48 protein-coding genes and 2 pseudogenes (2 of these 50 only partly in view) are annotated in these 57,671 nt (G+C 64.9%); 30 read left to right on the forward strand and 20 right to left on the reverse strand.

Features of this window, described 5'->3' with window-relative positions; all coding sequences use genetic code 11:
- Window positions 1-275 carry the 3' end of an ATP-binding protein gene (locus AB3X98_RS25235; protein ID WP_368610339.1) on the forward strand. It extends 1,918 nt beyond the left edge of the window, so only the last 275 of its 2,193 coding nucleotides appear in the window; its start codon lies off the left edge, out of view; it ends in the stop codon at window positions 273-275.
- A 412-nt stretch (window positions 276-687) separates the two neighbouring features.
- Here the strand turns inward: AB3X98_RS25235 and AB3X98_RS25240 are convergent, their stop codons facing one another.
- The gene (locus AB3X98_RS25240) at window positions 688-1,407 is read right to left on the reverse strand and encodes an alpha/beta family hydrolase (protein ID WP_368603060.1); all 720 of its coding nucleotides are present in this window, start codon (window positions 1,405-1,407) and stop codon (window positions 688-690) included.
- 539 nt (window positions 1,408-1,946) lie between these two features.
- Here AB3X98_RS25240 and AB3X98_RS25245 point away from each other — a divergent pair.
- A complete protein-coding gene (locus AB3X98_RS25245) occupies window positions 1,947-5,819 on the forward strand; it encodes an autotransporter outer membrane beta-barrel domain-containing protein (protein ID WP_368602975.1) in 3,873 nt (1,290 codons plus the stop codon).
- Between the two features lie 239 nt (window positions 5,820-6,058).
- Window positions 6,059-7,243, forward strand: a complete 1,185-nt coding sequence (locus AB3X98_RS25250; protein WP_368602974.1) for an endo-1,4-beta-xylanase — start codon at window positions 6,059-6,061, stop codon at window positions 7,241-7,243.
- A gap of 244 nt (window positions 7,244-7,487) precedes the next feature.
- Here the strand turns inward: AB3X98_RS25250 and AB3X98_RS25255 are convergent, their stop codons facing one another.
- Window positions 7,488-7,700, reverse strand: a complete 213-nt coding sequence (locus AB3X98_RS25255) for a hypothetical protein (protein ID WP_368603068.1) — start codon at window positions 7,698-7,700, stop codon at window positions 7,488-7,490.
- Between the two features lie 228 nt (window positions 7,701-7,928).
- On the opposite strand from AB3X98_RS25255, the gene AB3X98_RS25260 reads away from it, so the two are divergent.
- Window positions 7,929-8,327, forward strand: coding sequence for a helix-turn-helix transcriptional regulator (locus AB3X98_RS25260; RefSeq protein WP_368610340.1), 399 nt, complete (start codon window positions 7,929-7,931; stop codon window positions 8,325-8,327).
- A gap of 26 nt (window positions 8,328-8,353) precedes the next feature.
- Here the strand turns inward: AB3X98_RS25260 and AB3X98_RS25265 are convergent.
- The 10 genes and pseudogenes from AB3X98_RS25265 to AB3X98_RS25310 all read right to left on the reverse strand — a co-directional run.
- Window positions 8,354-8,527, reverse strand: a pseudogene (locus AB3X98_RS25265) (IS110 family transposase); the annotation flags it as partial.
- A gap of 1 nt (window position 8,528) precedes the next feature.
- Window positions 8,529-9,377 carry a helix-turn-helix domain-containing protein gene (locus tag AB3X98_RS25270; RefSeq protein WP_368602972.1) on the reverse strand — a complete coding sequence of 283 codons (849 nt, stop codon included), beginning with the start codon at window positions 9,375-9,377 and terminating at the stop codon, window positions 8,529-8,531.
- A gap of 228 nt (window positions 9,378-9,605) precedes the next feature.
- Window positions 9,606-9,917, reverse strand: coding sequence for a hypothetical protein (locus tag AB3X98_RS25275; protein ID WP_254316556.1), 312 nt, complete (start codon window positions 9,915-9,917; stop codon window positions 9,606-9,608).
- Between the two features lie 24 nt (window positions 9,918-9,941).
- Entirely contained in the window at window positions 9,942-11,327 is a 1,386-nt protein-coding gene (locus AB3X98_RS25280) for an alginate export family protein (RefSeq protein WP_368603059.1), read from the reverse strand.
- 155 nt (window positions 11,328-11,482) lie between these two features.
- Window positions 11,483-12,178, reverse strand: coding sequence for a YoaK family protein (locus AB3X98_RS25285; protein WP_368602971.1), 696 nt, complete (start codon window positions 12,176-12,178; stop codon window positions 11,483-11,485).
- Window positions 12,175-13,089 carry a glyoxalase gene (locus AB3X98_RS25290; protein ID WP_368602970.1) on the reverse strand — a complete coding sequence of 305 codons (915 nt, stop codon included), beginning with the start codon at window positions 13,087-13,089 and terminating at the stop codon, window positions 12,175-12,177. The genes AB3X98_RS25285 and AB3X98_RS25290 overlap by 4 nt, the downstream gene beginning before the upstream one ends.
- Window positions 13,090-13,126: 37 nt before the next feature.
- Window positions 13,127-13,552 carry a DoxX family protein gene (locus AB3X98_RS25295; protein ID WP_368602969.1) on the reverse strand — a complete coding sequence of 142 codons (426 nt, stop codon included), beginning with the start codon at window positions 13,550-13,552 and terminating at the stop codon, window positions 13,127-13,129.
- Window position 13,553: 1 nt separating this feature from the next.
- Entirely contained in the window at window positions 13,554-15,443 is a 1,890-nt protein-coding gene (locus AB3X98_RS25300) for an amidohydrolase (protein ID WP_368602968.1), read from the reverse strand.
- 19 nt (window positions 15,444-15,462) lie between these two features.
- Window positions 15,463-15,630 carry a DUF1427 family protein gene (locus AB3X98_RS25305; RefSeq protein ID WP_254316618.1) on the reverse strand — a complete coding sequence of 56 codons (168 nt, stop codon included), beginning with the start codon at window positions 15,628-15,630 and terminating at the stop codon, window positions 15,463-15,465.
- Between the two features lie 233 nt (window positions 15,631-15,863).
- Window positions 15,864-16,550: a hydrolase gene (locus AB3X98_RS25310; RefSeq protein WP_254316560.1), complete on the reverse strand. Its 687-nt coding sequence runs from the start codon at window positions 16,548-16,550 to the stop codon at window positions 15,864-15,866.
- Between the two features lie 287 nt (window positions 16,551-16,837).
- On the opposite strand from AB3X98_RS25310, the gene AB3X98_RS25315 reads away from it, so the two are divergent.
- Window positions 16,838-17,104: a XapX domain-containing protein gene (locus AB3X98_RS25315; RefSeq protein ID WP_368602967.1), complete on the forward strand. Its 267-nt coding sequence runs from the start codon at window positions 16,838-16,840 to the stop codon at window positions 17,102-17,104.
- A gap of 108 nt (window positions 17,105-17,212) precedes the next feature.
- On the opposite strand, the gene AB3X98_RS25320 is transcribed toward AB3X98_RS25315, so the two are convergent.
- Window positions 17,213-17,692, reverse strand: coding sequence for a hypothetical protein (locus AB3X98_RS25320; protein WP_368602966.1), 480 nt, complete (start codon window positions 17,690-17,692; stop codon window positions 17,213-17,215).
- A 351-nt stretch (window positions 17,693-18,043) separates the two neighbouring features.
- Between AB3X98_RS25320 and AB3X98_RS25325 the strand changes: the two genes are divergently transcribed.
- The 3 genes from AB3X98_RS25325 to AB3X98_RS25335 are packed head-to-tail and all read left to right on the forward strand — an operon-like array spanning window position 18,044 to window position 22,781.
- Window positions 18,044-20,365: an FdhF/YdeP family oxidoreductase gene (locus AB3X98_RS25325; RefSeq protein ID WP_368602965.1), complete on the forward strand. Its 2,322-nt coding sequence runs from the start codon at window positions 18,044-18,046 to the stop codon at window positions 20,363-20,365.
- Window positions 20,352-21,749, forward strand: a complete 1,398-nt coding sequence (locus tag AB3X98_RS25330) for a cytochrome ubiquinol oxidase subunit I (protein WP_368602964.1) — start codon at window positions 20,352-20,354, stop codon at window positions 21,747-21,749. The genes AB3X98_RS25325 and AB3X98_RS25330 overlap by 14 nt, the downstream gene beginning before the upstream one ends.
- Before the next feature lie 36 nt (window positions 21,750-21,785).
- A complete protein-coding gene (locus AB3X98_RS25335; protein ID WP_368602963.1) occupies window positions 21,786-22,781 on the forward strand; it encodes a cytochrome d ubiquinol oxidase subunit II in 996 nt (331 codons plus the stop codon).
- A 103-nt stretch (window positions 22,782-22,884) separates the two neighbouring features.
- On the opposite strand, the gene AB3X98_RS25340 is transcribed toward AB3X98_RS25335, so the two are convergent.
- From AB3X98_RS25340 to AB3X98_RS25370, 7 genes are all read right to left on the reverse strand, one after another.
- Window positions 22,885-23,283: a DUF3331 domain-containing protein gene (locus AB3X98_RS25340; protein ID WP_254316566.1), complete on the reverse strand. Its 399-nt coding sequence runs from the start codon at window positions 23,281-23,283 to the stop codon at window positions 22,885-22,887.
- Between the two features lie 100 nt (window positions 23,284-23,383).
- Window positions 23,384-23,575 carry a hypothetical protein gene (locus AB3X98_RS25345; RefSeq protein ID WP_368602962.1) on the reverse strand — a complete coding sequence of 64 codons (192 nt, stop codon included), beginning with the start codon at window positions 23,573-23,575 and terminating at the stop codon, window positions 23,384-23,386.
- Window positions 23,562-24,491: a helix-turn-helix domain-containing protein gene (locus AB3X98_RS25350; protein WP_254316568.1), complete on the reverse strand. Its 930-nt coding sequence runs from the start codon at window positions 24,489-24,491 to the stop codon at window positions 23,562-23,564. Before AB3X98_RS25350 ends, AB3X98_RS25345 begins: the two co-directional genes overlap by 14 nt.
- Before the next feature lie 417 nt (window positions 24,492-24,908).
- Window positions 24,909-25,565: a response regulator transcription factor gene (locus AB3X98_RS25355; protein ID WP_254316569.1), complete on the reverse strand. Its 657-nt coding sequence runs from the start codon at window positions 25,563-25,565 to the stop codon at window positions 24,909-24,911.
- On the reverse strand, window positions 25,562-27,805 hold the full coding sequence (locus AB3X98_RS25360; RefSeq protein WP_368602961.1) for a PAS domain S-box protein: 2,244 nt from the start codon (window positions 27,803-27,805) through the stop codon (window positions 25,562-25,564). Before AB3X98_RS25360 ends, AB3X98_RS25355 begins: the two co-directional genes overlap by 4 nt.
- A complete protein-coding gene (locus tag AB3X98_RS25365) occupies window positions 27,775-28,134 on the reverse strand; it encodes a response regulator transcription factor (protein WP_368602960.1) in 360 nt (119 codons plus the stop codon). Before AB3X98_RS25365 ends, AB3X98_RS25360 begins: the two co-directional genes overlap by 31 nt.
- 189 nt (window positions 28,135-28,323) lie before the next feature.
- A complete protein-coding gene (locus AB3X98_RS25370; protein WP_368602959.1) occupies window positions 28,324-29,289 on the reverse strand; it encodes a LysR family transcriptional regulator in 966 nt (321 codons plus the stop codon).
- Window positions 29,290-29,678: 389 nt separating this feature from the next.
- Here AB3X98_RS25370 and AB3X98_RS25375 point away from each other — a divergent pair, with 389 nt between their 5' ends.
- From AB3X98_RS25375 to AB3X98_RS25480, 22 genes and pseudogenes are all read left to right on the forward strand, one after another.
- The gene (locus AB3X98_RS25375) at window positions 29,679-31,901 is read left to right on the forward strand and encodes an FUSC family protein (protein WP_368602958.1); all 2,223 of its coding nucleotides are present in this window, start codon (window positions 29,679-29,681) and stop codon (window positions 31,899-31,901) included.
- Window positions 31,898-33,412 carry an efflux transporter outer membrane subunit gene (locus AB3X98_RS25380; protein ID WP_368602957.1) on the forward strand — a complete coding sequence of 505 codons (1,515 nt, stop codon included), beginning with the start codon at window positions 31,898-31,900 and terminating at the stop codon, window positions 33,410-33,412. Before AB3X98_RS25375 ends, AB3X98_RS25380 begins: the two co-directional genes overlap by 4 nt.
- Window positions 33,396-33,596 carry a DUF1656 domain-containing protein gene (locus AB3X98_RS25385; protein WP_254316574.1) on the forward strand — a complete coding sequence of 67 codons (201 nt, stop codon included), beginning with the start codon at window positions 33,396-33,398 and terminating at the stop codon, window positions 33,594-33,596. Before AB3X98_RS25380 ends, AB3X98_RS25385 begins: the two co-directional genes overlap by 17 nt.
- 25 nt (window positions 33,597-33,621) lie before the next feature.
- Window positions 33,622-34,581: a biotin/lipoyl-binding protein gene (locus tag AB3X98_RS25390; RefSeq protein WP_368602956.1), complete on the forward strand. Its 960-nt coding sequence runs from the start codon at window positions 33,622-33,624 to the stop codon at window positions 34,579-34,581.
- Window positions 34,582-34,863: 282 nt separating this feature from the next.
- Complete coding sequence (locus AB3X98_RS25395; protein ID WP_368602955.1) at window positions 34,864-36,078, forward strand: MFS transporter; 1,215 nt, start codon at window positions 34,864-34,866, stop codon at window positions 36,076-36,078.
- A 59-nt stretch (window positions 36,079-36,137) separates the two neighbouring features.
- Entirely contained in the window at window positions 36,138-37,274 is a 1,137-nt protein-coding gene (locus tag AB3X98_RS25400) for an alkene reductase (protein WP_368602954.1), read from the forward strand.
- A 13-nt stretch (window positions 37,275-37,287) separates the two neighbouring features.
- A complete protein-coding gene (locus AB3X98_RS25405) occupies window positions 37,288-38,574 on the forward strand; it encodes a c-type cytochrome (RefSeq protein ID WP_368602953.1) in 1,287 nt (428 codons plus the stop codon).
- Window positions 38,571-39,056, forward strand: coding sequence for a (2Fe-2S)-binding protein (locus AB3X98_RS25410; RefSeq protein WP_254316579.1), 486 nt, complete (start codon window positions 38,571-38,573; stop codon window positions 39,054-39,056). Before AB3X98_RS25405 ends, AB3X98_RS25410 begins: the two co-directional genes overlap by 4 nt.
- The gene (locus tag AB3X98_RS25415; protein WP_368602952.1) at window positions 39,053-41,317 is read left to right on the forward strand and encodes a molybdopterin cofactor-binding domain-containing protein; all 2,265 of its coding nucleotides are present in this window, start codon (window positions 39,053-39,055) and stop codon (window positions 41,315-41,317) included. Before AB3X98_RS25410 ends, AB3X98_RS25415 begins: the two co-directional genes overlap by 4 nt.
- A gap of 6 nt (window positions 41,318-41,323) precedes the next feature.
- Window positions 41,324-42,244, forward strand: coding sequence for a LysR family transcriptional regulator (locus AB3X98_RS25420; RefSeq protein WP_368602951.1), 921 nt, complete (start codon window positions 41,324-41,326; stop codon window positions 42,242-42,244).
- A gap of 102 nt (window positions 42,245-42,346) precedes the next feature.
- Entirely contained in the window at window positions 42,347-43,066 is a 720-nt protein-coding gene (locus AB3X98_RS25425; protein ID WP_368602950.1) for a TetR/AcrR family transcriptional regulator, read from the forward strand.
- Window positions 43,067-43,277: 211 nt separating this feature from the next.
- The gene (locus AB3X98_RS25430) at window positions 43,278-44,294 is read left to right on the forward strand and encodes an XdhC family protein (RefSeq protein ID WP_368602949.1); all 1,017 of its coding nucleotides are present in this window, start codon (window positions 43,278-43,280) and stop codon (window positions 44,292-44,294) included.
- 136 nt (window positions 44,295-44,430) lie between these two features.
- On the forward strand, window positions 44,431-45,564 hold the full coding sequence (locus tag AB3X98_RS25435) for an NADH:flavin oxidoreductase/NADH oxidase (protein WP_368602948.1): 1,134 nt from the start codon (window positions 44,431-44,433) through the stop codon (window positions 45,562-45,564).
- Between the two features lie 138 nt (window positions 45,565-45,702).
- A complete protein-coding gene (locus tag AB3X98_RS25440; protein WP_368602947.1) occupies window positions 45,703-46,197 on the forward strand; it encodes a VOC family protein in 495 nt (164 codons plus the stop codon).
- 1 nt (window position 46,198) lies between these two features.
- Window positions 46,199-47,422 (forward strand): FAD binding domain-containing protein, encoded by a 1,224-nt coding sequence (locus tag AB3X98_RS25445; RefSeq protein ID WP_368602946.1) that lies wholly within the window; start codon window positions 46,199-46,201, stop codon window positions 47,420-47,422.
- Window positions 47,423-47,502: 80 nt separating this feature from the next.
- Complete coding sequence (locus AB3X98_RS25450; RefSeq protein ID WP_368602945.1) at window positions 47,503-47,865, forward strand: DUF485 domain-containing protein; 363 nt, start codon at window positions 47,503-47,505, stop codon at window positions 47,863-47,865.
- Complete coding sequence (locus AB3X98_RS25455) at window positions 47,862-49,502, forward strand: cation acetate symporter (protein WP_368602944.1); 1,641 nt, start codon at window positions 47,862-47,864, stop codon at window positions 49,500-49,502. The genes AB3X98_RS25450 and AB3X98_RS25455 overlap by 4 nt, the downstream gene beginning before the upstream one ends.
- 44 nt (window positions 49,503-49,546) lie before the next feature.
- Window positions 49,547-50,662 (forward strand): amidohydrolase family protein, encoded by a 1,116-nt coding sequence (locus tag AB3X98_RS25460; RefSeq protein WP_368602943.1) that lies wholly within the window; start codon window positions 49,547-49,549, stop codon window positions 50,660-50,662.
- Between the two features lie 69 nt (window positions 50,663-50,731).
- A pseudogene (locus AB3X98_RS25465) lies at window positions 50,732-51,058 on the forward strand (porin); the annotation flags it as partial.
- A gap of 32 nt (window positions 51,059-51,090) precedes the next feature.
- Window positions 51,091-51,570, forward strand: coding sequence for a substrate binding domain-containing protein (locus AB3X98_RS25470; protein WP_368602942.1), 480 nt, complete (start codon window positions 51,091-51,093; stop codon window positions 51,568-51,570).
- A 107-nt stretch (window positions 51,571-51,677) separates the two neighbouring features.
- Complete coding sequence (locus AB3X98_RS25475) at window positions 51,678-53,147, forward strand: winged helix-turn-helix domain-containing protein (RefSeq protein ID WP_368602941.1); 1,470 nt, start codon at window positions 51,678-51,680, stop codon at window positions 53,145-53,147.
- A 305-nt stretch (window positions 53,148-53,452) separates the two neighbouring features.
- On the forward strand, window positions 53,453-57,671 hold the 5' portion of the coding sequence (locus AB3X98_RS25480; protein ID WP_368602940.1) for an AAA family ATPase. Its footprint extends 1,013 nt past the window's final position; 4,219 of the gene's 5,232 nt are visible here — the first part of the coding sequence; it begins with the start codon at window positions 53,453-53,455; its stop codon lies beyond the right edge, outside the window.

Raw genomic sequence — 57,671 nt, forward strand, 5'->3', positions numbered from 1 at the left:
TCGCAGCCCTGCAATGCGCGCCGTCAATCGATCCTGACGTCGTCGTGCTCGATATCGGCCTTCCTGGCATGGACGGTTACGAATTGTGCAGGCGCTTACGCACCCTACTCGTCTCGCGGGCGCGCACGTACGTGGCGCTGACCGGCTACGGGCAGGACGGCGACCGGGCGCGCAGCCGCGCCGCAGGCTTCGATCACCACTTCGTGAAGCCGTTGCAGCCGCCCCTGCTTCTGGATATGATCCTGGCCTCGCCAGCAGGCAGGGAGCGGAGGTGATGCCATCTCGCCGATCATTGCGGTTTGTTCGCGCGCACACCGACGTTCATTCCTCACAGCCTGGGCCCTCGCCCCTCCGAGCCGTATGTGCAAGTTCGCCGGGAAATATCGCGGACGGCAAGGCGGCTCCGCGACGCACGCCGCCCGCATGGGAGCGTCCAATCGGGACGCCTCGGGACAGTACACGGTCTTCCGGCGCCCTCGCCTGTTACCCGCGCCCCGATCTGCGCGACTCCTCGCAGGCTTCATGAGTTTTAGTTTTCCTTAAAAATCGACACTCAATGTGGTACTTGAGTAAGTATTCCTATCTAAACCGTAGGAACGTACCCCCGCGTCGCCCCGACGAACGGACGTTCACGCACTCCCAATCGGGCTCTACCCGGTCTTCGGTTCAGTTGAAGTCTTTGTAGATTTATCGACTCGCGCCTGATTTCCTGGACCAGGTACCTGGCACGAACTCTCCTTCGGCGAAGAACCACGCCGACATCGTCCGTGCCAGCTCGAGCACGACTTCCGCGTCGGTCCGGCCGGAGGACGCGCGCACGTGGAACGAATGATCTGCGTCGTCCACCACATGCAGCGTGGCGCGTGGCCCCAGTGTCTCGACGACCGACCTCAGCAGGTGAAGCTCGGCCAGCTTGTCGCGCGTGCCCTGCAGGAAGAGAATCGGCACCGTGACGTCCGCCAGGTGCCGTGCTCGCTCCACGCCGGGCGCGCCCGCCGGGTGCAGCGGGAATGCGACGAAAGCGAGGCCACGCACGCCGTCGAGCGGTGCGATGGCTTGGGCCTGGGACGTCATGCGGCCGCCGAACGACCTGCCGCCCGCGAAGAGCGGCAGGTCTGGCAGCCGCCGGCGGCCCTCTGCGACTGCTGCCTGCACGGCAGCATGTGCCACGGCCGGCGAGTCCACCCGCCTGGAGCCCCGCTCCATGTACGGAAACTGGTAGCGCAGTGTGGCGACATTGGCCGACGCAAGCGCGTCGGCCAATGACGACATGCCGGCATGCTGCATGCCCGCCCCGGCGCCGTGCGCGAAGACATACAGGGCTCGCGCGTCCTCCGGCACTCGGAGGAGCGCAGAGACCTTGGTGCCGTCGGGCAGTGCCAGGGAAAGCGATTCTGGGTCGTCCATGGTATTCATGGTCGTGTCGTTGTGGCCATTGCGCCGATTCTGCATCAAGCGGTGTAATTGCACGCCTGCATCATTGTCAGCGAACTGTTACGACACTGCAATCAGCGTCAAAGGAAGTTCTCGAAGGGCAGTTCATTTAAAGGGCGAAGCCGCCAATCGTCGCCACCGATAATAATACTTAGGTATCCAATTTACTGAATGCAAACATATTGAATAACATGCATTTTGGTTGCGTTCACGCGTGTTTAGGAGATGGTAGATTCGCAATCGAATCCTTCCGGGTTTCTTCTTGACAATTCGATCCGCCTACCTATTATTAGCGAGGCTTAATTACAACTCAACCGACAGGGCACAACTAGTAGGGCATTGACTGTTCGGGGCCTCGCTGTCCAACATTTATCGTCGATGGGTCGGTCTCCCAAGGTCGAGTTCACTGAACTGACAAGCTTCCACCGGCGGGTATTGGAGGGGCTGGCATGGCTGCAAGATCGATTCGTCGCGCATCGTTAAACACTTTTGCAGGCGTCGCGCGCAGTCAATTGGCGACATCGCTGACGACGCGGCATCAGCGGCTCAACTCCCTCAGCATCCTCCATGCCGTCTGGCTCCTGGGCCTGTCACCCGTGCCGGCGCTGGCACAGCAGATACCCACTGAACTGCCCAATCTCTCCGGGAGCGGAGCCATCGACACTCCCCCCAACCACGTCCTGATTGTTGGTACCGATGGCACCGACACCGATTTCTCCGGCACGATCAACAACGCCGGCGTTGCGAGCGATCCCGTGTCGCTACAAGGCCAGTTTGTCAAAACCGGGGCCGGGACGATTACGATCAACGGCGCGACGATCCAGGGCGGCTCGGCTTTCGTGGTGGGCGGTGGACTGGCGCTCACCAACGGCAGCACCGCGATCGACTATCTTTCGCTGGGCACCGGATCGACGTCGTCGGGCACGTTGAACGTGGGCGGCGGCACGCTCACGTTCAACTCGGCGCTTCAGGTCGGCGACTTCGGTGGCACTGGCACGGTGACGCAGACCGCGGGCAATGTCGTCTTCGGTACGCCGGGCACGCCAGTGTCGCTGAATATCGGCAATCAGGGCGGAACGGGCATCTACAACCTGTTGGGCGGAACGGTCACGTTCGGCAACAGCGTCACCGACTTCGTGACGCTCGGCCGCAATACGCAAGGCAACCCGAGCAACGGCACGCTCAACCTGAGCGGCGGCACCTTCAACGTGGCCAACGGGTCGCTGTTCCTCGGCTCGAACGTCGCGTCAACGGGTACCGAGGGCACCGGTACGATCAACCAGACCGGCGGCACCCTGGCAATCGGCAGCGGGTCGAGACTGTTCCTCGCGGCGGCCGGCAACGGTACGTACAAGCTGTTGGGCGGGACACTGCAGATTGGCGGGAATTCGCTGTTCGGCGACTTCAACAATCTGGGCGGCACGTATGCATTCAACCTCGGCGGTGGAACGATCCAGGTGGTGGGTTCGGCGCTGAACGCAGGCGTCAACGCAACGCTCGTCGGCGGCACGACGTCGACCATCGACACCAACGGCCTCGGCGCGACATGGTCCGGCGTGCTTTCCGGAAGCGGCGCGCTGACCAAGGTCGGCAACGGCGTGCTCACGCTGACCAATGCGAACACCTATACCGGCATGACGACCATCTCGGCCGGCACGCTGGCGCTGACCGGCAACGGCAGCATCAATCTGACCAGCGGGATGTTGAACAACGGCACCTTCGATATTTCGGGCGTCACGACCACGCCGATACCGGGGATCCCGACCGGTGTCGTGCCGCTGCCGAACCTGTCGGGCAGCGGCACCGTGATCGACGGCGAGAACATCCTGGTGCTTGGCACCGATAACACGAACACCACCTTCTCCGGCACGATCGTCAATACCGGCACGGTGAACGACGCGCTGCACGGCATCTTGGTCAAGACTGGCACAGGGACGTTCACGATCAACGGCGCGCGGATTCAGGGCGGCTCGGCTTTTGTCGTGGGCGGCGGACTCGCGGTCACTAGCGGCAGCGCCGCGATCGACTATCTTTCGCTGGGCCTCGGCAATGCGCTGGCGACGCAGGTGCCCGGATCGACGTCGTCGGGCACGTTGAACGTGGGCGGCGGCACGCTCACGATCAACTCCGCGCTTCAGGTCGGCGACTTCGGCGGCACAGGCACGGTGACGCACACCGCGGGCAATGTCGTCTTCGGTACGCCGGGCACGCCGGTGTCGCTGAATATCGGCAATCAGGGCGGAACGGGCACCTACAACCTGTTGGGCGGAACGGTCACGTTCGGCAACAGCGTCACCGACTTCGTGACGCTCGGCCGCAATACGCAAGGCAACCCGAGCAACGGCACGCTCAACCTGAGCGGCGGCACCTTCAACGTGGCCAACGGGTCGCTGTTCCTCGGCTCGAACGTCGCGTCGACGGGTAGCGAGGGCACCGGTACGATCAACCAGACCGGCGGCACCCTGGCAATCGGCAGCGGGTCGAGACTGTTCCTCGCGGCGGCCGGCAACGGTACGTACAACCTGTCGGGCGGCACACTGCAGATTGGCGGGAATTCGCTGTTCGGCGACTTCAACAATCTGGGCGGCACGTATGCATTCAACCTCGGCGGTGGAACCATCCAGGTGGTGGGTTCGGCGCTGAGCGCAGGCGTCAACGCAACGCTGGTCGGCGGCACGACGTCGACCATCGACACCAACGGCCTCGGCGCGACGTGGTCCGGCGTGCTTTCGGGAAGCGGCGCACTGACCAAGGCCGGCAACGGCGTGCTCACATTGTCCGGCCAGAACACCTATACCGGTGTGACCAACGTTCGCGGTGGCGTGCTCAATCTGACCGGCTCGTTGCAGTCGCCGGTCAATGTGGAGGCGAACGGAACCCTGGGCGGTGCAGGAACGGACTTGAATACCGTCACCAATGCCGGAACGGTTGAGCCGGGCTTCGGTCTACCGGCGGGGCAATTCGGTGTGGTGACCGTCAGAAATTATGTGGGGGCCGGCGGCACGCTCGCGCTGCGCACGTTCCTCGGTCTGGATGGCTCGCCGTCGGACAAGCTCGTCATCAACGGCGGCCGCGCCGACCCTTCAGCCGTACGCATCACGAACGCCGGAGGCTCCGGTGGGTTGACGACGGGCAACGGCATTCTCGTCGTCGAGACAACCAACGGTGGCACCACGGCGTCGGATGCCTTTACGCTCGCTGGCGAGGCGCGCGGTGGCGCCGAAGACTATCGTTTGTTTCGCGGTGGCCTCAACAGCAGCAATCCCGAGGACTGGTTCCTGCGCTCCTCGTTCGTCGTGCCGCCTCCACCGGGGGGAGGCGAAGAGGAACTGGAACCGGGAACCGGCACCGGGCTCCCACCGGATCCGCTGCCGCCTGGCATCTACCCGATCATCGGGCCGGAACTCGCCACCTACGGCGTCGTGCAACCGGTCGCCCGGCAGATGGGTGTCGAGATGCTCGGGACGCTGCATGAGCGCATCGGCGACACGCTTACGACGCAGAGCGGCGCAGCGGGCGGTTCGGGCTGGGCAAGCTCCGCCTGGGGACGCGTGTTCGGCGGCCAGATCGACAACCACTACGAGGCCTACGCCGATCCGCGCGCGAGCGGCGGAGTCGGAGGCTTGCAGACGGGTCTCGACGTATGGCGAGGAAGCTTCCTGCCCGGTCATCGCGATGCGGCAGGCGTCTACTTTGCATACGGCTACGGCAGTGCCGATGTCGATGGCCTCGTCACCAACGCCGCGACAACCGGATACGTGCTGGAGCACACCGGCTCGATGCATCTGAATGCCTACACAGGCGGTGGCTACTGGACGCACTACGGCCCCAGCGGCTGGTATCTCGATGCAGTCGTGCAGGGTACGCACTACGACGGCGCCGCGACCACGCAGTTCGCGAATCTGCCGGTTCAGGGTACGGGCTTCGTGACATCCCTCGAGGGTGGCTACCCGATCCCGCTGCCGCTCGGCCCGGGTTTCGAGCTGGAGCCGCAGGCGCAAATCATCTGGCAGCATGTGTCGTTCTCCGACACGAACGACGGTCTGGGCGACGTGTCCCTCGGCTCCACGTCGGGCGCGACTGGCCGTCTCGGCGTGCGCGCGAAGTGGACCATCGAAGGCAGCCATGAAGCGGTGTGGCAGCCCTATATGCGTGCCAACCTGTGGCGGGATTTCAATGCCCAGGCCACCACGACCTTCGGCAATGAACCGGTGCCGCTGAATGTGCAGGCCACGCGGCTCGAGCTCGCCGGCGGTGTCACCGCCAGGATCAAGGATCGGCTGAACCTTTACGGACAGTTCGGCTACCAGTTCGCCGTAAGTGGAAGTAGCAATGTCCGCCGCAGTGGCGTCGAGGGCGATCTCGGCGTGCGCTTTCTTTGGTAGGTAACGCTGTAGCTAGCGCTGCGACGTGTCGAGCGGCGCAGTCTATGTCGCGCGTACTCGACATCGATGCGCAGTTCTCGTTCTCTCGTCAAAAGCCGCCGCTGCACCTCGCGCGCGTCAGGTAAACCCCGCATGGCAGCCTTGAAGTCCGGTGTTTAACATCCCACGACGTTACCGGTAACGTCGCATGGTACGCAAACATGCTTTCTGGCGAGGCACATCACTATAAGGAGACGGGAATGCGTCCATCGGGAGTCGCCGTGCGTGCACTGTACGCAGGCGTCACATTGCTCACGATTGCGTCGATCTCAGGTTGCGCGCACAACCAAACGGCTGCCACCCCCGATGGATTGCCGCTCGCGGCCGCTCCCACGCAGGCCGTGCCGCAACTGAAAAGCGTGATGGCCGCGCATTTCAAGGTAGGCGCGGCGATTGAACCCGATTCCATCGACAGTCCCGCCGACGCCGCGCTGCTGGCCGCCCAGTTCTCGAGCCTGACCGCCGAGAACAAAATGAAGCCGGGCACGATAGGCGTGGCCGCAGGCGAGTACAACTTCGCGCCGGCCGACCAGATCGTGGCGTTCGCGCAGGCGCATGGCCTGGCCGTGCGTGGGCACACGCTGGTGTGGCATTACAGGAGCGGCGAATGGACCGAGGCGCCGGACTGGTTCTTTGCAGGCGACGCCAAAGATCCGCATTATCACGATATCGTCGCGGCACGGCTCCAACGCTATGTGACCGATGTCGTCACGCATTTTCGCGGCAAGGTCTATGCATGGGACGTCGTGAACGAAGTCATCAGCGACGACCCGCATCAGGTGTATCGCGAAGACAGCCCGTGGTATCGCGCGCTCGGCAAGGACTACATTGCAATTGCGTTGCGCGCCGCGCGTGCGGCCGACCCTGACGTCAAGCTCTATATCAACGAGTACAGCACGGACGACGCGGCCAAGCGCGCGAAGTTGCTCTCCGTGATACGCGATTTGCGTGCTCAGGGCGTGCCGATCGATGGCGTCGGGCATCAAATGCATATCAGCATCAACTGGCCGCCGCTGCAAAGTATGAAGCAGGCTTTCGACGACGTCGCCGCCCTCGGACTCGAAAACCAGGTGACGGAACTCGATGTCAGTCTCTACAGCGACCCGGGCGCATGCTGGAGCCATCCGCCTGCGTGCTTGCCCGATCTCGGCCAACCGGTGCCGAACGACGTGATGCGTGCGCAGGCGCAGCGGTATCGCGCGGTGTTCGATCTGTTCGAGCACGAGCCAAGCATCAAGGCCGTCAGCTTCTGGGGCTATTCGGACAAGCACACGTGGCTGACCTCCATACCGGTGCCGCGTACCAATCTGCCGCTGCTATTCGACGCGAACCTGAAACCGAAAGCCGCGTTCTGGGCAATAGCCGATTCGTCGTGGCAGCCGTAAGGCGGATGGCGAAATTGATAGTCCACGATCTTTCCGCCGACGTCCAGGCATCCGTCATATTGCGGCGAGAGAGCTTCGAACAGAATGCGGTCGTCTGGGGGCCATCGGAAGAGAGATCGGAGCAGGCCGGAAGGCCCATGTGGCGGAAGGCAGCCGACTCCTCAGTTGCCGGCGAAGCCGCGCCAGGTTTGACTCCCACCCGACCGCCCTACCCCGTACCCATCATCCTACCCACACAGCAAAATCAATCGCCTGGACAGGCCAGAAAATGGCACGCGGGCGCTTCCGATCCGGTCCCTGCGAACTGGCCTCGAATCCCCACTCGATCAACGGTGCATTCGACGTGCTCGACGGCTTCGACCTGATCCGCGAGCAGAAGGAAGGCATGCGCGCTGTCACCCTCAACCGTGACGAACAGCATGCGTTCGCCGCGCCATGCCAGTTGCGCGTTCTTCATTGAGCGCATTCGTCGCTGCCTCTGGGAGGCTGGAGTGTAGTTCAGACGCGCGTCAGCTGGTGCTCATTAGAGAGGACATTACCCAACCTGACAAAGCGAAGCTCAGTCGGCCGATTCTTGATTTTTTTTCAAGGATGTATTGATTTTACGTATATGCAAATTTCCCTTCCAATGAGGCACACTGCCGCTCGTGCCATCTGTGAAGAAAAACAATTCGAGGGGAACTCGATGAGCATTAAGCCGAAAAGAACCACACAAGGTCCGACTGCGGCACTTCCGGAACCACCGCCTCCATGGCTTGACAGCGTTCTACAGGCTTTGGAAGCCGATACGACTGCCGAGCTTTCAATGACAGATATTGCGGTTTCCGTGAACTTGTCGAAATCCTATTTTTTTCGCATTTTCAGGCGAAGCGTTGGATATACGCCCCATCAATGGAGGTTAAGAATTCGCATTGCCGCCGCGCAGATCGATTTGATTGAACTCCATGACGGGATCGCGCAGATTGCGCAACGATATGGCTTCAGCGATCAAGCGCATTTCACGCGTGTCTTCAGAAGACTCGTCGGAAAAACACCTACCTCGTGGCTGGCCAACGAAGCGCCGGTCATGACCTTGACTACGTGACTAATGCCCGCCCCTGACAACCTTTCCAGAATCTCGACTATTGCCTTGTCGAGCGCTGCCCTACCGCATCCCATCACTTCGCCATACTCGCTCAACAGCCCGCGAAGACTGTTGAACTGCATCGTGCGGAATTTCACGAGTTGCTGACGCATACGACGATGCAGCGCAAGCACGGCCTGCGGCACATCATACCGGACCGCGTTATTGCGACAGAGCCCCCAAGCGCCACCGTCCAGGACTCACGCCCGTGACCCGCGTGAAGCTTCGCGTGAAATGGCTCTGATCCGCAAAGCCACAAGCCTGCGAAATCGCACTCAAAGGCATCTGAGCATCGCGCAGATACGCTTTGGCCAGCTCGATGCGCTGACTGACGAGCCAGCGATAAGGCGGCAGTCCCGTCGTCTGGTGGAAAGCCTTAAGAAAATAGCCACGCGACAAGCCGCATGCGCGCGCCACGTCGGCAAGCGAGATCTTCCCGTCCAGGTGCGCCAGCAGCAGTTCCTTCGCGCGACGCTCCTGCCACGGCGCGAGCCGGCTATGCAGTTTGTCCCTGCGCGCGTTGACGCCGCCATACTGGTGTGCGACGTGAGCCTGGAATGCGAGCGCCATGTGATCGACGAAGAGTTGGGTCGCCTCGTCCGGTCGAGCCAGCGCGGGCAGCAACGCCTGACCAAGACCGTGGATCACAGGATCGACGACGCTTCGATGAGGCGGCAGATAAAGCTGTGGGCGTCCGCGGCCGCCAACGTCATCGACCGTCTCCTCGAGCGACTCGCGGGGCAGATGAAAATGAATGCAATCGAATACGCCCTTGAGGTCCGCGACCCAATTGCGGTCGAGGTCGTGGACCGTCACAGTCCCTGCGTCATACGGCACGAACGGTGCGGGACGCCCGTCGAGCCATAAGTCCTGTTCGCCGAAAGCGCGCAATTGCAAGACGATGAGATCGGCGTTCTCGAGTTCGTATGGCGCGGTTCGCCCCATGTTCCGGCGCGCGCTCTTCAGCCGGCTAATGCCCATTTGCCCACCGGGCAATACCTGGCTGCCCACCCTCTGTCGTACGTCTGCCGGAATGAAATCGGAGGACGGTATGTCCGGCTGGGTAGCGCTCATAGGGGCTGGACGAAGAAACCAAGGATGGTGTTCGAGAGTCTACCAAATCGAAATAACCGCTGCGGCGGCGTGTGATGTTCCCCACGCTGTTTGGCGCCGGTCATAGCGAGCCGCAGCGAATGGAAGCGCACAGCGTCGGTGCTTTGCCTATGGCTAACAGTCGCACTAGATGATCTGTGGAAAGAGCGCCACGCCTGGCTTCATCGCGCGCTTGCGACGGCGGCGCAGTGTGAGCGGCGCGCGCGGAATATCGAGCCACGTGCGCGCGGCAAGCCGCACCGCACGATCGAACGATTCGTCCTCCACGGTGCAGCGCCCATCGATGGTGATCTGCCAGCCGTCGCGTGTGCGCGTGCAACTCACACGCTCGTCCTCCATAAGATCCGCGTACCAGCGCCATACGCGCGCGTCGTCGAGATTCGCACGCACGGCGGCACGCAACCGCGCGAGTTCCAGTTCATGCAGATGCGTACTCATGGCGCCCCCTGTCGATACCCTTCATTACCAGCCGAACTTCGCTTCCACGCCGACATAATCCGCATTGCGTGCACCGAGCGCACGCAGCGAATCGCCCACCTCGAAATGCACCGCTTCGAGTGCGAGTGCCACGTTGTCGCTGACCAGCCAGTCCGCGCGCACCTGCGCATACATGCCCGTCCAGCGATTGCCCTTGCCCGCCGTACCCGGCACCACCGCCATGCCCTGGCCGTAGACCGCATCCGCCGTCGTGTCACGCCACTGGAAGCCCAGCGCCGTGAGCAGCGTCACCTTCGGCGTCACCTTGAACGTGAGCGAAGGCTTCACGTGAATCACGTTGCTGTAACCCGTGTAGCCAGCCAGCGTGAAGTAGTAACCATTCGGAAAAAGCGGATTGAACGTTTCCACACGGCCGTCGCCGGGATGCCGGTCGCCGGATGCGCCGTCAACCTGGAGCCCGAGACGCGGCGTGCCCGGCAGCGCGGCGAGCGTATAGCCGCCCAGCGCACCGAATGCCCACGCGCCCACCGTATCGGCACCCACGCGACCGGTCTGCACCATGCCTTCCACGTCCCAGTCGAACTGTGCCTGTTTGCCTGCGTAGCGCGCGTCGAACACGTCGCGCCGCTCCTTGCCGCTCGCATCGAGAAAGCGCGCGTTGTCGCGCTCGTAGCGCGACCAGTACGCCGAGAGATCGCCCGGCCCCGTGTTCGCGCGCTCCACGCGCACGCCGCTGAAGGTGAGGTGACCGTTCGAGACGTCGTCGAACACGGCGGTGTCGCGGTACTGCACGGGCTGCGTGAGGTAGCCGATGAAGCGCCACTTGCCGATCTCGTAGTCAGCCCACAGCGCGTCGAAGGCCTGGCGCACGTTCGGGCCGTCGCGCACGGAAACGAAGCGCTGCAAGTCGAACGCCATTTCCTGCCGGCCCACGCGCGCCTTGAACGTGCCGCCGCCCACGCCGTAGACGAACGCCACGAATGCCTGCTCGATATCGAGCGGGTTCTTGTCCACGGGGGTGACGGAGTCCTTACCGAATGGCCGCGCGTCTTCGAGCTGGAAAAATGCCTGCACGTGCTCGCCGAAGTGTGCGTCTGCGTGGACTTCGGCGCGCTGGATCACCCAGCTGTCGGGCCGCGCGCTGCCAAGACCGAAGAGCGGCGTGTTGTTGAGTTCGAAACGCTCGCGCAGGTTCGCACCCAGTGAGAGATACCAGGTGGGATCGCTCTTCGAAAGCGGGATGTACTTGAGCCCGTCGAATGGCCTGCGCGGCAGGCACGGATTCGCGAGCACGCCCCAGTCTTCCTGCCAGCGGTTGAAGCCAGGCACGGGGCGCTTGACGTCGCACGTGGGCGTATTGTCCGGCGCGTTCGTTCCCGTCTCTGCGAATGCCGCATGGGCGCTCATCATCAGCAGCCCGGCGGCAGCCGCAACGCCCGCGGCCCTTTTCTTTCGACGCCCGCGCGTCGTGCTCGACACCATGTTTTTCCTTGCCGTTGACGGCGTGTGTTTGATTTCGCGAGACGTACGAAGGGCAGGCGCCCCGCCGCTTCGATTCGTTCGCGTTATGCCGGGTCGGCGGTTGCCGCGCGCTCGTGCTCTCCGGTGGTCAACGCGAGCGCAGCCAGCGCGCACACGGGCACGAGCAGCGCCCAGAAACCCACGTAGCGCAGGCCGAGCGCGCCGCCCACCGCCCCCGCCGCAAACGCCGCGATGGCCGGCATCATCTTCGCGAACCGGGCGCGCGCCGCGGCGCGCAGGCTCTCAGGCGCGCCCGTGTGCACCATGTCCACGACGTCGAGAATCGCCTGCGTGACGTTGCCCGTCATCACCGTATTCGGCACGGCGGCCCGCACGATCAGGCGTGGATGCGCGTTCTGCACGCCCATCGCGAACGCGCCGAGCACGCCGGCCACGACCACCGGCAGCGTGTCGGGCTGGCTGACCGGCGATGCCCAGACGCCCGCGAGACAAAAGCCGAGCATCAGCACTGCTTGCACCGCATGAAGCAGGCGCGCGCCCTGGCGCGCGTGCTGCCCGCTGAGCGAGCGCAACAGCAGGCTGCTGCCTGCCACGCCCGCGCCGAACGCCGGGAACACGATCAGCTTGAGGAGCACGCCCTGCCCGTAGCCAGCCACGCCTGCGCCGATCAGCACGAAGTTGCCCGTGACGTGCGCGGTGAAGAGTCCGAACAGCGCCACGAAACTCAGCGTGTCTACAAAGCCCGCGACCGCCGCCAGGATCGTGTCCTCGTATTTCATTTCGCCGCGTTGGCGTGGATTTCGGCGATGTACCCGCCCGGGAACTGGACGATCGCCGCGTTGCGACCGTCCGAGGTGAACGCCGGCACCAGCACCTTCACACCCGCGGCCTGGGCCTTTTGCAGCGTCTCGTCGAGATTCGCCACTTCGTAGCCCGTCGTTTCGCGCCCGAACGGATAGGGCAGACGGCCGTCCGTCACCAGCACGGTCATCTTGCCGAAGCCCGATTCGATCCGCACGCGCCGATACGTCTCGTCCGGCCGACCGATTTCAACGCCCGGCGCCTTCGCCTCATCGGACACCACCTTGCCGTGAGAGAACTTCACGAAGTCATGCACCAGCTTGTGCAGGCTTTTCGGCGAAACGTACACACGGTTCTCGGGAACCATTTGGAGCGCATCGTAGTGCGGGGCCTGGTTGTGCCAGTAAAGCTGCATGTTCACGCCGTCCGCCCACGAGATGATCGCGTCGCGCCCGATCGGATCGGGGAAGGTGTCGACGATCACGTCCGCTCCATGCGCGCGCGCCGCCTTCACTGCCGCGTCCATGTCAGTCACGAGGTAGCCGGTACGCTCCGAGCCGAAGGGATACGGCACCGGCGTCTTGAAGCCGAACACGGAGATCGTGCCCGACGGTGTGAACACGAGCTGCGACATTGTCTGGCTCGGCGTGGGCGTGACCTGGAACACGCCCTGTTTTGACTTGCTGCCGCCGAAGGTCGCCACGAAGCTGTCCGTGAAGCGGTCGAAGTCTTCCGGGGCAACGTACACGTGCGTCGTATCGTACTGCGGGCCGACGGCCACGGCCGGTGTTTCGGACTCCATCACAGGCGGTTTCGCGAACGACGCGGGTGCGGCGACAAGACCGCCCGCCACCATCAGCGCGAGCAGTGCGGAACGAAGTGCTTTCATCGTCGGATTTCCTTGTTTCATCATAGGTTTGTGCCGGTCAGTCGCGGATATCTTCCAGCAGCGTGGCCAGCACGAGCGCCGCGATCAGCCCGAGGTGCTCAAAAAAACTGTTCAGCGCCATGAAATGCGCGGCGCCCGTATGGTTCCAGAAGTCGTTGGCGACCAGCATGGCCACGAGCGTGAGCACACCCAGCGCGCCCGCGCCGAGCCACGTGAAGCGGCGCAACACCACGCACAGCGAGCCGCCGATCTCCACCACGATCGCAAGCGCGGCCCACAGCGCGGGCGGATGCAGGCCGAAATGCGCCTGCTCCGCAACGGCCGCGTCGAAGTCCAGCAGCTTGTCCACGCCACCGATCAGCCATGCGGAAACCAGCGCAACGCGCACGAGCGGCGCAACCCATGGCTGCGCAAGCAACGCGCGAATCCACGCCGGGTTGCCCCGGCCCGTGAACGCCGCCACGTCAGATCGCCCAGCACGAACAACCGAACGCGCCCCAGAAGCCCTTCGCATCCGAGGTCGGCAGCGCGCTGCCCCATGCGCTCCCGTGCGCATGGCCATGCAGGTTGCACGCGCTCGCACAGGCGCATAGCGCCGCCGCGGCCGCGCGCTGCAATGGCGCGCCAGTCTGCTGCGTCGCGCCCCAGCCGCCGTAGCCGCCGTACTGGCGCACCGGCGACCAGTCGGGCATCGCGGGCGGGATCGGCGCGTCGTGCTCCGAGAACGGACCCGCGCCCCACACGATCCGGCCGTCCACCACCGTAAGCAGCGCTGTGGTGTCGGCGATATCGTCCTCGGCGCAGGCGAAGAAGTCGCGGTCCGGCACCATCAGGTCGGCAAGCTGCCCCACCGCAATACGGCCCTTCTTGCCCTCTTCATTCGAGAACCACGTGACGTACTCGGTCCACATGCGCAGCGCCGTTTCCCGATCGAGCAGATCGCGCTGCGGATACAGGCGCAGGCCGCCCACCGTCTTGCCGCTCACGAGCCACGCAAGCGACACCCACGGGTTGTACGACGCCACGCGTGTGGCGTCGGTGCCCGCGGAGACCTTGATGCCTTTGGCGAGCATCTTCGCGACGGGCGGCGTGGCCTCGGCCGCGCGCGCACCATATCGTTCGACGAAATATTCGCCCTGGTACGCCATGCGGTGCTGCACGGCGATGCCGCCGCCCAGCGCCGCGATGCGGTCGAGCGAGCGATCCGAAACGGTTTCCGCGTGATCGAAGAACCAGTTCAGCCCTTCGAGCGGAATGTCGCGGTTGACCTTCTCGAACACGTCCAGCGCGCGGCTGATCGTTTCGTCATAAGTGGCGTGCAGACGCCACGGCCAGCGGTTCTGCGCGAGCACGCGCACGACGCCTTCGAGCTCGCCCTCCATCTCCGGCGGCAATTCAGGGCGCGCCACGCGGAAGTCCTCGAAGTCGGCCGCCGAGAACACGAGCATCTCGCCCGCGCCGTTATGCCGGAAGTAATCCGAGCCATCGTGATACTTGACGCTCTGCGTCCAGTTCACGAAGTCTTCCTTTTCCGCGTCCGGCTTCTGCGTGAAGAGGTTGTACGCGATGCGCACCGTCATCTCGCCCGCGTCGTGCAGCTTGCGGATGACTTCGTAGTCGTCCGGATAGTTCTGCGAACCACCGCCCGCGTCGATCGCGCCCGTCACGCCCAGGCGGTTCAGTTCGCGCATGAAATGACGCGTTGAGTTGTACTGGTACTCGGCTGGCAGCTTCGGCCCCTTGGCGAGCGTCGCGTAGAGGATCGTCGCGTTCGGATTGGCGAGCAGCAGGCCGGTGGGCGTGCCCGTGGCGTCGCGCAGGATCGTGCCGCCCGGCGGCTCCGGCGTGTCCTTCGTGTAGCCCACCACGCGCAGCGCGGCGGCGTTCAGCAGCGCACGATCGTACAGGTGCAGGATGAACACGGGCGTGTCCGGCGCGGCCGCGTTGAGTTCCTCGATCGTGGGCAGGCGTTTCTCGGCGAACTGGTGCTCCGTAAAGCCGCCGACCACGCGCACCCATTGTGGCGCGGGCGTGATCGCAACCTGCTGCTTGAGCATCTCCATGGCAACGGCGAGCGAGCGCACGCCGTCCCAGCGCAGTTCCATGTTGTAGTTCAGGCCGCCGCGGATGAGGTGCAGGTGATTGTCGATCAGGCCGGGCAGCACGGGGCGCCCCTGCAAGTCGATGACGCGCGTGCCGCGTCCCGCGAGCGGCATGACGTCCGCCTCGCCGCCAACCGCGACGAAGCGGCCGTTGGCGATGGCCACGGCGCTGACGAGCGGGTTGGAGCGGTCCAGCGTGGTGATGCGTGCGTTATGAAGAATGAGATCGGGGTGGCTGTCGGTTGCGCTCACGGGCGTTTCCTCACGTTGATTAAAGACCCAGCAGCGGCTTCAGGGCGGGAACGGCCTGCGCGCCGATCACCATGCCCAGCAAGCCAACCAGGGCGATCAGCGGCGGCGCGGGCGAGCGGACCCTGATCACGCTGTAGATCACGCCGATGAGCACGCCCGCGCCCAGTGACACCAGATAAGATTCCATGCGGTCGGCCTCGCGGTCGGATTGGAATGCGGGACATGGCTGCCGGGGAACCCACGGAGGTTCCGTTTGCAGCAGTTCCGGCATCGGTTGGTTGTCCTGATTGATGTGACAGGCGCGCCGGAGATTCATCGAATCCCGAACCCAGCGCGAGCACGCTGCCAACTAGTGGAAGAAGACGCGGCGCCCCCGCCTGGAGCGCGCCGCATCAATGTCCACAATCACAGAGACGCCGATCAGCGGGCCGGAACCGCCGGGAGAATTTCATGCGGCGCGGACGTGCGCTGCGGCGACTTGTGAACCATCGTGTACGCGTAATCGACGCCCATGCCGTACGCGCCCGAGTGCTCCTTCGCGATCTTCATCACGGCGTCATAGGTCTCGCGGCGCGCCCAGTCGCGCTGCCATTCGAGCATGACCTGCTGCCACGTGACCGGCACGACGCCGGCCTGAATCATGCGCTGCATGGAGAAGTCGTGCGCGTCTTTCGAGGTGCCCCCCGATGCGTCGGCAACCATGTAGATCTCGTAGTCGCCTTCGAGCATCGCGCACAGCGCGAAGGTCGTGTTGCAGACTTCCGTCCACAGACCGGCAACGACCACCTTCTTGCGGCCGTTCGCGGCAAGCGCGTCGCGCACTTTCTGGTCGTCCCACGAGTTCATCGACGTACGTTCGAGCAGCTTGTGGTCCGGGAACACGTCGAGCAGTTCCGGGTACGTATAGCCGGAGAAGCTCTCCGACTCGACCGTCGTGATCGTGGTGGGAATGTTGAAGACCTTCGCCGCCTTGGCCAGCCCAACGACGTTGTTCTTCAGGACCTGGCGGTCGATCGACTGAACACCAAAGGCCATTTGCGGCTGCTGATCGATGAAGATCATCTGGCTGTTTTGCGGGGTGAGTACTTCAAGTTTGGCGTTGCTCATGGTGCTTGCGTCCTTTGATCGAGGAATAGGTAGACCGCCTCTTGGGCGGGACAGCCGAATTTCCGTCTGTCTTCTGCCTGGAGTTCGACACTCCAGCTAGCCGCCATTTGACACGCAATCACCAGCCAGTGGCTCTGAAGAATTCTGAAGAGATCTGATGTTGAATTCCCGGCCAGCGCAAACTTCCTGAAGTATTCTGAATTAGCCTCCTCCATCCAAAAGCAATCTGATACCTTTATCGAACATTATCGAATATCACTTTCACTGCGACACAGGGAAATCGTCCGATGAACGCATACTTATTTTCACTCCTCGCAGGCATTCTTGCGGGGGTCGTTTACAGTCTGATCGGCGTGCAATCGCCCGCCCCTCCCGCTATTGCTCTGGTAGGCCTGCTTGGCATTCTGGCTGGAGAGCAGATACTGCCCGTTGCGAGGCGAATCATATCGGGGCTCAAGCCCGGTGCAGCATGGCGTGAGGCGAAATGCAGCCAGCACATGTTTGGCGCGCTGCCCGGCGGTCGTATCCCCGATGCAGGAAAGGAAGATCGATAATCTTCACGAGGCGTCCTGGCAATCGCTTTTTCTGTGTGACATACGGGCGTCATAATGATCTATGACGCCATGCGTTTTGCCTATTTCGGTCTACCGCGGCTCTCGTGCTCACGGCTCCATAGCGATATAGCGCGAGACGAACACCACGAACAGCCCGCATTTCACAGCACATTCCACGAGTGAGAGCCAGAACGCGATGCGAAAGTTCGCGTATTCGGCGGGCAGCGCGGGCGCGACGGCAAGGAGACTGAGCGCACAGAGAAAAACGAATACCCCGCGCGCCGTTACGCCGCCCTTGAGCACGCGAACCACGATCGCAAGCCAGATCACCGTCGACGCCGCGAGCGCCGCGCGCTCCAGGTCGTCAGCCGCGCTCCAGTACGCAACGGGCAACTCGACCAGCGCCCAGAGCGCCGAGAATTTCACGAGCCTGCGGGTCCACGCGCCGGTGAGCCCGGTCGCCCTTGCGTCGCTTGCAACAGCCGTTCCGCGCCCGCGCAGCCACGCCGAGAAGCGGGCGAACTCAGGCGCTTCATCTATCGTGCGCGCGTCGGCAGTGGCGCGGTTCAAAGCTTCATCGTGATTCATAGTCGTGTCTCCGCACCGTGATCGCCGCGCGTGAAGCGTCAGCCAGATAAGCCAGGTAAGGTTGCTTCGGTCTTTAACGGCCGGAGCCGCGACTTTCAAGGATCGGTCGCGCCGGCATTGCGTTGCAGTATCGGCGCGCGCAACTGGACCGGTGTTCTCAATGCACGATGTCTTTCAGGATTCGCACGCTCATCTGGGCCGCCAGCCCACACCTGAGCAACCCCGCTCGAAAACCCCCGCATGCATCGCCGTGCGATTTCGAAATCGCCAGCCGTGCGCCGCAAGCTGCGGCGGCGCAAACGCGTCACCCTTCGCACACGTGGCGTCCTCCCTCGCCGCGAAGGAATCGACATGGCTAGCGACAAAAAAACAATCCGCATCTATACAGAACCGGCGGGCGGCTGGGGCGCATTGCGCGCCACGGGCGAAGCGCTCGCGCTGCAGGGCGTGGCGGTCTCCGGCGCGCGCACGTTGCTGCGCATGAACCAGCCCGAGGGCTTCGACTGCCCCGGCTGCGCGTGGCCCGATCCGAAGCACACTTCCTCGTTCGAATTCTGCGAGAACGGCGCGAAGGCCGTGGCCTGGGAGGCCACGGACAAGCGCTGCACGCCGGAATTTTTCGCCGCGCACAGCGTGAGTGCGCTCGCCGCGTGGGACGACTACGACCTTGAAATGGTCGGCCGCCTCACCCACCCCATGCGCTACGACGCCGCCACCGACCGTTACGTGCCCATCGGCTGGGACGAAGCATTTGCGCTGATCGGCACGCATCTGAACGCGCTGGAGAGCCCGAACGAAGCGGACTTCTACACGTCGGGGCGCGCCTCGAACGAGGCCGCTTTTCTCTACCAGGTGTTCGTGCGCGAATTCGGCACCAACAACTTCCCCGACTGCTCAAACATGTGCCACGAAGCGACCAGCGTGGGCCTGCCGCAGTCGATCGGCGTCGGCAAAGGCACGGTGCTGCTGGAGGACTTCGAGCACGCGGACGCCATCTTCATCTTCGGGCAGAACCCCGGCACCAACAGCCCGCGCATGATGAGCGACCTGCACGCGGCCTCTCGCCGCGGCGCGAGCATCGTCTCGTTCAATCCGTTTCGCGAGCGCGCGCTCGAGCGCTTCGCAGCGCCGCAGAACCCGATCGAAATGGCCACCTTCAGCTCGACGCCCATCAGCACCTGTCTCTATCAAGTGAAGGTCGGTGGCGACGCGGCCGTGCTCAAAGGCATGATGAAGGCGCTGCTCGAAATGGACGACGCCGCTGTGGCACACGACCGCCCGCGCATTCTCGATACCGAATTCATCGCGGGCCATACCCTGGGCTTCGAGACGCTCGAAGCGGACTTGCGCGCGACGTCATGGAAATCGATCGCCGCCCATAGCGGCCTCGCGCAGGCTGACATCGAATCGGCCGCGAGCCTTTACGCGGCGGCGAAGAACGCGATCCTCGTCTACGGCATGGGCATCACCCAGCATCACTGCGGGACCGCCAATGTGCAGCAGGTCGCGAACCTCGCACTCATGCGCGGCAATGTGGGCCGCCCAGGCGCGGGCCTGTGCCCCGTGCGCGGCCATTCGAACGTGCAAGGCAACCGCACGGTCGGTATCACGGAAAAGCCGCATGCGGCGCTCATCGACGGCATCGAGCGCGCCTTCGGCTTTCGGCCGAGCGCCGAACATGGCCGCGATGTCGTCGCGACCATCGAGGCCATGCTCAAGGGCGAGTCGAAGGTTTTCATCGGCCTGGGCGGCAACTTCGCGGCGGCTGTGCCCGACTGGCCGCGCGTACAGGCGGCAATGCGCAACCTCGCGCTCACGGTGCACATCGCGACCAAGCTCAATCGCAGCCATCTCGTGCACGGCAAGGACGCGCTGATCCTTCCCTGCCTCGGCCGTACCGAAATCGACGTGCAGGCGAACGGCCCGCAATCGATCACGGTGGAAGATTCGATGTCGATGGTGCACGCTTCGGCGGGCCGCAACCCGCCCGCCTCGCCGGACCTGCGCAGCGAACCCGCAATCGTCGCGGGCATCGCGCGCGCCACGCTCGGCGCGCGCTCGCGCGTGCCTTGGGAGCACCTGGTGGCCGACTACGACCGCATTCGCGAGGCCATTGAAATCGTGTTTCCCGCATTCCAGGCGTACAACGCGCGCATTCGCGTGCCAGGCGGCTTCCATCTGGGCTCGACCGCACGCGATCGCATCTGGGCCACGGCCACGGGCAAGGCCAATTTTCTCGTGTTTCAGGGGCTCGACGAAGATCCCGCGCACGGCGACTCCGACGCGCTCTGGCTCACCACCATGCGCAGCCACGACCAGTACAACACTACGCTCTATTCGCATTCGGACCGCTATCGCGGCGTATTTGGCCAACGCGACGTGGTCTTCGTGAACGCCGAGGAACTGCGCCGCCGCGAGATGCACGCGGGCGAGCGCGTGGACCTCGTCGCCCTGTCGCACGACGGCATCGAGCGCGTCGTGCGCGGCCTGACGCTTGTGGAATATGCGTTGCCCGACGGCTGCTGCGGCGCCTACTACCCCGAGGCGAATCCGCTCGTGCCGCTCTATGCCTACGACCCGCAAAGCCGCACGCCTTCCTATAAGGGCGTGCCCGTGAAGATCCGGCGTGCCGGCGCCGCTGCGCAACAAGGAAGCCTCCATGGAACTGTTTGACACGCTCGCCCTCTCGCGCCTGCAATTCGCGCTCACGGCCATCTTCCACATTCTCTGGCCGATCCTCACGATCAGCCTCGCGGCCTTCGTCCTGCTCGTGGAGGCCCTGTGGCTGCGCACGGGCGATCTCGCGTATTACCGGCACGCACGCTTCTGGTCGAAGCTCCTGATCCTGAACTTCGCCGTGGGCGTGGTGAGCGGCATTCCCATGGAGTTCCAGTTCGGCACCAACTGGGCAGGCTTCGCGCAGTACAGCGGGCAATTCATCGGCAACATTCTCGGCTTTGAAGGCGCGATGGCCTTCATGCTCGAAGCAGGCTTCATCGGCGTGATGCTGCTCGGCTGGGACCGCGTGCCGCGTGGCGTGCATCTGTTCGCAACGGCGATGGTCGCGCTAGGCTCCAGCCTCTCCGCGTTCTGGATCATGGTCGCGAACTCGTGGATGCAGACGCCGGCGGGCATCGAAGTCGTCGACGGCAAGATCGTCGTCAGCAGTTATCTGCACGCGATCTTCAACCCCGATGTCGCTTGGGGCGTGGGCCATATGTGGGTGGCCGCGATCGAAACGGGCATGTTCGTGGTCGCGGGTATTTCCGCGTGGCAAATGCTGCGCGCGCGTCAAGCCGAATTCTTCGCGCGCTCGTTCAAGCTCGCGCTCGCGGTGCTGCTCGTCGCGGCGCCCTTGCAGGTGTGGCTCGGCGATTCGAGCGGCGTGAGCGTATTCGCCACCCAGCCCGCCAAGGGCGCGGCGATCGAAGGCCACTGGCACACCAATGCGCCGGGCACGGGCGCGTCGTGGTCGCTGCTCGCCTGGCCCGATCAGGCTGCGCAGCGCAACGACTGGTCGATCGAGGTGCCGGGCATGCTGAGCGTGCTGGGCACCCATACGCTGCACGGCACCGTGAAGGGGCTCGCCGACTTCGCGCGCGAGGACCAGCCGCCCATGCTGCCACTGCTCTACTACGCGTTTCGCGTGATGGCGGGCATCGGCTTTCTGTTCGTGGCGCTCGCGCTGTGGACCGCCTGGTGCCTGCGGCGCGTACACGGCAGGCTCGACGCGCTGCTTCAGCGCCGCTGGCTGCTGCGCGCGTGGGTAGCGGCGATCCCGCTGCCGTATATCGCCGTCGAGGCGGGCTGGATCGTGCGCGAGGTGGGCCGCCAGCCGTGGGTCGTCTATGGCCTGCTGCGCACGCGCGATGCCGTCTCGGCCGTGCCGCCCAGCCATGTCGCAGCCAGCACCGTCATGTTCCTCTCGTTCTACCTCGTGCTGATCCTCACGTTCTTCCTGCTCGCGCGCCGCTGGCTGCGCACGGGACCGGACCTGCTCATCGCTCCGACGCGCGCCGCATCGCAAGCGGCCGATTCATACACCACGGTGGGCTGAAGCCACCGCCTCTCGCTGAAGGACGAAGGAACCCTCATGGATACTTCCACGCATGTCATGCTGGCCTATACCTGGTTCAGCCTCATCGGTCTCATGCTCGCGTTCTACGTCGTCACCGACGGCTTCGATCTCGGCGTCGGCATCCTCACGCTCCTGCGCCGCGAGCGCGCCGATCACGACGTGATGGTCGCCTCGATCGGCCACGTATGGGACGCCAACGAAACCTGGCTCGTCGTGGTGGGCGGCGCACTCTTCGGCGCCTTTCCGCTCGCCTACGCCCTCCTCATGCAAGCGCTCTATGTGCCCGTGATGGTGCTGATCGCGGGCCTCATCATGCGGGGCGCGGCCATCGAATTCCGCCACAGCGCGACGCGCGGCGCCCTCTTGGACCGCGTGTTCGGCTTCGGCAGCGTCGTGGCGGCCGCCGCGCAGGGCGTCATTCTCGGCAAGGTCATCACCGCGCTCGAACCCGGTCCCGTGAGCGCGCTCTTCGTCGCCTGTTCGGCGGTGGGCGTGATCGCGGGCTACTGTCTGCTGGGCGCAACATGGCTCATCCAGAAGACTCAGGGCCCGCTCGAGCAGTGGGCGCGCGGCGCGGCAAACGTGTACGCCAAGGTGTGCGTGGCGGCGGCACTCGCGCTGAGCGCCGCGACCTGGCTCTACAGCAGCGTGGGCCACGACCGCTGGTCGCAAGCACCGGTCGTGCACATGCTTGGCGCGCTCGGCCTGCTCGCGGCGCTGGCCTTCGTCGCGATCCTGGTCGGCTTGCGGCGCACGGCGTCGGCCCTGCCGTTTCGCGCCACCATCGCGATGTTCCTGATTTCGTTTCTGGGTCTCGCCATCAGCCTCTTTCCCGACTTCGTGCCGGGCAAGCTGCGCATTATCGACGCCGCTTCCGATAGCGCGACGCTCACCTTCATGCTGATCGGCATCGGTTTCGTGTTTCCGGTCATGATCGGCTACAACCTCTACCAGTACTACATCTTCCGCGGCAAGGTCAGCATGCCCGCACACGCGGAGGAAAACGCTTGAGACGCGGGCGTTTGTTCCGAACGCCCAATGAAAGAGGGGCGCTCCGTGCGGAGCGCCCCTCTTTCATGTTCGCCTCTTATCGCGCTAGGGCGTGGTTTCCACCTCAAGTGCGCGCCGCTTCGTCGAGAACGAGGCTATGGATCATCGCGTCGGCGTTGAGCGCCTGCGGACGCATCGGGCGCGGGCGATAGACGTGCTCGCCGCGCCGGATCTCGCGCCCGCTCACTGCGCACACGCCCGAGCGGCGCGCGCGGGTGCGATACCACTCCTGATCGCAATACGCGCACCGCGCGGGATCGCGCCAGGCGAGCGTGACGCGCGTGGCCGTGGCGCGCTCCAGCACACGGATCGTGAGGCCGGGCACGGGCTTGTCGGCGCTGCGGCGCGAAGCGGGCTTGCGCGCCGCCGGAACAGGCTGGCTCGGACACGTCTCGCCCGACAACAACCCAAGCAGGCCAATCGTCATTTGCCACGGGTCGACAACTTGCGTTTGCGCTTCCATATTTCGGACTCCTGTTGTAACCGCGTTCAACTTTGCTGTGAATTCTGGGATCTCGCTGCGCCAAAGTTCCATTCGCGGCGGCAGCGTCAACGGTCAAGCTTCAGACGAGGAGAGGTTCCGCTTCGATGCCGCCAAATCCATGCGGCGACTCGACACCCGGCAAGCACTCGGCGGGCGACGGGAGCACCGCCGTTTCCACCTTCGGCTCGTGCGCCGCTTCCGTGGGAAGATGACCGAGCAGATACTGCGTGCTGTGCGCCATGAAGCGCACGAGGTCGCTATCGAAGCCCATCGTTGCTTTTCCTCCAGGAATATGGCGTCTCTCCCACGAAACGCTTGAAGACGGTCGTGAAGTGCGCCTGCGAGCGAAAGCCGCAGGCGAGCGCGACGTCGAGCACGTTGTGCTGCGAGCCGAGCAGCAGCGACTGTGCGTGGTCGATGCGCCGGCGCAGCAGGTATTCATGCGGGCGCAGGCCGCAAGCCTCGCGAAACTGCGCCGCGAAGTGCATGCGCGTAAGACCCGCGCTCTGCGCCATTTCCGCGAGCCCGATGGGGTCGCCGAGATGCGCGTCGACGTACTCCATCACGCGCGTCATGCGCCATTTCGGCAACTCGGCCGCGACGCGCGCGCTGCGCGACGTTCCCGCGTACTGGCGGCTCACGAGGCGAGAAACGATGGCGAGGCTTACGCTGTCCGTAAAGACCTTGCCAAGCGCGGCGTCGCTGGTCTGCGAAACCGCTAGCGCCTGGCTCAGGCGCTCGATCGCGGGGTCGCGCAGCAAGCGGCCGTCGCCGAGCACGAGGTCGCCGTTGTGCGCGTGCTCGAACAGGTCCGCGTAGCATTCCTCGAGCACCTTTTGCGCCACGTACAGATGCAGCACGTCGCATGGCGACAAAAAGCACGCCCGCGCGGCAACACCGGGCGCGCCCACATGCGCGACGCCCGCCGACACGCGCCCACGAATCAGCGGACGCGCGCCGTAATCGAAATCGACCACGGTGCACTTGAGATTGAGTGCCACGCAATGCATCGACGCATGCCCATCGCTCACGACATCGAGCGGCACGCGCGGCCTGCGCGACCAGCGCAGGACCCGCATCTCGGGCGACGTTTGCAGCTTGTCGCCCGGTACGCGCCATTCGGCTTCCGCGTCGATCGGCTGGCGCGCCGCGCGCGACGGCACAAGACAGTCGGACAGATTGCTCATGAGATTCGCTCCTTTCTCGCCGCCGTCGTGTCCAAGTTCCGACCTGAAGCGCCACGACGATGAGTAATGTGATCAGGCTCCACCTTACCCGACGAATATCGCGCCCACTAGTCGTACAATGGATTGCGCCTTTGGCGTGAATGTTTGAGGCACTCATACCGACGTTTAACCCAATGCCCGTCTAAATATCCCGTAGTACGGAATGAAGGCCGAGGTACCCCGCGCGCGCCGTATTTCCGTCGGCCGCTTATTCCCCGTGCACTGATCCGCTCATACCTTGGTATGAGCCGCCGATAAAAAGCGTGGTAGAAGGAATTGAAAATTCCATGAACGGCGGCGCGCCCGGTCATTCGCGCATTGGCGGAAATCGGCGGGCGTGCAAGCGTGGAAAACGGGAGATATGAGGAGCGTTGCGATTCAGGATTCGTCGGCGGACGCGCTAATGCCAAGCGTCTTCGCCTTGAGCACGAAATCGGCGAATGAATTCGATTCCATTTTTCGCATCGCCTGGCCGCGATGAATCTTCACGGTGATTTCGCTCAAATTCATTTCGGCGGCAATCTGTTTATTGCGCAGCCCCGAGGCCACCAGCGCCATCACTTCGCGCTCGCGCTGCGTCAGCGATCCATAGCATTTGCGCAGGTCCGAAACGGAGCGATCGGCGCTGCGCCGCTTTTCATCGGCCGCGAGCGCGTGATCGACGGCGTCGAGCATGTCCTGATCGCGAAACGGCTTGGCGAGAAAGTCCGTGGCGCCCGCCTTCATGGCCTTGACCGTCATGGCGATATCGCCGTGTGCGGTCATGAAGATGATGGGAATGCGCAGATCGCTCTGCGCAATCTGCTCCTGCACCGCAAGGCCGCTCTGCCCTTTGAGGCGCACGTCGAGAATCAGGCAGCTCGGTACGTCGGGCCGCTCGAAGGCGAGAAATTCGCGCGCCGATGCGAACGTCTGCACCGGCAGATCAACCGAGCGCAGCAAGGTGCCCACGGCCTCGCGCATCAAGTCGTCGTCGTCGACCACGTAGACGAGCCGGCCCGGCGCCAAGCCCCCTGCATCGCGCTGAACGTTCATGTGACAAGCTCCTCTTGTGCGGATTCCAGCGGCAGTGTAATCAAAAAGCGCGCCCCGTGAGCCGCCGGCGCGTCAAGGCCAATGCTGCCGCCATGCGCTTCGACGATCGAGCGGCAGATCGACAGTCCCATGCCCATGCCGTTTGCCTTTGTTGTAAAGAATGGATTGAACAGGCGTTCGCGATCTTGCTCGCGGATACCGGGGCCGGAATCCTCGATACTCAATTGCACCTCCTGTTCGTTCAGCCTATGGGTCGCGACGACAACGCGGCGCGGCGCGCGCTCGCGTTCGGCCATCGCCTGCACCGCGTTCATCAGCAGATTGATGACTACCTGCTGCAACTGGACATTATCCGCATGAACGAATGCTTTTTCACGCGCGCGCTGCACGTCGCAGCACACGCCGTTGCGCTGGAATTCGCGCGCCATCAGTTCCACGGCTTCGTCCACGACGTCGTCCAGCGCGATGCAGGTGAATGCTGCAGGACACTTTTGCGCCATGGCGCGTATCTGGCGCACGATCTCGTTGGCCCGCCGCGCCGATTTGATCATCTGCCCGATCGAGCGCGCCGCCTCGTCGACATCGGGCTCGATGCGGTTGAGCCAGCGCAGCGCGGCGTCGCCAGACGTGACCACGGCCGCCATGGGCTGCGTGACTTCGTGCGCCATCGAGGCCGCCATTTCACCGAGCGTGGTCATGCGCGTCACGTGCGCGAGTTCTGCCATCGAGCGCGCGAGTACCTCCTGCGTCTGGCGCGAGTCGGTGATGTCCATGAGCGCGCCCACATAGGCGAGACCGGTCGATGCAGGCGGCCCTGGATGCGCGACATAGTGCACGTATTTGAGCGCGCCGTCCGGCATCACCAGCCGGTACTCCAGATCGATCAGCGGCGCGAGCGTGGCGCCGCCGCCGTGCGCGGCTTCGACCTGGGCGCGGTCGTCGGGGTGCGTGCGCGCGAGAATGAGCGCAAGGCTTGGCGTCATCTCCGATGCGGGGTCGTAGCCGAAGATGCGCCAGGCCTCGTTCGACCAGATCATCTCGCCGTTCGCGGGCGCGAAGCCAATACTGCCGGTCTTGCTCAGCCGCTGCGCGTCGACGAGGAAGGCCTCGCTGCGCGTGAGCGCATCCTCCGCGCGCTTGCGCGCCTCGATATCGGTGTTCACACCATACCAGCGGCGCACCGCGCCGCTCGCGTCGCGCTGCGGCTCGGCGGCGATATGCATCCAGCGGTAGCGCCCGTCGCGCTGGCGTACGCGCGAGAGATTGTCGAGCGGCCGGCCGGAAGCGACCGAGGCTCGCCAGTCGCCGCGCATGCGGCTCAAGTCGTCCGGATGCACGAGGGCCGCCCACAGGTCCATGTCCCGGTCCTTCGTGTCGATGCCGGACTCCTGCCAGCGCCGGTTCACGAACACCACGTCGCCTTCGTTCGGAGCGCTCCAAACCATGCCCGGAATCGCGTCAATCGCCGCACGCAATTCCTTCTGCTGCGCCGCGAGTTCCTCACCCATCTGCTTTTGCAGCGTGATGTCGTTGTTCGTCGCGAGTATCGCGCGCGGCTCGCCCTTGGCGTCGCGCCATACGGCAAGCCGGCTCATGACGCTCACGGCGCGACCGTCGCAGCGCACGCGTTGCAGTTCGCCCGACCAGTGACCATTGCTCAGCAGCGCGGCGTCAATCTCGTCGAGCGGCGCGGCGGCTCGAGTTTGCGTGAGATCGTGGATGCGCTGGCCGACGGCCTGTGCTGCGCTCCAGCCATAGAGCGCTTCCGCGCCGTGATTCCAGAACGTGATCTTGCCGCCCAGGTCGTAGACGAGGATCGCGTCGTGCGTGAGGTTGAGCATATCGATCTGCTCGTGCAATTGCACGGTTTTCGCGAGATTACGCAGCGAGAGGAACGAGGTCGAGCCAATCGCGAGCAGGCTCACCACGCAACGCGCGATCGAGTTGCCCGTATAGTCGCTGCCGTGCGAGAAGACGAAGCCCGCGAGTGTGAGCACGCCGACGGTGACCGCGGTGCCCACCACGGCCATGCTCGATCCGCTCGACGCGACGAGCAGCACGACCACGACATAGAAGACGGCAACGGCGATATCGAGCGGCGTGAACGCGTCGACGCAGAATACGCCGAGCGCGACGAGCGCGGCGAGCCAGAGGACCAGGCCCCCTTCGGGCCGATGCCGAATGGCGTCGGATCGGATGAGCGTGGCGTTCAAGTGGAACGACTGAGTTTTTCCAGGCATGCGAGGATCGCATCCCCGTTGACCGGCTTGTCGAGAAAACACAGCGCGCCATTGGCGAGCGCTTCCTTGCGCCGCGCCTCGGAGCCGAATGCGCTGATAAAGATAATGGGCGGGGCCCACCCCAGTTCGGCGAGCTTGCGCTGCATCTCGATGCCGCCCATGCCGGGCATCTGCACGTCGGAAATCACGCAGTTTACGTCGCCAAGGCGGCCGGAATCCAGAAACGCCTCAGCCGATGCATACACCCGAACGTCGCAACCCAGCGACCTCAGCAGGCTGCAAGTCGCGAGACGCACGTTTTCGTCATCGTCGACGATGGAAACTATCATGGGGGTTTGCAAGCGAATGGTCCTCGTCCAGTACAGCGTTTCGGGCGGGGCTCGAGAAGTGCTGACCGCTCATGTTCGTTATCTTAGATAGGGGCGTCGTCGAGTAACACTATATCTCGATGTGTGACAACTATATCTAAGTATGAAGCGGGTAACGTTTCACTCGTCGGGCCTCGAGCGGCGCTGCCCTCACGCAAGCGCCATGTCCTGCGGCGCGTGCTGCGGGAGCATGGCGGGTCGTGGCGCGCCGTGCAGTTCGTCGCTCAGGCGCGCGAAGGCGAAATCGATGAAACTTCGCACCCGCATGGGCATGGGCGCGCGCCTGGGATAGCAGAGCAGCACCTTGCGGCGCTCGCTCGCATAGTCGGGCAGCACGCTCATCAGACGCCCCGCCGCAAGATCGCCACGCACGAGATACTGCGGAAGCTGCGCTATGCCCACCCCCGCGCGCGCCGCATGCACGATGGCACTCACCTCGTTGAAGGTGGCGACCGCCTGGATCGGGCAACTAAGCGGCACGCCGCTCGCGGCGAACTCCCAGGCCTGGGCAAGCGAACCGCGCGAACCGCGCGAGCCCCTTAGCCCGATGCAGCGATGTCGCGCCAGTTCATCGGGCGTGCGCGGCGCGCCGCGCCGGCGCAGATACGCGGGCGCGGCGCATTGCACCAGCTTGAGCGTGCCGAGCGCGCGCACGATCCAGCTACAGTCCGGCTCCACGCCCACGCGCACGGCCACGTCGATCTGTTCGTCGAGCGTCTCGTTGTGGCGTTCGTCGATCGACACATCGAATTCAATCTCAGGATGCAGCTCGCTGAAGGCCGCGATGAGCGGCGAGAGCATGGTGCCCGCTATCACCGGTGGCGCGCCGATTCGAATCACGCCGCGCAGGGCCGCGTTCGAGCGGCACACGTCGCTCATGCCCGATTCGATCAATTGAATCCCTTCGAGCAGCGGCGCAAAAAAAAGCGCGCCCTCTTCCGTGAAACTCACCTTGCGGGTGGACCGGTTCAACAGCCGTACCTTGAGCGCGCCTTCGAGGTCGGACACGGCACGACTCACGGCGGGCGTCGACAAGCCCGACGCACGCGCGGCTTGCGTGAAGCTTCCCAGTTGCCCGACAGCGATAAATGCCTTGAGTGACTTGAACATGTCCATAGCGAGACTCTCCACTTGTGAATGGCGCCGTAGCGCATGCCGGGACTCGTAACCTGGCGACGAGGTGGATGATGGACAGCCCGGCGAGTCGAGGTGCGTGATTTCTGCCGGCGTTTTCAGATTCGAACGACGCCGTGCGCCCAACCTAAACCAAGGTATGGAACGTCAATCGATGGTCTGAAACGGACATATCAGAGGCTGATGGTGCCGGCGCAAGCGCGTTGCTATCGTTGGACTGGCTACCGAAGCCGCGCCCGGCGCTTAAGCGCAAACATTTTTGCCCTGTGCAATTCTTCCGGACGCGCATCGACTGATGCACCGGACAGGTTGAATTGCCGGCGGACCACGCCGGCATGACGCACGCGCAACCGACATTGAAAAGGACACCCATGAACGTGACGCCCGCAGGCGCCACACCGCCGCGCCTGCGCGACGAATGGCTCGCGTACTGGAAAGACGACCCGCCGCGCTTTCTGCACATCGTCAAGGTGGGCCTCGCGGTCGCGCTTTCGATGGGCCTGTGCATGCGCCTCGAGTTGCGCTCGCCGGCCACGGCCATGCTTTCCTGTGTAATCGTGATGATGCACCAGCAAAGCGGCATCGTGATCGCGCGCGGTTTCTATCGCGGGCTCGGCATGGTGGGCGGGAGCCTCGCGGGCCTCGTTCTGATCGCGTTATTCGCCCAGCAGCCGTTGCCCTTCTTTCTCGCGCTTGCGGCGTGGATCGGACTGTGCGCGTTTGGCTCGGCGTACTTTCGCAATTTCCAGTCCTACGGCCTCGTGCTCACCGGCTTCGCCACGGCGATCACGGCGATGCCCGCGATATCGAATCCGTACGGCGTATTCGACAACGTGGTCTATACGATCAGCGAGGTCGCGATCGGCGTGGTGTGCGCGAGCGTGGTGAGTTCGATCGTGCTGCCGCGTAACGTCGCGCCGGCGCTCGCTGCGGCAAGCCGCGTGAGCTTCACGCATCTGCTGGGCGCCCTGCGCACGACGCTCGAACACGCGACGTCGATGCCGCAGACGCCCTCGTCGGCCGCTCCGCAGGCGGACGCGCTGCTGGGCCTTATCAGCGAGCGCGCGAACGTCGAGTTGCTGCGCACCGGCGCGCTATTCGAAGATCCGTCGATGCGGTTCCTGCATTCCGTTTTTCTCGATCTCGACCGCAGCTTTCTCGACACTGTCACGTGGCTCTACGCACTGCAACGCCTCAAGGCGCACGCGATCGCCGACGCGCATCCCCGCGCGCAGGCCGCCATCGCGGCGCTGACCGACGCGACGCTCGCGCTCATGCCTGCGCAGGCGGGCGCGCCAGGCATCACGGACGCCGCCGTGGCCGCCTTGCTCCCCCAACTCGACGCGTTCGAAGCGGCGCTGCCCGCGCGGCTCGCCGCGCAACTGCAAGCGCTCGCGGATCTGCCGCCATCGCAACGCCGGGTCGTGGCGAGCACCGGTGCCGCGCTCCTTTTCATGACAGCGGATCTGCGCCTGCTCTGCCGCCGCTATATCGAAGCGCGCAACGCCGACCGCCTGCCCTGGAACGTCTCCGTGCTTCAGGCGATCAGCCGTATCGCGCGCCAGCACGCGGTGGCTAACCGCACGGCCGCGCTGGTCGCAGGCGCTCGCGCGGCGCTCGCAGTCCTGCTGGTCGGCGCCGTGTGGGTTGCCTCGGGCTGGGTTGGCGGCGCGACCGCGATCGTCGCGGTGGCCATCACGAGTACGCTGTTCGCGCTCGTACCCGACCCGCCCATGGCCGCGTGGCAAATCTTCATGGGCTGTCTGGCGGGTTGGCTCACCGGCTTCGGCTTCAGCTTTTTCGCGCTGCCCCATCTCGGCACCTTCACGCTGCTTGCGGCGGCGACCGCCATCGTCGTGATGGTCGGCGGCTACCTCAACACGTTCCCGAGGACGGCCGTACTAGGGCTCGGCTTCAACATCTACTTCTGCTTCATCGTCGGCATTTCGAATCCGGCCGTCTATAACCCGAGCGCGTATCTCGACACGGGCTTTGCGCTGCTTTGCGGGATCGCCACCGCCGCCGTGGCGTTTTCCGTGCTCGCGCCGCGCGCGGGCGAATGGATTGCGCGCCGCTACCTCGCGGACGTGCGCGCCCTCATTACCAGCGACGCGCGCGACGGCGAACTGGACGACGATCTGCTCTACGCGTTCGAACAGAAAGTGCGCGACTGCATCATGCAGATCGCCTCCGCGCCCGCCGATCCGCGCGTGGATCGCGAGCGTATGATCGCGTGGGCATTTGCCGTGCTCGAAGCGGGCCGCGCGATGATCCTGATGCGCCTCGACACGCAGCAGCTTGGCGACTCGCTGCCCGCGGCGTGGGCCGATCGTCTGCAAGCGTGGCTCCAGGCGCTGGCCGAATTGTTCGATGCGCCCGCGCCCGAGCGCGCGAGACGTGCGCTCGCCGCCACCGACGAAGCGCTCGCGGCGCTGCCGCCGGGCATCGATCCGGGCCCGAATGCGCAGGGTGACGCCCCGGCCGATCACGAAGCGCTCATCCGTTGCCGCATGCAGGCGTTGCTGCACTTCACGGAACTGGGGCTGCGCGACGACGCGCTCGCACTCTGGGCGCACACGGAGCGTTCCGCATGAAAACGCGTACCGTGCTGTCCTTTTTCGGTCGGCGCACAGTCGCATTCGCGGCGGTGGTGTCGGCGGCGCTTCTGCTCGGCGGGTGCATCAACAGCGGCGGCATCCACACGCACGCGACGATGGTCGATGCAAGTACGCTCGATCCCGGCGCCGCCTTGCGCGAGACGCAAGCCGATGCGCAATGGCCGCCAGACGACTGGTGGCGGCACTGGGGCGACGAGCAACTCGATCGCGTGGTGGGCGACGCCACGGCGGGCAATCCCGACCTGCAAGCGCTCGCCGCGCGGGTGGAGGCCGCGCGCTTCCAGACGGAAATCGCCGGGGCGAATGCGCTGCCGCAGGCGAACATGGATGGCTCGTTCGAGCGCCGCCGCTACGCGCGCTACACCACGCCCGCGCCGCCGGGAGGCACGACAGTGTGGAGCAACGACATCGGCGCGACGCTGTCTTACGACCTCGATCTCTGGGGCAAACAGCGTGCGATCCGCGCGGGCGCGCTCGACAATCTGCACGCCACAGCCGCCGACGCGCGCTTTGCCATGGTCGAACTGCAAACCAGCGTCGTGCGCACCTATGTGCAGCTTTCGCTCGACTACGCGCTCGCCGACGTGTATCGCGCGGTTCAGGACGAGGAGCGGCGCACCTTCGAGATCGCGACGCAGCGCTGGCGCGCGGGCATCGGCAGCCGCCTCGAAGCGACCCAAGCGCAAACGCAGCTCTCCATGAGCGCGACGCGCCTGCAACGCGCGCAGCAGCAAATCGCGCTGGATCGTCTCGCGATTGCCGCGCTGTGTGGCAAAGGCCCCGGTTACGGCGACGCGCTCGCGCGGCCAACGCTCGCCCTGAGCGTGCCGCTCGCGCTGCCGGATGCGTTGCCGGCGGAGCTGGTCGGTCATCGCGCGGACGTCGTGGCGGCGCGCTGGCGCGTGCTCGAAGCGGACAAGCGCATCGACGCCGCGCACGCTGACTTCTATCCCGACATCAATCTGCTTGCGACGGCTTCGCTCGGTTCGGCGGCCACCTTCGGCGGCTTCTTCAACTTCCTCAATAGCGACGGCATCGGGCATGGCGTCGGCGCGGCGATCTCGCTGCCGATTTTCGACGGCGGACGCCGGCGCGGTCAGTACGGAGTGGCGGTCTCGTCGCGCGACGCCGCAGTGGACGTCTACAACCGCACGGTCGTGAACGCGATGCGCGACGTGGCCGTGCAGGCGGTGTCGCTGCGCGCGCTGGAGGATCAGCAGGCCTCGACCCAGTCGACGCTCGACGCCGCGCGTACGGCATACCGCCTGGCCGACGCGGGCTACCGCAGCGGCATCAGCGAGTTTCTCAACGTGCTGGCCGCGCAGAACACGCAGTTGCAGCAGGAGCAGAGTCTCGCGCAGGTGCAGGCGCAGCGGCTCGACGCGTGGGCGTTGCTGATGAGCGCGCTGGGCGGCGGCTATGACGCCGCGCGCTCCGTGAATTCAGCCCGACCCAATCCAGGAGCGAGCGATGCCGCGCGAGATTGAGTGCTTTTCGCTGCTCGTGCCGGGCTTGCTGCCCATTCTCGCGGCCTGCGCGCTGTTGTTCGTCGCGCTCGATCTCGCGTTCGCGCGGCTCGGCCTGTATCGCTTCGTTTGGCATCCTGGCCTCTTTCGCGTCGCGCTGTTCGCGGCGCTGTTCAGCGGCGCGTCACTGCTGTTGCGTCAGTGACCGCGCCCACACTGTGTGACCCACGATGAATACCCGAACCCTCCTGCGCGCCGCCACCACGCTCGTGCTGCTCGCCGTGTCCATCGCGCTCGTGCGAGCGCTGTGGCTCGACTACATGTTCTCGCCCTGGACCCGCGACGGACGCGTGCGCGCCAAGGTCGTGCAGATCGCAACCGACGTGTCCGGTCTCGTGAGCGACGTGCGCGTGCGCGACAACCAGTACGTGCACAAGGGCGACGTGCTGTTCGTGCTCGACCCGGCGCGCTTTCAGTACGCCATCGCCCAGGCCGATGCCGACCTCCAGCGCGCCCAGGCGCAACTCGCCGAAACGAAGGCGCGCATGGCGGCGGCCCAGACCGAGTACGGGATGAAGCGCGCCCAGGCCGCGCGCCGCGCAAGTCTCGCTGGCGACGCGATTTCCGAGGAAAACCGCGCCGACGCCGATTCGCTCGCCCTGCAATCCCAATCGTCCTATGAAGGCGCGGCGGCAGCGTACGCGTCGGCGCAGGCGCAGGTGAAGGCGGCCCAGGTTGCGCAGCGCACGGCCGTGCTCAACCTCGCGCGCAGCGAGGCGCACGCCCCCGCCGACGGCTATATCACCAACCTCGACCTGTACCCCGGCGACTTCGCGAGCGCGGGCGTCGCGCGCGTGGCGCTGATCGACGCGCATTCCTTTTGGGTGTACGGCTATTTCGAGGAAACGAAACTGCCTTCGGTGCGGGTGGGTGACCCGGCGCAGGTGCGTCTGCTCTCGGGCGGCACGCCGATCGATGGACACGTGGAGAGCCTCGCCAGCGGCATTGCCGATCGCGACAACCCCACGAGCCGCGGCGACCTGCTCGCCGACGTCAATCCGATCTTTACGTGGGTGCGCCTCGCGCAGCGCGTGCCCGTGCGGATTCACCTCGACCGTGTTCCCGATGGCGTCAAGCTTGCCATGGGCATGACCTGCACCGTGACACTCACGCCGTCGGCGCGGCCCTAACGGCTCACGCAACGCATGCCCAATCGGCATCGTGCGAATCCGCAAAGCGGGCCGCAGCGCGCAAACACAAGCTTTCCGGCGTGCGCACAATGCGCCTGAAACCGCGTTTTCATTGCGATTTTTGCAACGTGGGATTGCGTGGCGTCCGGCTTCCGCAGGGCTGGCGCCTCTTCTAACCTTCCGATCTGACAAATGTTGCCCTTTATCCGCGCCAGAGGTCGCCGGCGGCGAATACGGGGTCCCGCCTCGCCAGACCGGGAGGCCATCGTTCAAGGAGTTAGCATGTCCACGCCCTCACGGACCCTCGGCGGCAAAAGCGAAACGGTCCGGCTCACGTCGGGACTCGTCGCGCTGTTCGCCTTCGCCTGCGGCGCCATCGTCGCGAACCTGTACTACGCGCAACCGATCACGTTGCTGATCGGCACCTCGCTTCATATGTCCGGCGACACCGCGAGCCTCGTCGTCTCGCTCACGCAGATCGGCTATGCGCTCGGGCTGTTCTTCATCGTTCCGCTCGGCGACCTGCTGGAAAACCGCAAGCTCATGATCGCGACCGCACTGGTCTCGATCGCGAGCCTCGCGGCGGCCTCGGTCGTGCATTCGGCGAGCTGGTTTCTCGTGCTCTCGTTTCTGATCGGCTTCAGCTCCGTCGCCGTGCAGATCCTGATTCCGCTCGCGGCGCACCTCGCGCCCGACCACTCGCGCGGACGCATCGTCGGCACCATCATGGGCGGCCTGCTGCTCGGCGTGCTGCTCTCGCGCCCGCTCGCGAGCGTGGTCGCCGACCACCTGGGCTGGCGCGTGGTGTTCGGCGGCGCCGCGGTTCTGATGGCGCTCGTCACGGCCGTGCTCGCGCTCACGATCCCGCAGCGCCGTCCCGAGCATCGCGCCACCTACCTCGAACTGCTCGGCTCGCTCATCGCGCTTACGCGCAGTCTGCCCGTGCTGCGTCACCGGGCGCTCTACCAAGGCCTCATGTTCGCCACGTTCAGCCTCTTCTGGACGGCGGTGCCGATCGAATTGACGCGTCAGTACGGCCTCACGCAGTCGGAGATCGCACTGTTCGCACTCGTGGGCGCGATCGGCGCCACCTCCGCACCGGTGGCGGGACGCCTCGCCGACGCCGGTCATTCCGTGCGCGCCACGCTCGTCGCCCTGAGCACGGCCGCGCTGTCGTTCCTGCCAGCGCTCGTGCATCCCGCATGGGGCGTATTCGGCCTCGTCGTCACCGGCATCACGCTCGATTTCGCCGTGCAAATGAACATGGTGCTCGGCCAGCGCGAGATCTATGCCCTGCATGCGTCGAGCCGCAACCGCCTCAACGCACTTTACATGACGAGCATCTTCGTGGGCGGCGCGATCGGCTCGGCGCTCGCCAGCACGCTGTTCGAGCGCGGCGGATGGACGCTCGTTGCCAGCGTTGCCCTCGTTTTCCCGCTCATCGCGTTCGTCCACTTTCTGTTTGTCGGACGCGCCCACGTGCGCAGCAGCCGATAGAACGCGCAGTTCGTACCCGCAGTTCAATTTCGAGAACGTGCCCCCACAGGAAACTCGCCATGTCGTCCTTGCTTACTCCTTACGATCTGTCCGGCCTCGCGCTGCCCAACCGCGTCGCGATGGCGCCCATGACGCGCGCCCGCGCGCCGCATCGCGGCGAAGCCACCGCGCTGATGGCGCAGTATTACGCGCAGCGCGCGTCGGCGGGCCTCTTGATCAGCGAGGCGACGAACGTCAGCCCGCACTCCGCCGCGTTCGAACTCGCGCCGGGCCTCGTGACCGACGCCCAGGTAGCGGCCTGGAAGCCCGTGACCGAAGCGGTGCACGCGAAGCACGGCCACCTCTTCGCGCAACTCTGGCATAGCGGCCGGGTCAGTTCGATGGCGCTGCTCGACGGCAATCAGCCGCTCTCGCCCTCGGGGCTCAACGACGACCTCGAACAACTGCAGGTGTGGGGCCAACTGCAAAACGGCTACTACACGAAGATCCACGCCACGCCCTCGCGCGCCATGACGACCGACGAAGTCATCCAGGCCATCGCCGAGTACAAGCGCGCCGCCGTCAATGCGCTCGCCGCCGGTTTCGATGGCGTCGAAATCCACGCCGCCAACGGCTATCTGCTGCATCAGTTCCTCTCATCGACAACGAATACGCGCGACGACCAATTTGGCGGCTCGCTCGCCAACCGCGCGCGCTTTCTCGCCGAAGTCGTCAAGGCCGTGGGCGAAGTCATGCCGCTCGCGAAAGTGGGCGTGCGCGTTTCGCCGTACGCGGGTTACAACAACGTGCGCGACGCGAACCCCGATGGCACCTACGCCTACGTCGCGCGGATGCTCGACGAAGCGGGCATTGCGTATCTGCATGCGGCCGACACGAACGGCTGGAGCGGCCAACCCGACTTGCCCCGCATGATCGGGACCCTGCGCCCCGCGTTCCAGGGCACGCTGATGCTCAACGGCTCCATCACGCCTGCGGCGGCCGATCGCCTGATCGCCACGGGCGACGCGGATCTCGTCGCGTTCGGCCGCGCGTATATCGCGAACCCGGACCTCGTCGAGCGCATCGCCGCGAACGTCGAACTGGCCGCGCCGCGCCCGGTGGGCTGGTATGGCGGGGACAACGTCGGCTATGTCGATTACCCGCCGCATGGCGCCCCCTCCGGCGAACCGGCTGCGGCAAATGCCCTCCCCTCGTGAACGAGGAGATTGCATGAATCGCAAACACATTGTGCTGGCCGTTGGCGCGCTCGCGGTCGTGGGGCTGGCGGTGGCGGGCGCCATCATGTACGAGCCTGCCATCGCGCCCATCACGCCCCCAGCCCCCGACAGCTTCGACGCCCAGCTCAAGCAGGAAGGTGCGCGCGTTGTCGCCCTGGGCGACTGCGTGGTGTGCCACACCGCGAAGAACGGCAAGCCGTTCGCGGGCGGCCTGCCGCTCGCCACGCCGTTCGGCACGATCTACGCGACGAACATCACGCCCGACTCGCAAACGGGCATCGGCAACTGGTCGGAGGCTGCGTTCGCCCGCGCCCTGCGCCACGGCATCGCGCGCGACGGGCACCAGCTTTATCCCGCCTTTCCGTACGTGCACTTCACGCACATGACCGACCATGATGTTTCGGCGGCCTACGCCTATCTGATGAGCCGCGAGCCGGTGCAGGCCACCGTGCCCGCGAACGCACTCATCTTTCCGCTGAACTTCCGCCCGCTCGTGGCCTTCTGGAATGTGCTGTTCCTGCGCCCCGGCCCGCTCCAGCCGGACCCGGCGCAAGGCACGCAATGGAACCGCGGCAAGCTGCTGGTGGACGGGCTCGGCCACTGCGCGTCGTGTCACTCGCCGCTCAACGCCATTGGCGGAGAAAAGTCGGGGCAGGCGTTCGACGGCGGCATTGTCGACGGCTGGGAAGCGCCTCCCCTCAACGCGCTCTACGGCGCATCGAGGCCGTGGACGCGCGAGCAGCTCGTCACGTACCTGCGCACCGGCCGCGCCTCCGAGCATGGCGCGGCCGCGGGCCCGATGCTGCCCGTCACGCGCGACCTCGCAACCGTGCCGCGGTCGGACGTCGAGGCGATCGCCACGTACATTCTGTCGCTGCAAAAGGGCGAGCCGCCGTATCCGTCGCCAACGGTCGCGACGAGCACCTCGCATGAGGCTACACCGGCCGAGCAACGCGGTGCGGTGCTGTTCGCCGCATCCTGCGCGCAGTGCCACGGCAACGGCTCGCCCATGCAGACGATCGGCGAACGCCCCACGCTCGCCTTCAGCACGGCCGTCAACGCCGACACGCCGCGCAACGCGATCCAGATGATCCTGAACGGCATCAACTGGCACGGCGAGGACGCGATGAACTACATGCCCGCATTCAGCGGCGTTTATGACGACCGGCAGGTTGCCGATCTCCTCGCTTACGTGCGCGCAACGTGGTCCGCGAAACCCGCGTGGCCCGACGCCACCCCGCTCGTCGCCAAGCTCAGAAAGGAGGACAGTGCGCGATGATTACCCTGAATGTCAACGGCGTCCCGCACACGCTCGATATCGATCCGTCCACGCCGCTGTTGTATGCACTGCGAAACGATCTCGAACTGCACGGCGCGAAGTTCGGCTGCGGCCTGGGTCAATGCGGCGCGTGCACGGTGATCGTCGACGGCGAGGCCACGTTCTCCTGCCTCGTGCCGGTGAGCGCGATTGGCGCGCGCCCCGTACGCACACTCGAAGGACTGGGCAGCGCCGCGCATCCCGGAGCCTTGCAGAACGCCTTCATCAAGCACCAGGCGGCGCAATGCGGCTATTGCATCGCGGGCATGATCATGCGCGCCCAGGCGCTGCTCGACAAGAACCCGCACCCAGGCGAGCAGGAACTGCGCGATCACATGGAGCCGAATCTCTGCCGCTGCGGCACGCACATGCGCATTCTCGCAGCCGTGCGCGAAGTTGCAGGCATCGCTCAACCCCACACCGAAACGAAGGCGCAACGATGAGCCACCAGGACGATTTCGTCGACGAAGGCCGCCGCCACTTCATGATTTCGGGCGCACTGTTCGTTGCCTTCAGCATGGTGCCGGGCGCAAAGGTGTTCGCCCAGGAGGTGATCGCCGACGAAGGCGCGGCGGTGCATGTCTCGAAGGAGACCCAGGCGCTCGCGGGCAGTCTCAAGACCAACCCGATGCTCGACGCGTGGATCAAGATCACGCCCGAAGGCAACGTCACCGTATTCACGGGCAAGGTCGAACTCGGCACGGGCGTGCGCACGGCGCTGCTCCAGGTCGCGTCGGAAGAACTGAACATGGCGCCCGCGCTCATCACCTTCCTGACCGCCGACACCGGCGCGTCGCCCGACGAAGGCCTGACCGCGGGCAGCCACACCATCGCGGATAGCGGGACGGCCTTGCTCAACGCCGCCGCCCAGGTGCGCGGACATCTTGTGGAAGCCGCCGCGAAGCACTTCAACGTGGACAGCGCGACGCTCGTCGCGAACAACGCCGTGATCCGCGCGCGCGACGGCCGAATGATGAGCTATGGCGAGGCCGTCGGGCTCGTCAATCTCCATCGCAGCGCCACGCCCGCCTCGCCGCTCAAGGACCCGAAAACGTTCCGCGTAATCGGAACCTCGCTGCCGCGCGTGGATATCCCCTCGAAAGTCACCGGCGGCATGAGCTACGTTCAGGACATGGCGTTGCCGGGCATGCTGCACGCGCGCGTGGTGATGCCGCCGGTCTACGACGCACGCCTCATGGCGTATGACGAAGCCACGGTCATGAAAATGCCGGGCGTGGTCAAGATCGTGCGCAACGGCAGCATGCTGGCCGTCGTGGCGAAAGGCGAATGGCAAGCGGTCAAGGCGCAACGCGCGCTCGCCGCGGGCAGCACCTGGACGAATGGCCGCGCGCTGCCCGATCCGCACACGGTGCATCGCGACCTGAAAGTCATCTCGACGGAGCCGATCAAGATCGCGGATCACCACGCGCCCATGGCGCCCGCCGTCAAGACGCTCAGCGCACAGTTCACGAAGCGCTACATGATGCACGGCTCGATCGGTCCGTCGTGCTCGGTCGCCCTGTTCGACGGCACGCAGATGACCGTCTGGACGCATTCGCAAGGGGTGTATCCACTGCGAGAGGCGCTCGCCGAAATGCTCTCGCTGCCCAAGATGCAGGTGCGCTGCGTACACGTGGAAGGCTCGGGCTGCTATGGCCACAACGGCGCCGACGACGTCGCCGCCCATGCAGCGCTGATCGCCGCGGCCATGCCGGGCCATCCGGTTCGCGTGCAATGGATGCGCGAACAGGAACATACCTGGGACCACTACACACCCGCCATGGTGACGGAGGTGAAAGCCGCGATCGACGCGAACGGCCGCATTGTCGACTGGAACTACGCGCTGTGGAGCAGCTCGCACAACGAGCGCATCGTCAACGCGGGGCGTCTGCTGCCCGCGCGCATGCTGGAAAAGCCATTCGTCTCCGCGCCGTCCACCCCGATGCTGCAACCCGAAGGCGGCGGCGACCGCAACGGCATTCCGCTTTACGTGTTGCCGAACCTCTACGTGATGAACAACTTCTCGCCGACCATGCCGCTGCAGACCTCGGCCATGCGATCGCTCGGTGCGCACATGAACGTGTTCTCCATCGAAAGCACGATGGACGACCTCGCCCATATGGCCGGCCTCGATCCCGTCGAGTTCCGCTTGCGGCATCTCGACGACGAGCGCGCGAAGGATGTCATCAAGCTCGCCGCGAAACAATTCGGCTGGCCGCGCGCGCCGCGCGCCCGCAATCATGGCGTGGGCTTCGGATTCGCCAAGTACAAGAACCTCATGGGGTACGTGGCCGTTGCCGTTGAAATCTCGATCGAGCCGGAGACGGGCGAGGTGACGCTCGAACACGCGGAAGCGGCGGTCGATTGCGGGCAGATCGTCAATCCCGATGGCATCCGCAACCAGATCGAGGGCGGCATCATCCAGTCTGCGAGCTGGACACTGCACGAGTCCCTGCAATTCGACACACAGCGCATTCGCAGCTTCGACTGGGGCACGTACCCCATCCTGCGCTACTCGTCGGTACCGAAACAGATCAACGTGCACTTGATCGACCGCCCCGGCGCCCCCTTTCTCGGCGCGGCCGAAGCGGCCATGGGACCGACCGCCGGCGCGCTCGGCAACGCGCTGTTCGACGCGAGCGGCAAGCGCGTTCGGGACATGCCGCTGGCCGGCGACTCGCTGCGCGAGCTCATCGAGGTGTGAACGACCATGGATACGCTACTGTCGATGCGCGTGTTCGCACGCATCGTCGAAACCGGCAGCTTCACCCGCGCTGCCGAACTCACGGGGCTCACTACGCCGCGCGTTTCCGCGCTCCTGCGGCAACTGGAGCAGCACTTGCGCTGCAAGCTGCTCAACCGCACCACGCGCCGTGTGTCGCCCACGGAAGACGGGAGCACCTACTATCAGCGCTGCGTTGCGGTACTGGGCGAGATCGATGACATGGAGGCCTCGCTGTCACGCGCGCGTGTTGCGCCCAGAGGCAAGCTGCGGGTCAATATGCCGACGGCCATGGCCAAACGCGTCGTGATTCCCGCTCTGCCCGAATTCGTCGACCGCTTTGCCGACATCTCGATCGACCTGGCGGTCACCGACCGACAGGTGGACCTCGTGGGCGAAGGCGTGGATTGCGTCGTGCGCGTGGGCGAATTACCGGACTCCGCCATGGTGGCAAGACGCATAGGCAGCATGTCCACCTGCACCTGCGCGACGCCCGCCTACCTGGAGCGGCACGGCACGCCCGAGAACGTGGACGACCTGACTCATCATAGCGCCGTCGCCTACGTATCGGCGGACACGGGGCGCCCGCGCCCCTGGGAGTATGTGGTGGACGGCGCGTGGCGCACGGTGCCCATGCGCGGAGCGATAGCAGTGAGCGACGCCGACGCGCAGGTCGAGTGCGCGCTCGCCGGTCTCGGCCTCGTCAAAACGTCGCTCTACCTCGTGGAGCCCGCCATTCGCGCCGGCCGGTTGCAGGAAGTGCTGGCCGAGTTCAACACGCCGCCACGGCCGGTTTCCGTGGTGTATCCGCCCAATCGCCACATGCCACCGAAGCTGAAGATGTTCATCGAATGGCTCTCGGCGCTCTACGCGGGCATTCCGGCGTTGCAGGGGCAGCGTCTTTCATGAGCGCGCGCTCACATGGGTACCGGAGGGCGAGGCATGGCGCCTGCTAGCCATCGGCGGACAATCTTTGTATGATCCCCACGACGCAACCAGTGGTGATCCAGCATGCCGCGAAAGAAAACGGAGGAAGCCGCGACGCCGCAAGCGCAACCGGCCACGGCGCGCCGCCTCGCGCCCGAAGTGCGCGAGCGGCAGATCCTGCTCAAGGCTGTCGACCACTTCGCCACGCACGGCTTTTCGGGCAGCACGCGCGAACTGGCGCGTCAGCTCGGGGTCACGCAACCCCTGCTCTACCGCTATTTCCCAAGCAAGGAAGCGCTCATCGACCGCGTGTACGACGAGGTCTACCAATGGGACTCGTCGTGGGAAAAGCTGATTCTCGACCGCTCGATTCCCATTCAGGAGCGCATGGTCACGTTTTATCACGGCTATTCCCGCATCATCCTGCGCCGCGAGTGGATCCGTATTTTCATCTTCGCGGGGCTGACCAAGGAAGGCATCAACTCGAAATACCTCGCGCGCCTGCGCGAGCGCGTGTTCGTTCCGGTGATGAACGAGATTCGCGAGGCTTACGGCGTCGAGCCCGCGAACAGTGCGCAGCAACGCGCGGCCGATCTCGAACTGATCTGGAGCCTGCACGCCAGCATTTTCTATATCGGCGTGCGCAAATGGATTTACGGGCTGCCGGTTCCCGACGACCTCGAAGCCCAGATTGCCTTGCAGATCGATGCCTTCCTCAACGGCGTTCCGGCAGCGCTCAAGCATCTGCGGCCCGCGCCCGCGGCAAAATCGCCCCGCGCGAAACAGGCGAAAACGGCGTCCTGACGCTGGCGTTCGTCATCGCGCTTCACGCGAGTGACGCCCGCGTTGACGCACTTACTTCGCATGTTGTTGCGCGATCCGAAACGCGGGATTGCATTGCCCGTAGATTCCGCGTCGCCGCGCCCTCCTTAAGCTACACGTTCCACTTCGCAAACAACCCGCGATCTCGCGCGCGCCCCGTGCGAATCGCGCCCTCATCATCCGGCAGGATCGTATGGACAGCGTGAACATGGAGGTAGTGAAAACGGCGGCCCGGTGGCTCGGCGAGCATCGCAGGGTTTTGCTAGTCACGGTCGTCAAGACGTGGGGCTCGTCGCCGCGGGCGCCGGGCTCGATGCTGGCGATCCGCGACGACGGGCTCGCGGCCGGTTCCGTGTCGGGCGGCTGTATCGAAGACGACCTGATTGCGCAGGTGCGCGCCTCGGGAATCGCGGCGGGAGCGCCGCGCGTGGTGCGCTACGGCATCACCGCCGACGAAGCCCACCGTTTCGGTCTGCCATGCGGCGGTACCCTCGAACTCGTGCTCGAAACCCTGGGCGTTGCGAGCCAGTTGCCGCAGCTACTCGATGCCCTGCAGGCCGGGCGGCTCGTGACCCGCACGCTCGATCTCGCCACGGGGGCCGTACGCATGGGCCCCGCATTCGCGACGGATGGGCTGCGTTTTGACGGCGAGCGCCTGCACACGGTGCTCGGCCCGCGCTACCGCCTGCTCGTCATCGGCGGCGGCCAGCTCTCGCAGTACTTCGCGCGGATGGCCGTGGGACTCGACTACCACGTGACCGTATGCGACCCGCGCGACGAATACGCCGACACGTGGGACGTGCCCGAAGCGAAGCTCGTGCGCGACATGCCCGACGACGTGGTGACCGCCATGCGGCTCGATGAGCGTAGCGCGGTCGTTGCGCTCACACACGATCCCAAGCTCGACGATCTCGCGCTGATGGAGGCGCTCAGGACGCCCGCGTTCTATATCGGCGCGCTGGGCTCGCGGCGCAACAACGACGCCCGGCGCATCCGCCTGCGCGAGTTCGATCTCGACGACGAGCAGATCGCCCGGATGAGTGGCCCCGCCGGCCTGCATATCGGCAGCCGCACGCCGCCCGAGATCGCCATATCGATACTCGCGGAGCTGATCGCCGCGAAAAACGGCGTGCTCGTGCCCGCGCACATGCGGGTGCGCTACGGCAAGGCAGAGGCGGCGAATCAAAGCGCGAGCAGTTGCGGTATCTAGCCCATATTGCGCTGCACGCAACGTCGTTTTCCACTTTGCCGTGATTCTCAGCGTGGCGCTCGCCGCGTAAGGTTTCGTTACGGGATTCGCGAGAGCGCGAATCCCACACCGTCACACACTACGCAAAGGGATCGCCATGTCCAGCACGCTTTTCTCCCCCGTCGATGTCGGCCCGGTCCGCCTGTCCAACCGCGTTGCCGTTTCACCCATGTGCCAGTACAGCGCCACGAACGGCGAAGCAAACGACTGGCACCTCATGAATCTCATGCAGTTCGGGATTTCAGACGCGGGACTTATCATGCTGGAGGCGACCGCCATCGAGCCGCGCGCGCGCATCACACACGGCTGCCTCGGACTCTATGACGACGCAACGGAAGCGGCGCTTGCCCGAGTCATGGCATCGGCACGCGCGGTCGCGCCGCAAGGCGCGCGATGGGGCATCCAGGTTGGCCATGCGGGACGCAAGGCGTCGGCGCAACGGCCGTGGGAAGGCCGCGGCGCGCTCGGCGAGAACGAGCAGCCGTGGACGACCGAAGCCCCTTCCGCCATTCCTTTCGCCGCGGACTGGCACACGCCGCGCGCCATGACAACGAGCGACATCGCCCGGGTTCGTGAACACTTCGTCGAATCGGCTCGGCGTGCCGTGCGCCTCGGCTTCGACATCGTCGAGATCCACGCCGCACACGGCTACCTCCTGCACCAGTTCCTCTCGTCGCTCGCGAACCAGCGCGACGACGAATACGGCGGCAGCCTCGAAAACCGCATGCGCTTCGCGCTGGAGGTTGCCGATGCCGTGGCCGCCGCGCTGCCCGACCACGTGGCGCTCGGCTTTCGCATCACCGGCACGGACTGGCTGCCCGGAGGGATCACGGTGGAAGAAGCGGCGACGCTGGCCACGGCCCTGAAGGCGCGCGGCGTGAGCTACGTGTGCGTGACGTCGGGCGGCGTGACGCACGCCTCGATCAAGGTTACGCCGGGCTATCAGGTGCCGCTCGCCGAGCACGTGAAGGCCGCCAGCGGCATCGTCACGCGAACCGTCGGCATGATCGTCGATCCGCATCAGGCCGAAGCCATCATCGCCGAAGGCCAGGCCGATATCGTCGCCATTGGCCGCGCGTTTCTGGACGACCCGCGCTGGGTCTGGCACGCCGCCGAACGCCTCGATGCGCTCGACGCGATTCAATACCCGCCGCAGTACGAACGCGCGGGCGCACCGCACTGGCGCGGAGCCGCCCTGCTGCGCCCTCACGATGCTCTGAGCCTCGCCTGATTCGAGCGATATGCCCCCTGGAGCGCATGCCCGCTCCAGGGTAAACACCCGTGCGTTTGCGCTTGGTAATCGGGCGGGTTCTTCCCTACAATTTATCAACCGATCAGTTATCGATCGATAAATTACGAGGAGCGTCTCATGCCAATTTCCCGGCTCGCCCACTACTCGATCCGCGCGACCGATCTCGAACGTTCGTGCCGGTTCTACGAACGTGTGCTCGGCTTCAGGCGCGGCTACCGCCCGCCCTTCGACTTTCCCGGCGCGTGGCTATACCGGGGCGGCGACGAAGCCGACTACGGCATCGTCCACATCATCGGCGTGGACGCGGACAACCCCGAGGGACTGGCCGCGTACCTGGGCGACAAGGCCCCGGTGGAAAGCGGCACAGGAACCGTCGATCACATCGCATTTCTTGCAACCGGCGTGCAGGCAATGTGGGAAACGCTGCGCGCCGAAGGGCTCGAATGGCGCGACCGCACGGTGCCGAGCCTCGGCCTGCATCAGATCTTCGTGGAAGACCCCTCGGGCGTCACCATCGAACTGAACTTCCCCGCCGCTGAAGTCGAACAAGGCGAGGCGAAAGCGTTGGCAGCATTGAACGAAACAAGCGATCTGGCAAAGGCAGGGAACTGAGATGAACGGCAAAACTACGAAGGGCACCGCGATCGTGGTGGGTGGCTCGCTTGGCGGCTTGTTCGCCGCCAACCTGCTCGCACGTGACGGCTGGGTGGTAAAGATTTTCGAACGCGTGCCGGAAGCGCTTTCGGGACGCGGCGCGGGCATCGTCACGCACCCGGAGCTGTTCGCGGCGCTGAGTGCGGCGGACATCCGCTTTGACGACACGATCGGCGTGAGCGTCGACAAGCGCGCCACATTCGATCAGGATGGCGAATTGATTTCCGCCTGCGAAATGCCTCAGGTGCTCACTGCATGGGGAAAAATGTATAGCGTGCTGCGCGGCTCGATCCACGACGCTCACTATTACCCCGGCGTGTCGGTCGTGCGCGTGGACGAGGACGCCGAGCGCGCCACCGTCACGCTGGCAGACGGCACGACGCACACGGCAGACCTCGTGATCGCGGCGGACGGCCTGCGCTCGGCAATTCGCGAGCAGTTTTTGCCGCGCGTGGCCTTGCAGTACGCGGGCTATGTCGCATGGCGCGGTCTGGTCGATGAAGCGGCCATTTCCGCGCCCACGCACGCGGCGCTCTTCGACAAGTTCGCGTTCTGCCTGCCCCCGCGCGAACAGATTCTCGGCTACCCCGTGGCCGGCCACGCCAACAGCACCCGGCCCGGCGAGCGGCGCTACAACTTCGTCTGGTACCGCGCGACCGACGAGCAGATAGCGCTTCGCGACATGCTCACCGACGCGTCGGGCAAGCGCTGGGAAGGCGGCATCCCGCCCACGCTGATTCGCGACGACGTGCTGGCCGACATGGAAGACGCCGCGCATGCGCTGCTCGCGCCGCAGTTCGCCGAGATCGTGACGAAAGCCGCGCAGCCGCTCTTTCAGCCCATCTTCGATCTCGAAGTGCCGCGCATGGCCTTTGGCCGCATCGCCCTGCTCGGCGACGCCGCGTTCGTGGCGCGCCCGCACTGCGGAATGGGCGTGACCAAGGCCGCGGGCGATGCGATGGAACTCGTCAAGGCGTTGCGCGAAGGCGCCGACGTGCGCGCTGCGCTGGAAGCCTATAGCGCCGTTCGCACGGAATTCGGGGCCGCCATCGTTCAGCATGCGCGCCACCTGGGCGCGTACATGCAGGCGCAGCTCAAGGATGAGTCCGAGCGCGAGATGGCCGAACGTTACCGCACGCCCGAGGCGGTGATGCGCGAGACGGCCGTTCCCTGGGCGGCTTGACGACACACGCACGGCGCACAACGGCGATGCACGACCAACGCGACGCCGCGCGAGCCAAACACGACATATACGGAGACAACGTGGAACACACTCTTTCCTCTCACGGCGCATACGGGCCCGAAGAGGCGGCGCTGCCCGCCGATCCCCCGCAAACACTGGTCGGCAATCCCCGCTTCGCCGCGCTCGTGAAAAAGCGCCGCGCCTTCTCATGGGGGCTCACCGCCTTCATGCTCAGCGCTTATTTCGCGTTCATCCTGTCGCTCGCCTTCAACGCGAAATGGCTCGGCATGCCCATTACGCAGGGCGAGCCGATGACCTGGGGGCTCCCGGTCGGCTTTGGCATGTTCGTGTTCACGTTCGCGCTCGTGGCCATCTATGTCGCACGTGCCAACGGCGTACACGACGCGATGGTCGAAGCCTGCGCCAAAGGGGAGAAGTCATGAAACGCCTGGCACTCCTCGCGTGTTATACGCTGTCGGTCGTGCCCGCCGCGGCGCAAGCGGCGCCGGCCCCGTCCATCGCACAAGGCCACAATACGCTGGCCATCGGCATGTTCCTTGTTTTCGTCGCCTCCACACTCTTCATCACCAAATGGGCGGCGCGCAGGAACAACAGTGTATCCGACCATTATGCGGCGGGCGGCAAGATCACCGCGCTCCAGAACGGCTGGGCCATTGCGGGCGACTACATGTCGGCCGCTTCGCTGCTCGGGATCTCCGCGCTGGTGTTTACGAGCGGCTACGACGGCTTGATCTACTCGATCGGCTTTCTCGCAAGCTGGCCGATTATTCTGTTCCTGATCGCGGAGCCGCTGCGCAACCTCGGCAAATACACGCTCGCGGACGTCGTGTCATGGCGCCTCGCGCAGCGCCCGATCCGTGCGTTCGCGGCGTCCAGTTCCATCGTCATCGTGCTGCTTTATCTCGTCTCGCAGATGGTGGGCGCGGGCAAGCTGATCGAACTGCTGTTCGGCCTGCACTACAGCGTGGCCGTGGTGACGGTGGGCGTGCTGATGGTCGTTTATGTGTTCTTCGGCGGCATGCTCGCCACCACGTGGATCCAGATCATCAAGGCGGTGCTGTTGGTCGCGGGCGCGGCGTTCATGGCGTTCATGGTGCTCGCGCGCTTTGGCTTCAGCCTCAATGCGCTTTTTGCCCAGGCGGTTGCCGTGCATCCGGCGCATGACGCGATCATGCGGCCGGGCGGCCTGGTCTCCGATCCGGTTTCGGCCGTGTCGCTGGGCCTCGCGCTCATATTCGGCACCGCGGGTTTGCCGCATATCCTGATGCGCTTTTTCACGGTCCGCGACGTCAAGGCTGCGCGCACGAGCATTCTTTACGCTACGGGCATCGTCGGCATTGGCTACGCCCTCATCATCGTGATCGGCTTTGGCACGATTGCGCTCGTGGCGACGGATCCAAGCTATCACACGCCTTCGGGCGCGGTGATCGGCGGCGTCAATATGGTCGCGATTCATCTCGCGCACGCGGTGGGCGGCGACGTCTTTCTGGGCTTTATCTGCGCCGTTGCGTTCTCGACCATTCTTGCCGTCGTGGCGGGTCTCACGCTCGCGGGGTCCTCCGCGATCTCGCATGACCTCTACGCGAACGTGCTGCGCCGTGGCAAGGCTTCCGAGCGCGACGAAATGCGCGTCTCGCGCATCACCACCCTCGTTCTGGGCGTACTTGCCATTGTGCTCGGGCTCGCTTTCGAAAAGCAGAATATCGCGTTCATCGTCAGCCTGACGTTTTCGATTGCCGCAAGCTCGAATTTCCCGGTGCTGCTGTTGTCGATTTACTGGCGTGGCATGACCACGCGCGGCGCCGTGGCGGGCGGCACGATTGGACTCGCCGTAGCCGTGGCGCTGACCGTGCTCAGCCCAACGGTGTGGGTGCAGGTGCTCGGCCACGCTCACGCGGCTTATCCGTACGAATATCCCGCGCTCTTCTCGATGATCTGCGCTTTCGCGGGCACGTGGCTTTTTTCGGTCACCGACCGTTCAGCGCGCGCGCAACGCGAGCGCATGCTGTTCGATTCGCAAACCGTCAGATGTGAAATGGGCGCCACGCATGGTGCGTAAGCCTCTCAAGACACTCTCAACATAAAAACAGAAGGAGACAGCGTATGGATTGCACGTGCTGTATTTCCCCGGCTCGCCGCCGTTTGCTCGGCGCACTGGGCGCGGTTGCCGGGGGAGCCGCACTCGGCGTGAGCGCCAAACCCGCGCAGGCGGCGCAAGCCGTGGCGGCGCCCATCACCCAGCGTTCGATCGATGTTCATGCGCACTATTACCCCGAATCGTACTGCGACCTCGTGGGTAAGGAAGGCTCGAAATACGGCGGCAGTTTCGTATGCGACGGGCACTCGTTCACCTTCAAGACACCGGCCGGCGGCCTGGGTCCGTTGCCGATGAAGTTCATCGACGTCGACCAACGCCTGCGGGACATGGACGCCGGTGGCGTAGACGTTCAGGCGCTCTCCCTGAGCGTCCCCATGGCGTACTGGGGCGACCGCGCGTTCAATGCGCGATTGGCGAAAACGTGGAACGCGGCCGCGTCGGACGTCTATCGCGCACACCCCACACGATTCGTCGTGCTGGCCACGCTGCCGATGCTGGACGCGCACGACGCGCTCGACGAACTCGATCGCGCAGCGGCGTTGCCGGGCGTGCGCGGCGTGTATATGGGCACGAACATCGACAATCGCGATCTCGACGATCCCCGCTTCGATCCGATTTTCGCCCGCATCGCGCAGATGGGGTTGCCGGTCTTTCTGCATCCCCAACAAACCGTCGGCGGGAGCCGCCTGGCCGACTACTACCTGAGCAATCTGCTCGGCAATCCTTTCGACACCGCCATTGCCGCGTCGCATCTGATTCTCGGCGGCGTGATGGACCGCTATCCCACGCTGGAAATCACGCTCCCACATGCGGGCGGGGCTTTGCCGATTCTGCTGGGGCGCATCGATGCCGGGTGGAACGTGCGGCCCGAAACGCGCAAGCTCGCCCAGCAGCCCAGCAGCTACGCGCGCCGCTTCAGCTACGACTCGGTTTCGCATTCCGGGCCCGTACTCGAGTTTCTCATCAAGAACGTCGGCGTGGATCGACTCGTGCTTGGCAGCGACTACTGCTTCGATATGGGATACGAACAGCCCGTGCGTTTTCTCGACCGCGTTCCACTCGACAACGCCGAACGCAACATGATCGTGGGCGGCAACGCCGCCCGACTGCTGCGCATCTAGCCGCGCCCTCCCGCCTCAATACGCGAGCGTCCCGCCACAGCGCGGGCGCTCGCGTATCTGTACGGTCTCATTTCCGTGGGCACTGCGTGGTCGCCCAATCAATCCGGCCATCACACCTGGCAAGCGCTGAGCGGGCAGAATCAAAGCCCCCGCTGGGGCCTGCGCGGCACGGAGGACCTGGGCGGCGGCAATAGCGCCGTATTCGTGCTGAAAAACGGCTTCAATCCCTACACCGGCGGCGCAAGCCAAATTGGCCGCCTGTTCGGACGCCAGACCTATGTGGGCCTTTCCAGCCAGAGATGGGGCACGCTCACGGCCGGCCGTCAATATGACGCCGTGGTCGATTACCTCGGGCCGAACACGGCGTGGAACTGGCTGGGCAGCGGTGGCGACAGCGACAACACGTTCAACAATATCCGCATCCAGATGTGGCCCTGCGTGTGGGCGTGCCCGACCTCGACGACCGTCTCATCGTCAAGACGCCCGGCAAAAGCGAGCGCTTTCTCGTGGCGAGCCCGGCATGGCTGCAGCGCTATGGACACCCCGCAACGCCCACTGACCTGGCACGCGCGGAATGCCTGCAATTCGCCTATAAGCCGGGCCGGCGGCAACGCTGGAATTTTCGCTCGGGCGACGCGATCGTGCCCGTTATCGTGACCGGCCAACTCGTGACCAATAACCTCGACATGATCGCGGGCGCCGCGGTTGGCGGCCAGGGCGTGGCCTTGCTGCCGAAATGGCTCGTCGCGCCCGACGTCGCGGCCGGTCGCCTCGTGAGGCTGTTCGAGGACAGCGAGATCACGGCCGACTCGGGCGAGGCATTCGTCTACGCGACCTACCTTCCCAACCGGCGCCTTTCGCGCAAAGTTCGCGCATTCATTCGATTTGTCGAGAGATTATCCATTTAGAAGGAAACACGCTACAAATTGCAATGAAGCGCGTTTACACTTGAGCACTCCATTGCGCCGTTCATTTTGTCGACGCGCCATTCAACATTAAAGAAGGGAGGCAGAACATGTACGTTTTCGGTCGAGTTTCGGTCTCCCTCGGGGGGCGTCAGGTATATCTCGATGGACAGCCGTTGGCGCTGGGCGCACGGGCGTTCGACATTCTCGAATTGCTCATTCGTGCCGAAGGCGCCATCGTGACCAAAGACGAGATCTTGCGGCTCGTCTGGCCCACCACCTTCGTTGTCGAGAATAATATTCAGGTGCATATTTCGGCGCTGCGCAAGCTGCTTGGCGAAGGATGGATTCGCACTGTCTTGGGGCGAGGCTATCGGCTCGTGCGCCCTTCGTCGCAGCCATCAAGCGCGTCGAGCACCGTTGAGGGTGCGGCCGTGCTGAAGCAGGATAGCGACAACCGCCAGCGCGCATGGGCGCTCGCCGGCCGTGAAGATCAGGCGCGCCGACTGTACGAACGGCTTCAGCACGAATCGCTCATCACGGTCACCGGGCCCGGCGGCGTGGGTAAAACGCGGCTTGCCCTCACCGTGGCGAAAGCGTGGGCCGAGGACAATCGCGCCGCTTTTTGCCACGTCGATTTCGCCGACCATATCGATCGCTGTTCCTGTTATGCGGAACGACTGCCTATGCTGTTGCAGGAACTTCGCGACGGCAGCGCCGGGATTGCGGAAATCGCGAGCGAAATTGGCGATCGGCGCATCGTGCTCGTGCTGGACAATTGCGAGCGTGAAGTGGGGAGCGTCGCCGCACTATGCGAGTGCATTCTCGCCGCGAACCGCAACGCGGTGCTGCTCGCGACCAGCCGCGAGCCGCTGCGCGCAAAGGGCGAATATCTTCACACGGTACCGCCGCTTTCACTGCCCCATGAAGGTGCGGACGAAGCGGCCATTCTCGCCAGCGGTGCCGTAACGATGTTCTTCGATCGCGCGAGAGCCACGGGAACCGAATTTCCGCAAAACCCGCAAACACTCGCGGCAATCGCCGATGTTTGCCGGCGCCTGAGCGGCCTGCCGCTCGCGCTCGAACTCGCGGTTGCGCGCGCCGCTTTGCTGGGCGCACAGGCGCTCGCGCATGAGCTACAGGGTTCTGCTTTGGGTCTCGCCGGCAGGTCGCGAACCGCGCATCCTCGCCAGCGCACCCTGCGCGCTTCGATCGAATGGAGCTATCTCCAGCTTGGCGCAGCCGAACGCACGGTGCTGCATCGTCTGGCCGCTTTCGAGGCGCCATTCGACCTGGCCAGCGCCTGCAAAGTCGCCGCTGTCGACGGCATTCAGCGCGACACGGCTTTGGAATGCGTACACGGGCTCGCCGCAAAATCGCTGCTGACTTTGCACTCCGAAGGGGCGAACCGGCTCTACTCGCTCTTTCCCATCGTGCGCGCCTACGCTGCCGAGCGGCTGGCCGAGTCCGGGAAGCGCGTTCCCCTTGCGCCGCAAAGCCCGCTTTCGAGCGCCCTTGCACCGGATTGCGCGAACATTCGGTCACTGCGCGACTCGAACAGCAAGCTGTACTCGCATTAACGGCGGGTTCAGAGGGTTCTGAATTAATCTGCCCCACATTTCAGCACGCCGGCGATTTTCCCCAACACTACGCTAATGATCGAGCCGCCTTGCTCAATCATTACGACAACGCCTGCATTCGCTAAAAATCCTTAAGTGTTATGAACGCAGGCGGCAATCGCTGGATATGCCGAAACCTGTCCTCCATACTGCGGCTTACGCGCGAGGAATACGCTATTGCAGTATTCCTTGAATACTTCTCCACGAGGTTCTTGCGACGGCGCATCCGCGGCCCGCGAACGCGAAGCTAACAAGCTGCCCATTCAATGACCACGCATGCCAAGCCCTCCCACCCGGTTGCCGCACAGATTGAGAATGGCGCGGCCGTGGACGCCGCTTTCCCTGGCGTGCCCTTCGACATCGCCTGGTTCGAGCGCTGCGAGAAGCGCGAACTCGACCATGCCGACGGCGTCACGACCTGCCTGCTGCGCGAGCCCGGTGACGGCAGGTATTGGCTCGCGCGCCATGCGCTGAACACGTCGGCGATCGGCTGTGAGCGCCTGAAGCGCGAACTTGCCGTCAGCGCACGAATTAGCCTCCCTTGGGGCCTGCCGCCGGTGGAGTCCGTCTGGGGTGGCGAACGCTTCGTCATCGTGTACGAGGCAGGCGCGAGCAGCACGCTCGCCTCCTCTCTGGACACTCGGCAACTCGGCCTCGAAGCGTTTCTCGCCGTGGCCGCGGGCGCAGCGCGCGCGCTAGGCGAAGCGCATTCAGCGGGCCTTTGCCACGGGGATCTGAAACTCTCCAGCATCGTGCTCGCCAATGCCCAGGCCGACCTCGAAACCGACGCCGAAGCCTGCGCAATCCGCCTGACCGGATTCGATCCCGCGCCGCCTGAGGCGTATCGCGAACGCCTGAGCGCGCAGCCGTATCTGGCTCCGGAAGTCGCGCTCAATGACGCCCCTGCCGATCGCAAAAGCGCAGACCTCTATGCGCTGGGCGTGGCGCTCTACGCCCTGCTGACCGGCGAATTGCCCATCGACGCGCGAAGCGCGGCGGGTTGGTATCACGCGCGCCTCGCAATCGAACCTCTCCATCCGCGCCGACGCCGCGCGGACGTGCCCGAACCGCTCGCCGAAGTCCTGCTCAGGCTGCTCGCGAAAGACCCGCGCGAACGCTATGTCACGGCCGCTGCCGCCTATGCGGACTTGCAACGCATCCGCAACTCGCTTTGCGCGCCTGGCGGCGAAGCCCGCGTGGCCGTGGATGCCGGCGCATCGTCTCATCTCCTCAGCCTGCCTGGCCGGTTGTTTGGCCGGGCAACCGAGAAAGCCTTGCTCGACGATGCGCTTGCGCGCGTGGCCGCGACCGGCAAGACCGAAGTCGTGCTGATCTCCGGCAGCGGCGGCTGCGGAAAGTCAGCGCTCGTCGAATCGCTTTTCAACGACGTGCAGCGCCTCGGCTCTCGATTCGCGTCCGGCAAGGCCGACAAGCTTCGCACCACGATCCCTTACGCGCCGGTCGTCCAGATCGTGCGCGCCTTGACGCTGGCGCTGCTCGGCGAGGCCGACAACCTGCTCGCGTCCGTTCGCGAACGCTGGACTCAACGCCTCGAGGGGCAAGGGCGAGCGATCGCCGAACTCGTACCAGAAGTCGAACACGTCATCGGCCCCGGCGCGCCGCTTGCCGACGTGGCCGCGCCGCTCGCCCAGGCGCGTCTCGTGCGCGCGCTGCTGCACACATTCGCAGCGCTCGCACAGCCAGGCGCGCCGCTCGTCATTTTCTTCGACGACGTTCAATGGGCCGACCCCGCGAGCCTCGCGTTTCTGAGGGCGTTCTCTTCGGAACCGCCGCCGCACGTGCTGCTTCTTTGCGCGCACCGCGAATCCTCCGTCGACCGGCCTGGCCCGCACCAGTGGCTGCGCGAACTCGACGCATGCAAGACGATGCGCGTGACGCAAGTGCGTCTGCAAGCGCTTTCGGTGCGTGACCTCGCCGGTCTGATTGGCGCGACGCTCAACGAACCGGCCGAGCGCGTCGAGCCTCTGGCGCGCGCCGTACACGCGAAAACGGCCGGCAATCCATTCTTCTCGCGCCAGCTCCTGCGCATGCTGATCGACGACGAAGTGCTGGGCTACAGCGTCAAAGCCGCGGCCTGGACGTGGGACGAAGCGAGCATCGCGCAGCGCCTTTACTCCGACAACGTGATCGACCTGCTGATTCGCCGCTTCGATCGATTTCCGCAGGAAAGCGTGAAACTGGTCGAGTGGCTCGCCTGCGTCGGGATGCGATGCGACGTGGCACTGCTCGCGCAAATTGGCGGCATCACGCCGGGCGACGTTCATGAGCGTCTGCGCCCATTCGTCGATGCGAATCTGCTCGCGGCTCAACCCGAGGCTTACGCGTTTTTGCACGATCGCGTGCTCGAATCCGCTTACGCGCGTATCGATGCGCAAACGAAGCCGCATTATCACGCGCGCATCGCCTCCGTGATGATCGACTACTGGCGTGCGAGTCTCCCCGAGTCTGCGTTCGATATTGCCAGTCAGATCGAGCGCGCACCCAAAGAAGCGCTCGACCCCGAAACGCGGGTTGCGTATGTTCGTGTATTGATCCTGGCGGGCAAGCGCGCACGCAACGCCGCGGCCCTGGACCAGGCAACGGAATATGCCAACGTGGCCCTCGGCATGGTCGATGAACAGTGGTGGTCGAACCACTATGGCCTGACTTACGGCGCCCAACTGCTGCACTGCGAGTGTTTGCTGGCGCAGGCCAGACTCACGGATGCTCAACAACGCATCGACGCGTTGCTCGCCCACCCGCTCGCGATTCTCGACCGGGCCGGCGTGCATCGCCTCAAGGCCGTCCTGCAGACCGTCCAGTCCGATTACGAAGGCGCTTTGTCCACCGCGCTGGCCGGGCTTGCGCTGCTTGGCGTACATCTGCACCGCTCGCCAACAGCCGAACAGATGCGCGCCGCGTGCGAGTCGGTACAGATCGCGTTGCGGGGCCGCGCGATCGCGAGCGTGCGCCATCTGCCACCCTGCGAGGACCGGCGCATTCAGATCGTCATGGGCCTGCTCGCCACGCTCACTTCCTCGTTCTTCGTGACTGACGGGCTCGGCATCCTGCATCTCGCCAAGATGGTCGAACTCACGCTCGAACATGGCGTGACGCCCGAGTCGCCGTATGGTCTCGCGTGGTTCGGCGTCCTGTTCGCAGGCATGTACGAAGCGGCTGACGAAGGGCTCGCATATGGACAGGCTGCGCTGACGCTGGTCGATCAGCACGGTTTCGAAGCGCAGCGCGTGGCCACGCTCGTTGCCATCGATCAGGTCAGCGTATGGACGCGCCCGCTCTCTTTCGCGCTCGAGCACGCGCGGCAGGCGCGCGTGCTGGGGCGTGCCTCGGGCGACATCGGCATGGCCTGTTACGCGTGCAATCACATTGTTTCCGACCTGATTGCCATGGGCGAGAATTTGTCGCTCGTCGACGAAGAGGTCGAACGGGGACTCGAACTCACAGCGATCATCCAGTACCGCGATATCGAAGCGGTCCTGCTGGCACAACGCGATTTCGTTCACCAGTTGCAGCGAGCGAAGGACAGCACGGATCGACCCGAGCACACCGGCGCCGCGGTTTCGCAGATCGCCCGCTTTTTCCTGTACTTTTATGACGGCCTCGCGAAGCTATTCGCCGGAGCGTATTGCGCCGCGCGCACTCGCCTCGACGATGCGCGGGCGCTTGCCTGGACCGTGCCCGCGCATATCAACGTGGCCGACTGCCACTGGTATGGCGCGCTCGCAATTTCACGCGGGCAATTCACTTCGCACGACAGCGCGCTTTTCGAGCTTCGCACGCAGCGCGTGCAGTTCGCGCGCTGGGCCAATCAAAACGGTGCGACGTTTCGCAACAAGCTCCTCCTGATCGACGCTGAAATCGCGCGGCTCCAGGGCGATGCCTTCGGCGCGCTCGTCGCTTACGAGAAGTCCGCACAAGCCGCCGAAGCAGCGGGATTCACGCACGAACAGGCGCTCGCGCACGAATTCGCGGGCGAGCTTTGCATGGCGCATGCGCTGGAGAGCTCCGCGCGCCATCATTTGCATCAGGCAGCAATCTGCTATGGCCGCTGGGGCGCGGCGTTACCCGAGGAGCGTATTCACGAACGCCACCCACAACTGGCGTCCGTGGCGACCGACGAAGCGAGTCCGCGCAACGAAGTGCGGCAGCAGCCCTTTGTCGAGCTCGGCGTCGAAGCCGCGAAGGCAATCTCGGGCGAAGCCGTGACCGATCGCCTGGTCGAGAGGTTGCTGACGGGCATCACCGTGTACGCCGGGGCGCAATACGGCCTCTTGCTGCTCATGCACGACGACGGGCCGAAAATCGAAGCGTTGGCGCGCGTCGAATCGAATCACATGGCGGTCACGCTCAGATCCGTGGCACCCGACGATGAAGCCTTGCCGCTCGCCGTGCTCAATAGCGTCGTTCGCACGCGAAAGACGCTGGTGTTCGCGGAAGCAAGCGTCGAATCGCCGTTGCTGCGCG

The organism is Paraburkholderia sp. BR14312 (genome assembly GCF_040948675.1).
In the GTDB taxonomy this organism is placed as follows: domain Bacteria; phylum Pseudomonadota; class Gammaproteobacteria; order Burkholderiales; family Burkholderiaceae; genus Paraburkholderia; species Paraburkholderia nodosa_A.

Excerpts from the sequence above, each read along its gene's own strand:
- AB3X98_RS25240 (WP_368603060.1), bottom strand. The coding sequence starts at position 1,407 with ATGGACGACCCAGAATCGCTTTCCCTGGCACTGCCCGACGGCACCAAG.
- AB3X98_RS25250 (WP_368602974.1), top strand. The coding sequence starts at position 6,059 with ATGCGTCCATCGGGAGTCGCCGTGCGTGCACTGTACGCAGGCGTCACA.
- AB3X98_RS25255 (WP_368603068.1), bottom strand. The coding sequence starts at position 7,700 with ATGAAGAACGCGCAACTGGCATGGCGCGGCGAACGCATGCTGTTCGTC.
- AB3X98_RS25260 (WP_368610340.1), top strand. The coding sequence starts at position 7,929 with ATGAGCATTAAGCCGAAAAGAACCACACAAGGTCCGACTGCGGCACTT.
- AB3X98_RS25275 (WP_254316556.1), bottom strand. The coding sequence starts at position 9,917 with ATGAGTACGCATCTGCATGAACTGGAACTCGCGCGGTTGCGTGCCGCC.
- AB3X98_RS25280 (WP_368603059.1), bottom strand. The coding sequence starts at position 11,327 with ATGATGAGCGCCCATGCGGCATTCGCAGAGACGGGAACGAACGCGCCG.
- AB3X98_RS25285 (WP_368602971.1), bottom strand. The coding sequence starts at position 12,178 with ATGAAATACGAGGACACGATCCTGGCGGCGGTCGCGGGCTTTGTAGAC.
- AB3X98_RS25290 (WP_368602970.1), bottom strand. The coding sequence starts at position 13,089 with ATGAAAGCACTTCGTTCCGCACTGCTCGCGCTGATGGTGGCGGGCGGT.
- AB3X98_RS25305 (WP_254316618.1), bottom strand. The coding sequence starts at position 15,630 with ATGGAATCTTATCTGGTGTCACTGGGCGCGGGCGTGCTCATCGGCGTG.
- AB3X98_RS25310 (WP_254316560.1), bottom strand. The coding sequence starts at position 16,550 with ATGAGCAACGCCAAACTTGAAGTACTCACCCCGCAAAACAGCCAGATG.
- AB3X98_RS25315 (WP_368602967.1), top strand. The coding sequence starts at position 16,838 with ATGAACGCATACTTATTTTCACTCCTCGCAGGCATTCTTGCGGGGGTC.
- AB3X98_RS25320 (WP_368602966.1), bottom strand. The coding sequence starts at position 17,692 with ATGAATCACGATGAAGCTTTGAACCGCGCCACTGCCGACGCGCGCACG.
- AB3X98_RS25325 (WP_368602965.1), top strand. The coding sequence starts at position 18,044 with ATGGCTAGCGACAAAAAAACAATCCGCATCTATACAGAACCGGCGGGC.
- AB3X98_RS25330 (WP_368602964.1), top strand. The coding sequence starts at position 20,352 with ATGGAACTGTTTGACACGCTCGCCCTCTCGCGCCTGCAATTCGCGCTC.
- AB3X98_RS25335 (WP_368602963.1), top strand. The coding sequence starts at position 21,786 with ATGGATACTTCCACGCATGTCATGCTGGCCTATACCTGGTTCAGCCTC.
- AB3X98_RS25340 (WP_254316566.1), bottom strand. The coding sequence starts at position 23,283 with ATGGAAGCGCAAACGCAAGTTGTCGACCCGTGGCAAATGACGATTGGC.
- AB3X98_RS25345 (WP_368602962.1), bottom strand. The coding sequence starts at position 23,575 with ATGGGCTTCGATAGCGACCTCGTGCGCTTCATGGCGCACAGCACGCAG.
- AB3X98_RS25350 (WP_254316568.1), bottom strand. The coding sequence starts at position 24,491 with ATGAGCAATCTGTCCGACTGTCTTGTGCCGTCGCGCGCGGCGCGCCAG.
- AB3X98_RS25355 (WP_254316569.1), bottom strand. The coding sequence starts at position 25,565 with ATGAACGTTCAGCGCGATGCAGGGGGCTTGGCGCCGGGCCGGCTCGTC.
- AB3X98_RS25360 (WP_368602961.1), bottom strand. The coding sequence starts at position 27,805 with ATGCCTGGAAAAACTCAGTCGTTCCACTTGAACGCCACGCTCATCCGA.
- AB3X98_RS25365 (WP_368602960.1), bottom strand. The coding sequence starts at position 28,134 with ATGATAGTTTCCATCGTCGACGATGACGAAAACGTGCGTCTCGCGACT.
- AB3X98_RS25370 (WP_368602959.1), bottom strand. The coding sequence starts at position 29,289 with ATGGACATGTTCAAGTCACTCAAGGCATTTATCGCTGTCGGGCAACTG.
- AB3X98_RS25375 (WP_368602958.1), top strand. The coding sequence starts at position 29,679 with ATGAACGTGACGCCCGCAGGCGCCACACCGCCGCGCCTGCGCGACGAA.
- AB3X98_RS25380 (WP_368602957.1), top strand. The coding sequence starts at position 31,898 with ATGAAAACGCGTACCGTGCTGTCCTTTTTCGGTCGGCGCACAGTCGCA.
- AB3X98_RS25385 (WP_254316574.1), top strand. The coding sequence starts at position 33,396 with ATGCCGCGCGAGATTGAGTGCTTTTCGCTGCTCGTGCCGGGCTTGCTG.
- AB3X98_RS25390 (WP_368602956.1), top strand. The coding sequence starts at position 33,622 with ATGAATACCCGAACCCTCCTGCGCGCCGCCACCACGCTCGTGCTGCTC.
- AB3X98_RS25395 (WP_368602955.1), top strand. The coding sequence starts at position 34,864 with ATGTCCACGCCCTCACGGACCCTCGGCGGCAAAAGCGAAACGGTCCGG.
- AB3X98_RS25400 (WP_368602954.1), top strand. The coding sequence starts at position 36,138 with ATGTCGTCCTTGCTTACTCCTTACGATCTGTCCGGCCTCGCGCTGCCC.
- AB3X98_RS25405 (WP_368602953.1), top strand. The coding sequence starts at position 37,288 with ATGAATCGCAAACACATTGTGCTGGCCGTTGGCGCGCTCGCGGTCGTG.
- AB3X98_RS25410 (WP_254316579.1), top strand. The coding sequence starts at position 38,571 with ATGATTACCCTGAATGTCAACGGCGTCCCGCACACGCTCGATATCGAT.
- AB3X98_RS25415 (WP_368602952.1), top strand. The coding sequence starts at position 39,053 with ATGAGCCACCAGGACGATTTCGTCGACGAAGGCCGCCGCCACTTCATG.
- AB3X98_RS25420 (WP_368602951.1), top strand. The coding sequence starts at position 41,324 with ATGGATACGCTACTGTCGATGCGCGTGTTCGCACGCATCGTCGAAACC.
- AB3X98_RS25425 (WP_368602950.1), top strand. The coding sequence starts at position 42,347 with ATGCCGCGAAAGAAAACGGAGGAAGCCGCGACGCCGCAAGCGCAACCG.
- AB3X98_RS25430 (WP_368602949.1), top strand. The coding sequence starts at position 43,278 with ATGGACAGCGTGAACATGGAGGTAGTGAAAACGGCGGCCCGGTGGCTC.
- AB3X98_RS25435 (WP_368602948.1), top strand. The coding sequence starts at position 44,431 with ATGTCCAGCACGCTTTTCTCCCCCGTCGATGTCGGCCCGGTCCGCCTG.
- AB3X98_RS25440 (WP_368602947.1), top strand. The coding sequence starts at position 45,703 with ATGCCAATTTCCCGGCTCGCCCACTACTCGATCCGCGCGACCGATCTC.
- AB3X98_RS25445 (WP_368602946.1), top strand. The coding sequence starts at position 46,199 with ATGAACGGCAAAACTACGAAGGGCACCGCGATCGTGGTGGGTGGCTCG.
- AB3X98_RS25455 (WP_368602944.1), top strand. The coding sequence starts at position 47,862 with ATGAAACGCCTGGCACTCCTCGCGTGTTATACGCTGTCGGTCGTGCCC.
- AB3X98_RS25460 (WP_368602943.1), top strand. The coding sequence starts at position 49,547 with ATGGATTGCACGTGCTGTATTTCCCCGGCTCGCCGCCGTTTGCTCGGC.
- AB3X98_RS25475 (WP_368602941.1), top strand. The coding sequence starts at position 51,678 with ATGTACGTTTTCGGTCGAGTTTCGGTCTCCCTCGGGGGGCGTCAGGTA.